Origin of the sequence: Caulobacter segnis ATCC 21756 (assembly GCF_000092285.1) — a bacterium.
Lineage (GTDB): Bacteria > Pseudomonadota > Alphaproteobacteria > Caulobacterales > Caulobacteraceae > Caulobacter > Caulobacter segnis.
On the sequence record NC_014100.1, the window covers coordinates 3,378,080 to 3,434,025 of the forward strand.

47 protein-coding genes, 3 tRNA genes and 1 pseudogene (2 of these 51 running past the window's edge) are annotated in these 55,946 nt (G+C 68.0%); 16 read left to right on the forward strand and 35 right to left on the reverse strand.

All coding sequences use genetic code 11. The features are described from left to right. A protein-coding gene (locus CSEG_RS15520; protein ID WP_013080184.1) for a LacI family DNA-binding transcriptional regulator crosses the window boundary here: on the forward strand, positions 1 to 905 show its 3' portion. It extends 148 nt beyond the left edge of the window; the window shows 905 of its 1,053 coding nt (coding positions 149-1,053); its start codon lies beyond the left edge, outside the window; it ends in the stop codon at positions 903 to 905. Between the two features lie 31 nt (positions 906 to 936). On the opposite strand, the gene CSEG_RS15525 is transcribed toward CSEG_RS15520, so the two are convergent. Further along, a complete protein-coding gene (locus CSEG_RS15525; protein WP_013080185.1) occupies positions 937 to 2,496 on the reverse strand; it encodes a methyl-accepting chemotaxis protein in 1,560 nt (519 codons plus the stop codon). Positions 2,497 to 2,723: 227 nt separating this feature from the next. Here CSEG_RS15525 and CSEG_RS15530 point away from each other — a divergent pair, with 227 nt between their 5' ends. The 4 genes from CSEG_RS15530 to CSEG_RS15545 are packed head-to-tail and all read left to right on the forward strand — an operon-like array spanning position 2,724 to position 6,245. Beyond that, positions 2,724 to 3,839, forward strand: coding sequence for an ABC transporter permease (locus CSEG_RS15530; RefSeq protein WP_041538335.1), 1,116 nt, complete (start codon positions 2,724 to 2,726; stop codon positions 3,837 to 3,839). Then, positions 3,836 to 4,675: an ABC transporter ATP-binding protein gene (locus CSEG_RS15535; protein WP_013080187.1), complete on the forward strand. Its 840-nt coding sequence runs from the start codon at positions 3,836 to 3,838 to the stop codon at positions 4,673 to 4,675. The genes CSEG_RS15530 and CSEG_RS15535 overlap by 4 nt, the downstream gene beginning before the upstream one ends. Then, positions 4,675 to 5,613 carry an MlaD family protein gene (locus CSEG_RS15540; RefSeq protein ID WP_013080188.1) on the forward strand — a complete coding sequence of 313 codons (939 nt, stop codon included), beginning with the start codon at positions 4,675 to 4,677 and terminating at the stop codon, positions 5,611 to 5,613. The genes CSEG_RS15535 and CSEG_RS15540 overlap by 1 nt, the downstream gene beginning before the upstream one ends. Beyond that, entirely contained in the window at positions 5,610 to 6,245 is a 636-nt protein-coding gene (locus tag CSEG_RS15545; RefSeq protein WP_013080189.1) for an ABC-type transport auxiliary lipoprotein family protein, read from the forward strand. Before CSEG_RS15540 ends, CSEG_RS15545 begins: the two co-directional genes overlap by 4 nt. On the opposite strand, the gene CSEG_RS15550 is transcribed toward CSEG_RS15545, so the two are convergent. Beyond that, on the reverse strand, positions 6,242 to 7,006 hold the full coding sequence (locus CSEG_RS15550) for an NUDIX hydrolase (protein ID WP_013080190.1): 765 nt from the start codon (positions 7,004 to 7,006) through the stop codon (positions 6,242 to 6,244). The two genes, CSEG_RS15545 and CSEG_RS15550, sit on opposite strands and share 4 nt — an antisense overlap. 61 nt (positions 7,007 to 7,067) lie before the next feature. After that, the gene (gene spbR, locus CSEG_RS15555; RefSeq protein ID WP_013080191.1) at positions 7,068 to 8,201 is read right to left on the reverse strand and encodes a pole-localized protein SpbR; all 1,134 of its coding nucleotides are present in this window, start codon (positions 8,199 to 8,201) and stop codon (positions 7,068 to 7,070) included. 206 nt (positions 8,202 to 8,407) lie between these two features. Between spbR and CSEG_RS15560 the strand changes: the two genes are divergently transcribed. Further along, the gene (locus CSEG_RS15560; RefSeq protein ID WP_013080192.1) at positions 8,408 to 10,198 is read left to right on the forward strand and encodes a hybrid sensor histidine kinase/response regulator; all 1,791 of its coding nucleotides are present in this window, start codon (positions 8,408 to 8,410) and stop codon (positions 10,196 to 10,198) included. A gap of 81 nt (positions 10,199 to 10,279) precedes the next feature. Further along, positions 10,280 to 11,470: a CaiB/BaiF CoA transferase family protein gene (locus CSEG_RS15565; RefSeq protein ID WP_013080193.1), complete on the forward strand. Its 1,191-nt coding sequence runs from the start codon at positions 10,280 to 10,282 to the stop codon at positions 11,468 to 11,470. Here the strand turns inward: CSEG_RS15565 and CSEG_RS15570 are convergent. After that, positions 11,457 to 12,335, reverse strand: coding sequence for a transglycosylase SLT domain-containing protein (locus CSEG_RS15570; RefSeq protein ID WP_013080194.1), 879 nt, complete (start codon positions 12,333 to 12,335; stop codon positions 11,457 to 11,459). The two genes, CSEG_RS15565 and CSEG_RS15570, sit on opposite strands and share 14 nt — an antisense overlap. Positions 12,336 to 12,528: 193 nt before the next feature. On the opposite strand from CSEG_RS15570, the gene CSEG_RS23575 reads away from it, so the two are divergent. Continuing rightward, positions 12,529 to 13,236, forward strand: a complete 708-nt coding sequence (locus CSEG_RS23575; protein ID WP_013080195.1) for an energy transducer TonB — start codon at positions 12,529 to 12,531, stop codon at positions 13,234 to 13,236. Between the two features lie 66 nt (positions 13,237 to 13,302). Here CSEG_RS23575 and CSEG_RS15580 read toward each other — a convergent pair whose 3' ends face one another. Both CSEG_RS15580 and CSEG_RS15585 read right to left on the reverse strand, forming a co-directional pair. Beyond that, positions 13,303 to 14,466, reverse strand: a complete 1,164-nt coding sequence (locus CSEG_RS15580; RefSeq protein WP_013080196.1) for an acyl-CoA dehydrogenase family protein — start codon at positions 14,464 to 14,466, stop codon at positions 13,303 to 13,305. Positions 14,467 to 14,500: 34 nt separating this feature from the next. After that, positions 14,501 to 15,508 carry an NAD(P)/FAD-dependent oxidoreductase gene (locus CSEG_RS15585; RefSeq protein WP_013080197.1) on the reverse strand — a complete coding sequence of 336 codons (1,008 nt, stop codon included), beginning with the start codon at positions 15,506 to 15,508 and terminating at the stop codon, positions 14,501 to 14,503. Positions 15,509 to 15,674: 166 nt separating this feature from the next. On the opposite strand from CSEG_RS15585, the gene CSEG_RS15590 reads away from it, so the two are divergent. From CSEG_RS15590 to ku, 3 genes are all read left to right on the forward strand, one after another. Continuing rightward, positions 15,675 to 16,082: a helix-turn-helix domain-containing protein gene (locus CSEG_RS15590; protein WP_013080198.1), complete on the forward strand. Its 408-nt coding sequence runs from the start codon at positions 15,675 to 15,677 to the stop codon at positions 16,080 to 16,082. A gap of 91 nt (positions 16,083 to 16,173) precedes the next feature. Further along, a complete protein-coding gene (locus tag CSEG_RS15595; RefSeq protein ID WP_013080199.1) occupies positions 16,174 to 17,205 on the forward strand; it encodes a DNA topoisomerase IB in 1,032 nt (343 codons plus the stop codon). A gap of 55 nt (positions 17,206 to 17,260) precedes the next feature. Further along, complete coding sequence (ku, locus tag CSEG_RS15600) at positions 17,261 to 18,115, forward strand: non-homologous end joining protein Ku (RefSeq protein WP_013080200.1); 855 nt, start codon at positions 17,261 to 17,263, stop codon at positions 18,113 to 18,115. Positions 18,116 to 18,129: 14 nt separating this feature from the next. On the opposite strand, the gene CSEG_RS15605 is transcribed toward ku, so the two are convergent. The 3 genes from CSEG_RS15605 to CSEG_RS15615 form a co-directional block, all read right to left on the reverse strand. Continuing rightward, the gene (locus CSEG_RS15605) at positions 18,130 to 18,555 is read right to left on the reverse strand and encodes a nuclear transport factor 2 family protein (protein WP_013080201.1); all 426 of its coding nucleotides are present in this window, start codon (positions 18,553 to 18,555) and stop codon (positions 18,130 to 18,132) included. Between the two features lie 90 nt (positions 18,556 to 18,645). Next, the gene (gene ligD / locus CSEG_RS15610) at positions 18,646 to 21,297 is read right to left on the reverse strand and encodes a DNA ligase D (RefSeq protein ID WP_013080202.1); all 2,652 of its coding nucleotides are present in this window, start codon (positions 21,295 to 21,297) and stop codon (positions 18,646 to 18,648) included. An 11-nt stretch (positions 21,298 to 21,308) separates the two neighbouring features. Further along, positions 21,309 to 21,578 carry a hypothetical protein gene (locus CSEG_RS15615; protein ID WP_013080203.1) on the reverse strand — a complete coding sequence of 90 codons (270 nt, stop codon included), beginning with the start codon at positions 21,576 to 21,578 and terminating at the stop codon, positions 21,309 to 21,311. A gap of 339 nt (positions 21,579 to 21,917) precedes the next feature. Here CSEG_RS15615 and CSEG_RS15620 point away from each other — a divergent pair, with 339 nt between their 5' ends. The 3 genes from CSEG_RS15620 (at position 21,918) to CSEG_RS15630 (ending at position 25,064) form a co-directional block, all read left to right on the forward strand. Further along, positions 21,918 to 22,196 (forward strand): HU family DNA-binding protein, encoded by a 279-nt coding sequence (locus CSEG_RS15620; protein WP_004617663.1) that lies wholly within the window; start codon positions 21,918 to 21,920, stop codon positions 22,194 to 22,196. Between the two features lie 220 nt (positions 22,197 to 22,416). Next, positions 22,417 to 23,637 (forward strand): putative DNA modification/repair radical SAM protein, encoded by a 1,221-nt coding sequence (locus CSEG_RS15625; protein ID WP_013080204.1) that lies wholly within the window; start codon positions 22,417 to 22,419, stop codon positions 23,635 to 23,637. Next, complete coding sequence (locus CSEG_RS15630) at positions 23,637 to 25,064, forward strand: UdgX family uracil-DNA binding protein (RefSeq protein ID WP_013080205.1); 1,428 nt, start codon at positions 23,637 to 23,639, stop codon at positions 25,062 to 25,064. The genes CSEG_RS15625 and CSEG_RS15630 overlap by 1 nt, the downstream gene beginning before the upstream one ends. A gap of 112 nt (positions 25,065 to 25,176) precedes the next feature. On the opposite strand, the gene CSEG_RS15635 is transcribed toward CSEG_RS15630, so the two are convergent. From CSEG_RS15635 to CSEG_RS22660, 19 genes and pseudogenes are all read right to left on the reverse strand, one after another. Beyond that, positions 25,177 to 25,716, reverse strand: a complete 540-nt coding sequence (locus CSEG_RS15635) for a hemerythrin domain-containing protein (protein ID WP_013080206.1) — start codon at positions 25,714 to 25,716, stop codon at positions 25,177 to 25,179. A 100-nt stretch (positions 25,717 to 25,816) separates the two neighbouring features. Next, a complete protein-coding gene (locus tag CSEG_RS15640) occupies positions 25,817 to 27,544 on the reverse strand; it encodes an ATP-binding protein (RefSeq protein ID WP_013080207.1) in 1,728 nt (575 codons plus the stop codon). Then, on the reverse strand, positions 27,541 to 27,993 hold the full coding sequence (locus tag CSEG_RS15645; RefSeq protein ID WP_157952257.1) for a YfiR family protein: 453 nt from the start codon (positions 27,991 to 27,993) through the stop codon (positions 27,541 to 27,543). Before CSEG_RS15645 ends, CSEG_RS15640 begins: the two co-directional genes overlap by 4 nt. 414 nt (positions 27,994 to 28,407) lie before the next feature. Continuing rightward, positions 28,408 to 28,484 (reverse strand) — tRNA-His (locus CSEG_RS15650). A 161-nt stretch (positions 28,485 to 28,645) separates the two neighbouring features. After that, positions 28,646 to 29,377, reverse strand: a complete 732-nt coding sequence (locus CSEG_RS15655) for an energy transducer TonB (RefSeq protein ID WP_013080209.1) — start codon at positions 29,375 to 29,377, stop codon at positions 28,646 to 28,648. 13 nt (positions 29,378 to 29,390) lie between these two features. Continuing rightward, on the reverse strand, positions 29,391 to 29,822 hold the full coding sequence (locus CSEG_RS15660) for a biopolymer transporter ExbD (protein ID WP_013080210.1): 432 nt from the start codon (positions 29,820 to 29,822) through the stop codon (positions 29,391 to 29,393). Between the two features lie 5 nt (positions 29,823 to 29,827). After that, complete coding sequence (locus CSEG_RS15665) at positions 29,828 to 30,721, reverse strand: MotA/TolQ/ExbB proton channel family protein (protein ID WP_013080211.1); 894 nt, start codon at positions 30,719 to 30,721, stop codon at positions 29,828 to 29,830. A 580-nt stretch (positions 30,722 to 31,301) separates the two neighbouring features. After that, positions 31,302 to 31,377: transfer RNA gene (locus CSEG_RS15670), tRNA-Phe, on the reverse strand. A 99-nt stretch (positions 31,378 to 31,476) separates the two neighbouring features. After that, positions 31,477 to 31,650 (reverse strand): DNA gyrase inhibitor YacG, encoded by a 174-nt coding sequence (locus CSEG_RS15675; RefSeq protein ID WP_013080212.1) that lies wholly within the window; start codon positions 31,648 to 31,650, stop codon positions 31,477 to 31,479. Continuing rightward, positions 31,647 to 32,707 (reverse strand): annotated as a pseudogene (locus tag CSEG_RS15680) (ribonuclease E/G). The gene CSEG_RS15675 and the pseudogene CSEG_RS15680 overlap by 4 nt, the downstream one beginning before the upstream one ends. Further along, the gene (locus tag CSEG_RS15685; RefSeq protein ID WP_013080214.1) at positions 32,704 to 33,297 is read right to left on the reverse strand and encodes a Maf family nucleotide pyrophosphatase; all 594 of its coding nucleotides are present in this window, start codon (positions 33,295 to 33,297) and stop codon (positions 32,704 to 32,706) included. Before CSEG_RS15685 ends, CSEG_RS15680 begins: the two are co-directional and overlap by 4 nt. A gap of 7 nt (positions 33,298 to 33,304) precedes the next feature. Continuing rightward, positions 33,305 to 33,523, reverse strand: a complete 219-nt coding sequence (gene infA, locus CSEG_RS15690; RefSeq protein WP_004617696.1) for a translation initiation factor IF-1 — start codon at positions 33,521 to 33,523, stop codon at positions 33,305 to 33,307. Positions 33,524 to 33,597: 74 nt separating this feature from the next. After that, entirely contained in the window at positions 33,598 to 34,056 is a 459-nt protein-coding gene (locus tag CSEG_RS15695) for an arsenate reductase ArsC (RefSeq protein WP_013080215.1), read from the reverse strand. A 5-nt stretch (positions 34,057 to 34,061) separates the two neighbouring features. Next, entirely contained in the window at positions 34,062 to 34,544 is a 483-nt protein-coding gene (locus CSEG_RS15700) for a UPF0262 family protein (RefSeq protein WP_013080216.1), read from the reverse strand. A 21-nt stretch (positions 34,545 to 34,565) separates the two neighbouring features. Continuing rightward, on the reverse strand, positions 34,566 to 35,864 hold the full coding sequence (gene hisD / locus CSEG_RS15705; protein WP_013080217.1) for a histidinol dehydrogenase: 1,299 nt from the start codon (positions 35,862 to 35,864) through the stop codon (positions 34,566 to 34,568). An 81-nt stretch (positions 35,865 to 35,945) separates the two neighbouring features. Beyond that, positions 35,946 to 37,391, reverse strand: coding sequence for an NCS1 family nucleobase:cation symporter-1 (locus CSEG_RS15710; RefSeq protein WP_041538336.1), 1,446 nt, complete (start codon positions 37,389 to 37,391; stop codon positions 35,946 to 35,948). 193 nt (positions 37,392 to 37,584) lie between these two features. After that, the gene (locus tag CSEG_RS15715; RefSeq protein WP_013080219.1) at positions 37,585 to 38,031 is read right to left on the reverse strand and encodes a DUF2948 family protein; all 447 of its coding nucleotides are present in this window, start codon (positions 38,029 to 38,031) and stop codon (positions 37,585 to 37,587) included. Between the two features lie 3 nt (positions 38,032 to 38,034). Continuing rightward, entirely contained in the window at positions 38,035 to 39,324 is a 1,290-nt protein-coding gene (gene murA, locus CSEG_RS15720; RefSeq protein ID WP_013080220.1) for a UDP-N-acetylglucosamine 1-carboxyvinyltransferase, read from the reverse strand. 113 nt (positions 39,325 to 39,437) lie between these two features. Next, entirely contained in the window at positions 39,438 to 39,890 is a 453-nt protein-coding gene (locus CSEG_RS22660; protein ID WP_013080221.1) for a hypothetical protein, read from the reverse strand. Between the two features lie 90 nt (positions 39,891 to 39,980). Between CSEG_RS22660 and CSEG_RS15730 the strand changes: the two genes are divergently transcribed. After that, positions 39,981 to 40,055, forward strand: a tRNA-Thr gene (locus CSEG_RS15730). 174 nt (positions 40,056 to 40,229) lie between these two features. Here CSEG_RS15730 and CSEG_RS15735 read toward each other — a convergent pair. The 7 genes from CSEG_RS15735 to ptsP form a co-directional block, all read right to left on the reverse strand. Beyond that, positions 40,230 to 42,755 (reverse strand): glycosyl hydrolase 115 family protein, encoded by a 2,526-nt coding sequence (locus tag CSEG_RS15735; RefSeq protein ID WP_083778483.1) that lies wholly within the window; start codon positions 42,753 to 42,755, stop codon positions 40,230 to 40,232. 94 nt (positions 42,756 to 42,849) lie between these two features. Continuing rightward, on the reverse strand, positions 42,850 to 44,106 hold the full coding sequence (locus CSEG_RS15740) for a histidine-type phosphatase (RefSeq protein WP_013080223.1): 1,257 nt from the start codon (positions 44,104 to 44,106) through the stop codon (positions 42,850 to 42,852). Between the two features lie 8 nt (positions 44,107 to 44,114). Next, on the reverse strand, positions 44,115 to 45,233 hold the full coding sequence (locus CSEG_RS15745; protein ID WP_013080224.1) for an acyltransferase family protein: 1,119 nt from the start codon (positions 45,231 to 45,233) through the stop codon (positions 44,115 to 44,117). Beyond that, positions 45,230 to 47,542, reverse strand: a complete 2,313-nt coding sequence (locus tag CSEG_RS15750) for an alpha-N-acetylglucosaminidase (protein ID WP_013080225.1) — start codon at positions 47,540 to 47,542, stop codon at positions 45,230 to 45,232. Before CSEG_RS15750 ends, CSEG_RS15745 begins: the two co-directional genes overlap by 4 nt. A 139-nt stretch (positions 47,543 to 47,681) precedes the next feature. Beyond that, entirely contained in the window at positions 47,682 to 50,360 is a 2,679-nt protein-coding gene (locus tag CSEG_RS15755) for a TonB-dependent receptor (protein ID WP_013080226.1), read from the reverse strand. Positions 50,361 to 50,765: 405 nt separating this feature from the next. Beyond that, complete coding sequence (nagE, locus tag CSEG_RS15760; protein WP_013080227.1) at positions 50,766 to 52,514, reverse strand: N-acetylglucosamine-specific PTS transporter subunit IIBC; 1,749 nt, start codon at positions 52,512 to 52,514, stop codon at positions 50,766 to 50,768. Positions 52,515 to 52,519: 5 nt separating this feature from the next. Then, positions 52,520 to 55,078 carry a phosphoenolpyruvate--protein phosphotransferase gene (gene ptsP / locus CSEG_RS15765; RefSeq protein ID WP_041538693.1) on the reverse strand — a complete coding sequence of 853 codons (2,559 nt, stop codon included), beginning with the start codon at positions 55,076 to 55,078 and terminating at the stop codon, positions 52,520 to 52,522. 187 nt (positions 55,079 to 55,265) lie between these two features. On the opposite strand from ptsP, the gene CSEG_RS15770 reads away from it, so the two are divergent. Further along, positions 55,266 to 55,946, forward strand: the 5' portion of a protein-coding gene (locus CSEG_RS15770) for a GntR family transcriptional regulator (RefSeq protein WP_227878933.1). Its footprint extends 117 nt past the window's final position; only the first 681 of its 798 coding nucleotides appear in the window; the start codon lies at positions 55,266 to 55,268; its stop codon lies off the right edge, out of view.

Below are 55,946 nucleotides of genomic sequence, written 5' to 3' on the forward strand. Positions count from 1 at the left end.
ACCTGTCGGCGCGCAGCCTGGCCGGCTCGCGCTCGTTCGTGATCGCCGTGTTCGTCGACGCCGCCCTGACCATCGACCATTGGCGCAGCGAGCGCGGGGCCGACTATCTGAGCCGCATCCAGCTGGGCGCCACGCTGGAGTGCCGCGAGGCCGGCTACCACCTGCTCATCGAACTGATCGACCATGAAGGCCCGCAGGTCCGGCAGGAAGTCGCCGCGCTGCTCGCGGCCCTGAAGCCCGACGGCGTGATCCTGACGCCGCCCTCGTCGGACAACGCCGTGGTGCTGGAGCTGCTCGACAAGGCCGGCACGCCCCATGTGCGCGTCGGCCCCGAACGCGCCGAGGGTCTCGGGCCCCGCGTCCACATGGACGACGTCGCCGCCGCCCGCGAAATGACCGAGCACCTGATCGGCCTGGGCCACCGGCGCATCGGCTTCATCATCGGAGAGCCTCGCTACGGCGCCAGCCAGGCGCGGCGCGAGGGCTATCTGGCGGCGATGGCGGCGCACGACCTGCCGGTGTCGGACGGATGGGTTCGCCAGGGCGACTTCACCTTCCAATCGGGCATGGCGGAGGCCAAGGCGCTGCTGGCCCTGCCCGACCGGCCGACCGCGATCTTCGCCAGCAATGACGACATGGCCCTGGGCTGCGTCGCCGCGATCGCCGAGGCCGGCCTGATGACCCCCGGCGACGTGTCGGTGGCCGGCTTCGACGACAGTCCCAGCGCCCGCTTCAGCCGCCCGCAGCTGACCACGGTGCGTCAGCCGGTGGCGGAGATGTCGTCCGTCGCGGCCAAGCTGTTGATCACCAGAGCCAAGACCAACGAGCCGGCGGATCGGCCTCAGGACCTCCTGCTGCCGTTCGAGCTGATCCATCGGGCCTCGACCGCGCCGCCGCCGCGCTGACGACGGCGCGAAAGGGGCGCGAAAGGATGGACTAGCGCCCTGGACGCGCGAAGGCCGCGATGCGGGCGTGAGCGGAGTGGACCGCGTTGTCGCTCGAGGCTTGCTGGCCCGCGGGTCCGCCGGACGTCCGGCCAACCTCGCCGCCGAGGCGGAAGGCGCCCACGTGCTTGGAAAGATCTGACGCCTCGGCGCAGAGCGCGTGAGTCGCCTGGGTCGACTGCGCGACCATGGACGCGTTGCGCTGGGTGACTTGATCCAGCTGGTTCACGGCGGAATTGACCTGCCCCAGGGCTTCGGCCTGGTCGCTGGCGGAGGCCGCGATCGCGGTGACCATCGCCCCGATGCCGCCGACCTTCTCGACGATACCCCGCAGCGCCTCGCCGGTCTGGCCGACCAGTTCGACCCCCTCGCCCACCTGGCGGCTCGACTCGGTGATCAGCGACTTGATCTCCTTGGCCGCGTCGGCGGAGCGCTGGGCCAAGGCCCGCACTTCCTGCGCGACGACGGCGAAGCCCTTGCCCGCGTCGCCCGCCCGGGCCGCCTCGACGCCCGCGTTCAGCGCCAGCAGGTTGGTCTGGAAGGCGATCTCGTCGATCACGCCCAGGATCTGGTTCACCTGCTGGGACTGAGCCTCGATCTTGGTCATGGCCTCGGCCGCGCGGCTGACAACCTCGCCCGAGCGTCGCGCCTCGGCGCTGGCCTGTTCGACTTGAGACGAAACATCGCGCGCGTTCTGGGCCGTCTTGCCCACGGCGGTGGTCAGCTCCTCGACCGCGGCGGCCGTCTGCTCCAGCGTCGCCGCCTGTCGTTCGGTGCGCTCGGAAAGGTCCTCGGCGCCCCTGGCGATCTGTTCCGCGCCGGCGAAGATGCCGCCGGCCGAGCGCTCGACCGCGTGCATGGCCGCGTCCAGCGATCCCACGGCCTTCTCGAAGTCGGCCCTAAGCCCCTGAAACTCCGGCGAGAGGCTGCCCTCGACCTGTGTCGAGAGATCCCCCTCCGCCAAGCGTGACAAGGCCACGCCCAAGGCCTTGACCGCCTCGGCCTGGCGACGCTGGCCTGCCTCGCGCTCGGCCTCGAGCGCCTGGCGCTGCTCGTCCATGAAGGCGATGTAGCTGGAAATGGCCAGGTCCATGTCCAGGAAGATCGCCTTGACCATGGCCGAAAGGCCGTCGGCCAGTTCCTGGTCGGACTTGGCCCCGTTGAACAGGCCCTTGGCGCGCTTGGAGATCACCGCGCGGATCAGTTCCTCGGCGACCACCGCGTAGCCGCCGATGTACCAGCGCGGCTCCAGTTCGGCGCGAACGTGGGCGCGACCGATGCGCTCGACGTCGCTGACGTAGCTGTCGCCATAGTCCGCTCGGGCGATACGCCCCCAGTGCGCCGCCTGGGCGCGCTCGGCGGCGGCGATATGGGCCTCGTCGCGGAATTTGCCGCGCGTCTCCGGAAAGGCGCGGACCTGATCGTAGAACTGTCCGAGCGCGGTTCCGATCTCCGCCTCGATGACCGGTTGGACGCCGCGCAGGGCCGAACGGGCCCGGTCGTCGAACCGCATGAAGGCCATCCGCTGATCCAGCTTCGCGTCCGCGCCCATGCCGTTACTCCGAACTCTACCTTTTTTGATTGGTTCGTTGGTGAGCCGAATGTCTTAACCGAAGTTAAATCCGGGGGCCGAACCCAGCGCCCTTTCGCCCACTTTTCCCGCCGCCGCCGCTTTCCCTGTCACGCACCGGAGAAACAAGCTGCGCTTTGGCGCGTTTTGCACTTGTCAGGTCCATGGCGGGGCTTGGATATAACCGAGAGAACACCCTCAAGGACCTCATGGCGCTTCCTGCGGACTTCACCTTGGCCGAACAGGATGGCCGCCCGACGGCGGTGCTGTCGGGGGACTGGACCGCCCGCGGGCTGTTCGACGCCGGCTTGCGCCTGGCCGAGGCCCTGGACGGGGTCGATAACCCGACCTTCGACCTGACGGGCGTCAACCGCTGCGACACCGCCGGCGCCTACGCGATCCTGCGCGCCGCCGACGAGCGCCTGAAGCCGGAAGACGTCAAGGCCCGCCACGGCGTCGTTCGCCTGCTGCAGCTGGTGGCCGCCGCCATCCAGGTGAAGTCCGAGCCTGCGGTGCGCCCCAGCGGCTTCCGGGCGTTGCTGGAACGGATCGGGCGGGGCGTCTTTGGCCTGTTTTCCGACGCGTTCAGCACCATGGCCTTCCTGGGCCATCTGCTCACCGCGGTCGGCCGCAGCATCGTCGATCCCCGGCGGATCCGCTGGGCGCCGATCGTCGCTCTGTGCGAACGCGCGGGCCTGGACGCCATGCCCATCGTGGCGACCACGACCTTCTTCATCGGCGCGGTGGTGGCCCTGCTGGGCGCCAACATGCTCACCGACTTCGGGGCCCAGGTCTATTCGGTCGAGCTGATCGGCATCTCGGTGATGCGCGAATTCAACATCCTCATCACGGCGATCCTGCTGGCCGGCCGGTCGGCCTCGAGCTTCGCGGCCGAGATCGGCTCGATGAAGATGAACCAGGAGATCGACGCCATGCAGGTCATGGGCGTGGATCCCTACGAGGCGCTGGTGCTGCCGAGGTTCGCCGCCCTGCTGCTGACCATCCCGATCCTGACCTTCGTGGCGACGATCGCCGGCCTGGCGGGCGGCATTCTCGTCGTCTGGATCGTGCTGGACCTGTCCCCGAACTTCTTCCTGCAGCGGATCGTCGACTATGTCGGCCCCACCCACTTCTGGATCGGCCTGTCGAAGGCCCCCGTCATGGCCGCGGTGATCGCGGCCATCGGTTGCCGCCAGGGCATGGAGGTCGGCCAGGACGTCGAAGCGCTTGGCCGCCGGGTCACCGCCGCGGTCGTCCACGCCATCTTCGCCATCATCCTGATCGATGCGGTGTTCGCCCTGATCTACATGGAGCTGGACATATGAACGGTCCTGCTTCCGCGCCCGCGCCGGCCGCTATCGAGACCCCGGACAGCGAGACCTTTCCGATCGAGGTGCGGGGGCTGGTGTCCCGCTTCGGCGACCATGTGGTCCACGACGGCCTCGACCTGAAGGTCGAGCGTGGCGAGGTCCTGGGCGTCGTCGGCGGCTCGGGCACCGGCAAATCGGTTCTGCTCAACACCATTATCGGCCTCAAGGCGCCCGACGGCGGTCATGTGCGCCTGTTCGGCGGCGACATGCGCACCGCTTCGCGCCGTCGCTGGTCCTCGATCGAACGCCGCTGGGGCGTGCTGTTCCAGCAGGGCGCCCTGTTCTCGAACCTGACGGTGCGCGAGAACGTGTCGGCCCCCCTGCACGAACACACCCGCCTGCCCCGCCGCGAGATCGACGAGATCGCCGACCTGAAGATCGCCATGGTGGGCCTGCCCGCCCATGCCGCGCTGCTGAAGCCGGCCGAGCTGTCCGGCGGCATGCGCAAGCGCGCCGGCCTGGCCCGCGCGCTGGCCATGGATCCCGAGCTGCTGTTCCTGGACGAGCCGACCGCCGGCCTCGACCCCATCAGCGCCGCGGCGTTCGACGAGTTGATCAAGGACCTGTCCGAAAGCCTGGACCTGACGGTGTTCATGATCACCCACGATCTGGACAGTCTCTACGCCATCACCGATCGCGTGGCCGTGCTGGCCGACAAGAAGGTGGTCGCCGTGGCGCCAGTTCACGAACTGGAGCGTTCGGATCATCCCTGGATCAAGAAGTACTTCCTGGGCCCGCGAGGACGCGCCGCCGCGTCCGCCGAGTCCCTGGCCGAGGCGAGGATCGACTGATGGAAAGAAACGCCAACTACGCGGTGGTCGGCGCGGTCACGCTGGCCCTTTTCATGGGGCTGATCGTCTTCGCCGTCTGGCTGGCGAAGATCAGCTTCAGCCGTGACTACGATCTCTATGACGTGCTGTTCGTCGGACCGGTCCGCGGCCTGTCGCAAGGCGGCGAGGCGCACTTCAACGGCATCAAGGTCGGCGAGGTCACGCGCATCGAGCTGGACAAGAGCGACCCCAACCGCGTGATCGCCCGCATCCGCGTCACTTCCGACGTGCCGATCAAGGTCGACAGCTACGCCACGCTGGAGCCGCAGGGCATCACGGGCGTCAACTACATCCAGATCACCGCCGGCTCGCCGAACAAGGAGCTCCTGAAGGACACCGTCAAGGGCGGCCGCGTGCCCGTCCTGCGCAGCCAGCGCAGCGCCCTGTCCGATCTGCTCGAGGGCGGCGGCACGGTCCTGACGCGCACGATCGAGGCGCTGGACCGCGTCAACCGCGTGCTCTCCGACAACAACATCAAGACCTTCAGCGCCGCGCTGAGCGACGTCCAGGCCGTCACCGCCGAGATGCGCGAGCGCAAGGAAGTGATCGCCGACGCCCAGAAGGCGCTGCAGAGCATCGATCAGACGGCGCAATCGATCACCCAACTGGCCAACAGCGCCGACGGGGTCGTCAACGGCGACGCCAAGCGCACCCTGAAGGAGCTGGGCGACGCCGCCGCCGAGCTGAAGGCCGCCGCCAAGGACGCGCGCGGCATGGTCGGCAAGCTTGAAGGCCCGACCAGCGACTTCGCGACCACCGGCCTGCCCCAGCTGTCGGCGGCCATCGTCACCCTGCAATCGGCCGCCGAGTCGCTGGACCGACTGGTCGGCGAGGTCGAACAGAACCCTCGCGGCGCGCTCAGCAAGGCGCCCGCCAAGGAAGTGGAGGTCAAACCATGAGCCCCGTCCGCAGCATCGCCCGCCTCACGGCCGTCGCGGCTCTCGCCATCGGCCTCTCGGCGTGCATCAGCGTCTTTCCCAAGACCAAGCCGGTGGGCCTCTATCGCTTTGGCGAGGCGGAGATCAGCGCGACCAAGGGACCGCCGGGCGCCATGTTCGGCGTGCTCAAGTCGCCTTCGACCTTCACCCGCGCAGCCGCCAGCGACCGCATCCTGACCAGCAACCAGGGACAGGTGGCCTATATCGCCGACGCGCGTTGGGTCTCGCCGGCCTTCGTGCTGTTCGAGGAGGCCGTCGCCCGCGCGTTCGAGAACGATCCCGGCCGCGCCCGTCTGATCGGTCGCGGCGAGGTGGCCAAGGCCGATCTCGTCCTGCGGCTGGAAGTGCGGACCTTCGAAACCGACTATGTCGACGGCCCCAAGGCCGCGCCGGAAGTCGTGGTGCGCGTGCGGGGCGTCCTGAACCGCAACTCCGACCGGGTGCTGGTCGGCGATCAGGTCTTCGAGGCGCGCGTGAAGGCGGCGGACAATCGCGTGTCGGCCATCGTGCCGGCCTACGACAAGGCCGTCGCGCAGGTTCTGGGTGAGGTCGTCGCCTGGACCAACGCCGCCGGCCCCGCGATCGCGAACTAGAGCGCGGCCAAGGACTCGGTCACGGGGCCGTAGCCCGCTTCGGGTGGAATACGGAGGACGTCTCCATCCACCCAGGGCTCGACCGTGACAAGCTCACGCGCCGCCGCGCGCCGGACGGCGTCGGACGGGTCCGCGCTCTCGGCCAGCAGCTGCAGGTTCATGCGTGTGGGGAAGATCACCTTGCGCGCCCCGGACGCCGCCAGCGCCAGAGCCTGCCGAGGGGCGATCCATTCGGCGTCCACCGCCTCGTGGCCATCGCAGATCGCCTGCTGCGCCAAGGGCGCGTGGGCGACATAGAACCAGGTGTCGAACCGCTTTGGCATCAGTTTCGGCGTGATCCAGCGGGCGAAGACCGTCAGCGCCGACAGGTCGAGGCTTAGGCCCAGATCAGCCACCACCTCGATGAACGGGACCTTGTCCTCGGCCACCGCCGCGCGGATGTCCTTGGCGGCTTCTCCAGCATAAAAGGCGCCGTCGCGATCACGGGCCAGCAGCACGCCGGCCTCCTCGTACGCCTCGCGCAGCGCGGCGATCCGCAAGGCCGCGTCGTCGCGCTCGACGGCGTCGAAACCCAGCGCGTGATCGCGCCAACGGGGATCGCTGTCGCCCTGATGGCTCTTGCCGCCGGGAAAGACGAGCGCTCCGGCCGCGAAGTCGATCTGATGGTGGCGCTTGACCATCAGCACTTCGAAATCCGGCGCGTCTCGAAGCAGCAGTATGGTCGCAGCCGCGCGGATCGCGCCTTCGGAAGAGTCGGACATGCCAGTAGTTTGGCGCCGGGACGACGTCGCCGCCAGTCCAGTTTCGAACGATTGTTCGAGGTCAGTGTGAGGCAGATCGCCGCTTTTCGGCGCTCCGGTCCATGCGTTCCAGCAGATAGTCCGTGTCGTCGCGCGAGGCGGTGTGCGACGAGGTCAGGAAGCGCTGGATCATGTGCTCCTGGAACCGCTCGCGGTCCTGATCACCACCGTCGAACTCCAAGGCGTGGAAAGCGTCCACGCCGGCCCGGAACGCCGAATGGAGGCGGGGCGGCAGGCCGGCGCGCTCGCAGACGGCCTTCAGGCCCAGCGGCCCTGCGTCATGGATCATCAGCCAGGCGCGATGGTGCGGAACGCCGGCCAGCTCCGCCACGCCCCACTCGAAGAAGGTCATGTGTCCGTGCGCCAGGGCGCGCAGCAGCAGCGACGGCGAGAGGCGTCCCACGCCGTTCAGGTGCGCGACGAAGGCCTTCGGATCGGCGGTCCGTCCGGCCTGGTCCACCAGATCGATCGTCGCCCGCTCCTTGGCGTCGACGATCAGCTCCAGCGTCAATTCAGCCGAAAGGGCGTGGTGGGTGAGGATGTGGTCGCGCAGCTGGTCGCCGACCATGTCGATCAGGCGCTCAGCCACGGCCAACGGCAGGGTGGCGCGATAGGCTACGGCCTGGAGCACCTGCTCGGACTTGGCGAAGCGGGACAGCGCCTTCTTCAGCGAGACCTCGGAGAAGCGGGCGTTGTCGTTGGCGCAGGCCGTGGCGACCGCCTCCTCGCCCGCCTCTTCGACCAGTTGGGCCGTGATCCGGCTGGAGAGCTTCGGCCGCTTGGCCACCGCCAGCTGGCGCGCGGGACCGCCGACGCGGATGATTTCGGAAAGGTCCGCGTCGGTGAACACCGGCGAGAAGGCGATAATCGGCAGGCTGACGAGCTCGATGTCGCGCGCGAGCCGCATGGCCACGTCGTGCGGCAGGACGCTGGAGCTCTTCAGCGTCACCGCCATGGCCCGGCGCACGAGCTCGGCGGCGTCGGCCGCCATCACCCGCAGGATGTCGTGGGCGACCTGACGGTCCTCCTCGCCCAGCTCGGCGCGATCGATATTGCGGCACAGCTTGTGGGCGGCCAGCGCGCGCTCGTCGGCGGTGGCGCCCTTCACGAGCATCCGGATGTCGGCATCGGTCAGTGCTGCGCGCGTCGTCGCCATGGATCGCCCGTTCGGACCGAGGGTGCTTGTCGAAACCTGTCGTGCGTATCGGCGAAAGCCCTGGACGGAGCGTTTCGCGAGTCACGATCATCAATCGTTAGGCTTAACGATTGTTTGCGCCGCGAAGCCAGCGATTAACGATGTGCCGTAACGCCGAGCAAAGGACGCGCTCTTAAGGTGCCGGGCCCATCAATAGGAGCGCGCCTTTGCTCGCCGAGCGCCGCCAGAACGAAGATCCCGTCGGAAGCGCGCAGTTGGCCAAGGCTCTAGACGCCCAGGCCGCGCTGCTGCCCTACGCCTTGGGGGTGTTCGCCGTCAGCTTGCCGCTGTTCGTCTGGGTGGCCTCGTTCGCGACCAACAGCATCTGGATGACGGCCAGTTTCGCGATCTTCGCGATCAACTGGGGCGCCTTCTATCTGGCTGTTAACTGGCTACGCGACGACGGGTCGCAGGACCTGGGCCGCCGGGCGCGCATCCATGTGGCCTGCGGGGCGCTCTGGGCGCTCGCGGTCGCGCAGATCTCGGCCTTCGCCGCCGGCGCCGGCCCGGCGCGGGAGACCCTGCTGATGCTGGCGACCGCCGGAGCGGTGCTGTGCGCGTTCTTCTCGGCCCCCTACCTGCCGGCCTTGCTGATCGTCACGCCCCTGGCGGCCGCCGGCCCGCTGATCGCGCAGTTCACCGGCCCTGCGCCGCACGCGGGCGGCGAACTGACCTGGGGGGCCACGGCGCTGGCCCTGGCGCTGGCCATGATTCACAACCGCACCCTGCGCCGGCAACACGACCTCGCGGTCGACCACGAGCATTTGGTCCATGAGCGCCTGCGCGTTCTGGAGACCGCCGAGCGGACCGCGCGCTCGAAGTCCGACATCGTCGCCACGCTCAGCCACGAGATCCGCAACGGCCTCACCGGCGTGACCCATGTCCTGGCCGCCGCCGCGGGCCGCGGCGGGCGCGCAGCCCCGTCGCGCGAGCAGCTGAACGCGGCGCTGGACGCCGCCCAGGACCTGATCGCGGTTCTGAACGCCACGCTCGATTCCGAGACGGCGGAGTCCGGTCGCCTCAGCGTCGAGCGTCAGGCCTTCGATCCCGTCCGCCTGATCCAGGACCTGGTGCTGCTGGAAAAGCCGCACGCCGGCGCCAAGGGGCTGGAGCTGTCGGTTCACATCGACCCGCTGCTGCTGGGCCGAGATCGCGGGGCGACGGTGGCCGACCCGCTGCGTACGCGCCAGATCATGTCCAACCTGCTCAGCAACGCGGTGAAGTACACGGTGCGCGGCCGGATCGAGGTCCGCCTCGAACTGCGCGACGACCATGTGGCTGTCGAGGTCGCCGACACCGGTCCCGGTCTTTCGACCGAAGAGTTGGAGCTGGCCTTCGAGCCGTTCCGACGCGTCGAACGTACCGGCGCCGGCGTCAACGGCGCGGGCCTGGGCCTGTCGCTGTCGCGTCAGCTGTCACGGCTGATGGGCGGCGCGCTGGAGGCCAGCAGCGCCCTGGGCGTTGGCAGCTGCTTCACGCTGCGTCTGCCTTTCGACCCGCTGGCCGAGCGGGCGGCGCATGAGGTTTCGACGACGGCCGACCCGCTGGGCGCCCCGCGCATCATGCGCGTGCTGATCGCCGAGGACGACGCGCTGAACGCCGCCATGCTGCGGGCCATCCTCGAGCAGCTGGGGCACCAGGTCGTCCACGCGCAGAACGGCCGCCGGGCGGTGGACCTGGCCGGGATCGCCGAGTTCGACCTTCTGATGCTGGACGGCCGCATGCCGGTGATGGACGGTCCGGCCGCCGCCAGGGCCCTGCGCGAGCGGGACGGCCCCAATCGGCGCGCGCCGATCATCGCCATGATCGACGGCGACTCCGACGAAGCGCGCGAAAGCCTCGACGCCGGCGCCGACATCGTGCTGCGCAAACCGGTCAGCGTGGCGGGCGTGGCGCGCGCCGTCGCCGACGCGGCCGCCTTGGAGCGCCCCGACACGCCTCGGATCGCCGCGGCGTGAAGACATCTGCCGTAGGGTAAGCCTTTCAAGGCTAGTCCCCCTCCCCCATGGTTGCTCCCAACAACACAATGGGAGGACGCGATGCTGGAAGGTCTGCGGGTCGTCGAGTTGGCGACCTACATCGCCGCCCCCGGCGCGGCCGGGATCATGGCCGACTGGGGCGCGGACGTGATCAAGGTCGAGTCGCCCGAGGGCGATCCGATGCGTCGCTTCTTCGACACCATCGGTTCGGACCAGGACGCCAACCCCGTCTTCGAGCTGGACAACCGCGGCAAGCGGGCGGTGGTGTTGGACATCCGAAGCGACCTTGGCCGCGAAGCGCTGAAGGCCCTGGTCGCCACCGCCGACATCTTCCTGACCAATGTCCGCCCCGCCGCTCTGGCGCGCGCCGGGCTCAGCCACGAGACGCTGAAGGCGGTCAATCCGCGCCTGATCTACGCCAGCCTCACGGGCTATGGCCTCACGGGTCCCGACGCCGATAAGCCGGGCATGGACGTCGCCGCCTTCTGGTCGCGCGCCGGCGTCGGGGCGATCACCGCGCCGAAGGGCTCCGAACGCTTCCCGATCCGCACGGGCATGGGCGACCACGTCACCTCGCTGGCGACGGTGTCGGCCATCCTGGCCGCGGTGTACGAGCGCGAGCGGACGGGCGTGGGCCGCCTGGTCGAGACCTCGCTACTTCGGACGGGCGTCTATGCGATCGGCTCGGACATGGCGATCCAGCTGCGCCTGGGGAAACTGGCCTCCACGCGCGGCCGTCGAGAGGCCGTTCAGCCCCTGGCCAACTTCTACAAGACCGCCGACGGCCGCTGGATCTGCCTGCTGCCGCGCCAGGGCTCAGTCGACTGGCCGCGCATCGCCGCCGCCGCGGGGCGGCCCGAGCTGGTCGACGATCCGCGCTTCACCTCGGCCAAATCTCGTCGCGAGCACGGCCAAGCGCTGGTGGACATCCTGGACGCGGCTTTCGGGGCCATGACCTACGCCCAGGCCGCCGAAGTCCTCGACGCGGGCGACATCACCTGGGCGCCCTACCAGACCCCGCGCGAGCTGGCCGAGGACGCGCAAGCCGAGGCGGCGGGGTGCTTCGTCCAGACGCCGGACGGACGCGGCGGGGCCTTCCGGGCGCCGGCCGCGCCGGCCCGCTTCCCGGGAACGCCAGATGGACCGCGAGGTCCGGCGCCGTCGCTGGGCGCCGACACCGCGGCGGTGTTCCGGGAACTGGGCTGGGACGAGGAGAAGGTCGCGGCTTTGACGAGCGTCAGCGCTGCTTGATCTTGTCGCTGGCGTCGGCCAGCACGCGCAGCATCTCGACCGAGAACATCGAGCTGGCTAGGCGCTGGCCCGCGCCCATTCCCGATGAGCCGGACGAACCCGCGCCGCCGAACGGGTCGCCGACGTCCTGCGAACCGCGCAGGATCAGGTTCATCACCGCTTCTTGCTGTTGGATGCGCTCCAAGCGACGACCGCTGGCGTACTGCATGAAGCCTTGGTCGTCGTCGGCCGGGCGCGAGGGCGCCGGATCGGCGATCCGGGCCGAGCCGCCGGTCTTGGTCAGGTTGGCGTAGAGTTCGCCGACGGTGGTCGGCCGGCCTTCGCGGTAGAAGATCGAGCGGTTGGCCTGGGCGGCTTCGGGGAACATGGCCGCGGCGCTGGCGCTCGGAGACGACGTCGCCGCCTGGATCAGCTTCGCCGAACCCTGGGGCCCCAGGAAATGGGCGGCGTAGAGCTCGCCGGCGGTGGGCGAGCGCCCCACCCGACCGCGCAGGTACGAGGCGTGATCCGAGGTCAGCTCTCCGGCCATCAGCGAGGCGGCGTGCGGGTCCATCTTCAGGCCCAGAACGGCTTTGCGCGCCTCATCCCCATCGACGCGATAGCGACCGTCTGAACCTTGCGAGATCAGGTCGGCGTAGCGGGCGTAGCCGTACTTGGAGCCGTGCTTCTTCAGCGTGGCGAGCCAGGTCTGGTCTACGAACTGGAAAAGACCCGACGCCGAGGAGGTGCGCGCCTTGGCGGCGGGATTGAAGCCGCTCTCGCGCTTGGCCGCGCCCATCAGGAACGAGAAATCGACCCCGGTCGCGCTGGAAGCGCGCTGGATCGCCGACTCGACGACGCTGCGAATGGAACCTACGGCGGGCATGGGCCTCAGGAGTCGGCGATCATGGTTAATTCGCAATTAACCACGATCGCCACCTCGCGTCCGGAGACGCGATGTCGCAGGCGGCCCTACGCCCGCAACAGAAATCAACGCCCGGATTACGATTGTCAATTTACAGGGACGCAAGGCCGTGCTGATCTGATCCTACGAATGTAATTTCATTAGGGAGATCGATATGGCTCTGGCCCTGAATCCCAATGGTTCCGGCATTCCTGGACTGGACGACGCGCCGCGCAAGCCGTCGCGCGCGCTGATCGTGGGCCTGGGCGTCTCGGCCGCCGCGCACCTGATGCTGATCGGCTACCTGGCCTATCAGAAGTGGACGGCCCCCCTGCCGTCGGCCGAGCCTGACAACCCGTTCGTGATCGAGCAGGTCTACACGCCCAAGCCGCCGCCTCCCCCGCCGCCCCAGGCCCAGCCCAGACAGAATCAGATTCGGCTGCACACACCGGTCCCGACGCCGCTGCCCACGCCCGAGCCCCTGCCGATCAAACCCGTCGAGGTCGAGGGACCGCCCCAGCCGGGCCCCGCGGTCTTGCCGACGGCTCCGGCCGCCCCCGCGACGCCGCCGACGCCGACCGCGCCAAAGGTCATCACCCGCGCCAATTGGCTGAGGATCCCGACAGGCGATGAGGTGGCGCGATACTACCCCGAACGCGCCCAGCAACGCGGCGTCTCGGGCTCGGCGACTCTGAGCTGCACGGTGGCGGTCAATGGCGCGGTTCGCGACTGCTCGGTGATCTCCGAAACGCCCGCCAGCGAAGGCTTCGGCGCCGCCGCTCTGAAGATCTCGCGCTTCTTCAAGATGAGGCCGCAGATGGAGAACGGCGAGGCGGTCGACGGCGCGACCGTCAGCATACCGATCCGGTTCAACGCAGGCTGATACAGCCTCCTCCGGCGTTGAAACGGCGGCCGGGTCGTCAGCGACCCGGCCATCTTCCGCTTGGCCCTAGTAACTCTTGGGCAGGCCCAGCACGCGTTCAGCAATGAAGTTCAGGATCATCTCGCGGCTGATCGGCGCGATGCGGGCGATCATCGCCTCGCGGAAGTAGCGCTCGACGTCGTACTCCTTGGCGTAGCCCATGCCGCCATGCGCCAGCACCGAGGCCTCGCACGCATGGAAGCCGGCCTCCGCGCCCAAGTACTTGGCGGCGTTTGCCTCGGCCCCGCATTCCTTGCCGGCGTCGTAGAGGGCGGCCGCCTTGAAGGCCAGCAGGTTGGCGGCTTCCAACTCGGCCCACGACTTGGCCAGCGGATGGGCCACGCCCTGGTTCTGGCCGATCGGCCGGCCGAACACGACGCGCTCCTTGGCGTAGGTCGCGGCCTTGGCCAGCGCCGCGCGGCCCAGGCCAATGGCCTCGGCGGCGAACAGCACGCGCTCGGGGTTGAGGCCGTGCAGCAGGTACTGAAAGCCCTTGCCCTCCTCGCCGACCAGGTCCTCGGCCGGGACGAACAGGTCCTCGATGAAGAGCATGTTACACTCGACCGCCTTGCGCCCCATCTTCGGGATCGGCTTGGCCTCGATCTTCTCGCGGTCGGTGTAAAACAGCGACAGCCCCTGGGTCGGCTTGGCGCACTGATCCTTGGGCGTGGTGCGGGCGATGATCAGGATCTTGTTGGCGCGCTGGGCGCCTGTGGTCCAGATCTTCCGCCCGTTCAGGCGATAGCCGCCGTCGACCCTCTCGGCCCGCGTCTCCAGGCTGGAGGTGTCGAGACCCGAGTTCGGCTCGGTGACGGCGAAGCACATCTTGTCCTCGCCCGAGATGATCTTGGGCAACAGGCGCTCGCGCTGTTCATCCGTGCCGAACTTCACCAGCGGCATCGGCCCGAAGATGTTCAGGTGGATGGCCGAAGCGCCCGAGAAGCCCGCGCCCGATTGGGCCACGGTCTGCATCATCACCGCCGCCTCGGTCAGGCCCAAGCCCGCGCCGCCGACGCTCTCGGGCATCGCCACGCCCAGCCACCCGCCTTCGGCGATGGCGGCCACGAAGTCCTCTGGGAAGTTTCCGGTCTCGTCGGTGCGGCGCCAGTATTCGTCGTCGAAGGCGGCGCACACCTTGGCGACGCCCTCGCGGATGGCTTCCTGCTCTTCGGTCAACCAGAATCCGGACATCCGGCCCTACTCCCCTGCGCTACGCGTCATCCCTTTAGGCCTTCTCGAAGCGCCGCGCGTCGAAGGCGACGGCCTCGGGGCCTGGGTTATCATTTGTCAGATACGCCGCCACCATACCCGCCACAAGCGGCGCGAACAGCCATCCGTTACGTCGCGCGCCGACCGCCAGCATGACGCCGGGCGCTCGGCTCCAGCCGACCAGCGGCAAGCCATCGGGCGTCGTGACCCGCACGCCCACCTCCACGGCCGCGTGATCGAGATCCAGCGCGGGACGCAGCGCCTTGGCGGCGCGCCGCAGGGCCTGGGTCGCCGTCGCATCGGGGGTCAGGTCGTCACGGCCCGCCTCCATGGTCGCGCCGATCGCCAGGGCCTCGCCCGGCGCCAGATAGACCCCTTCGCCGCGCACCACCGCCGCATCGTCGTCCAACGGCGGCGCCCGAAGAAGCTGTCCTTTGATGGGCGTGAGGGCCGAGGTCTCGGGCGCGATCCGGCCGTCGCGCACGCCCGGCCCCGTCGCCAGCACCAACGCATCGAAGGACTCGACCCGGCCGTCGGCCAGCGTCAGGGCGCCCGGCTCGAAGGCGACGACAGCGCCGGCGTCGAACGTCACGCCCGACCGCTCGGCGGCGGCGCGCAGCGTCGCCAGCGCGGAGCGGGCCTCCAGCCGCCAGTCTTCGTCGATCGCGTCGCTGGAGGCGACACCCAGACGCTCGAGACGCTCGGCGATCTCGGCCCGCCAGGCGTCGGAGCCCTCGATCCGCACGCCAGCGCGGGACACAGTGATTCCCAGCGCGTCGGCGAAGTCCGGCCAAAGGTCGCGGGCGCGGCGCATCAGGGCCAAGTGATCGCGTGAAACGGGGTCGAACAGCGCCTCGCTGACCGGGGCCAGCATGCCGGCCGCCACGCCGGAAGCGTTGGCCGCGGGCGGCGCGGGGTCGAACACGGTGACCGATCGCCCAGCCCGCGCCAGACGTAACGCCACCGCCAAGCCGAAGGCGCCGGCTCCAGCCACCGCGACCCTTGCGCTTTTTTCAGAGTACATTGGGGGCAAACACCTCCCCGCGTCGTCTACGTCAAGTCCGGGCAAGGCCATAATGTCCGACGAAGCCCGTTACGTGTACGCGCAGACGTGACGACTCCGTAAAGCTCGGTCTATATCGTTAATACTCGCGTTGAGCCGCGTCGCGGCGTTGAGGGATTTGAGGCGGATGAACGATCGACCCGCAGCCGAACAAGCCCACCCTGTCGACCTCTACGTGGGCGCGCGGCTGAGAATTCGCCGGAAGATGATGGGCCTGAGCCAAACCCAGGTCGCAGACGCCCTGGGGATCACCTTCCAGCAGATCCAGAAGTACGAGCGCGGCGCCAACCGCATCAGCGCCAGCAAGCTCTATGACGCCGCCAAGCTGCTTCAGGCCCCGGTGTCCTATTTCTATGAAGGTCTCGAAGATACGGACGGCGGTCTGGACGACGGATTCGCCCAGCGCATGACCGAGTTCGTCTCGACGCCGGAGGGCCTGGAACTGGCCGGCCTGTTCCCGCGCCTGGAAGATCGGCGTCTGCGCCGCCGGGTCGTCGACCTGGTCCGCGCCATGGTGGACGACGAAGCCCCGTAAACGCCCTCGAGGGAACCGTCCCAGCCGATCGGAACCGCCTGCTCCCGCGCCCCGTTGATCCGCCAACGGAAAGGCGGCGAGGGCCAGCGTCATGCCACGCGACACGATCGAGCTTCAGCCGGAGACGGCCGGTCTCACCTACGTCAATGACGATGACCCTGGCATAAGGCGCGTGGCGGCCGGCGACGGTTTCGCCTTTCGCGATCCAGACGGCCGCGCGGTCAAGGATTCGGAAACGCTGGATCGCATCCGCGCCCTGGCCATCCCCCCGGCCTGGACGGACGTCTGGATCTGCCCCTCGGCGCGCGGCCACATCCAAGCCACCGGCCGCGACCAGAAGGGCCGCAAGCAGTACCGCTATCACGACGCCTGGCGACGGGACCGCGACGGGCTGAAGTTCAGCCGCATGATCGCCTTTGGCCGCGCCCTCCCCCGCCTCCGCGCCCGGGTCGAGGCGGACATGGCCCGTCGCGGCCTGCCGCGCGAGAAGGTGATCGCCGCGGTCATCCGGCTGATGGAGCTGACCCTGATCCGGGTCGGCAACGAGGAGTACGCCCAGGCCAACAAGAGCTTTGGCCTCACCACCCTTCGCGATCGCCACGCCAAGCTATCGAGCATGGGCGGCGTCTTCGAGTTCCGGGGCAAGAGCGGCAAGGTTCACAAGACCGGCTTCCGCGACCGCCGCCTGGCGCGCATCGTCAAGGCCTGCCAGGACGTCCCGGGCCAGCGCCTCTTTCAGTATCTCGACGAGGACGGCCAAAGGCGCTCGATCGAAAGCGCCGACGTCAACGCCTATATCCGCGCCGCCATCGGCGAGGACTTCTCGGCCAAGGACTTCCGCACCTGGGCCGGCACCCTCGCCGCCGCGCGCGGCCTTTGCATGGTCCCGAGGGCCGGCAGCGCCACCGAGGCCAAGCGCAACGTCAACACCTGCGTGAAGGCCGTCGCCGGACTGCTGGGCAACACCGCCGCCGTGTGCCGAGGCTCGTACATCCATCCGCTGGTGCTGGAGGCCTATCAGCAGGGCGTGTTGCCGCTGAAGCCGGGCCGCTCCGAGCGCGCCTTCGAGCTGGCGGTGATCCGCTTCCTGGAGGCGGCCAAGGCCTCGTGCCAAGTCGACTAGGGAACGGGCCATGGCCAGGGTTCGTTGAGTCGGCGCAAACGGAGAAAAACCGCCCATGGCCGCCGGACGCCCCACCTGGCAGGGCCACCTGCGCCTGTCGCTCGTGACCTGCCCCATCGCGCTCTACACCGCCACCGACGCCAGCGGCGACGTGCACTTCAACATGCTGCACAAGAAGACGCACAATCGCATCCGGATGATCCCCACCGATCCGGATCTGGGTCCGATCGAACGCTCGGAGATCGTCAAGGGCTACGAGTACGAGAAGGGCGAGTACGTCGTCATCACCCAGGACGAGATCGACAGCGTCCGCCTGGAAAGCACCCGCACGATCGACATCGAGCGCTTCGTGCCCGCCGACGACATCGACCGGCTCTACTGGGACAATCCGTATTTCCTGGTTCCCGACGGCAAGCTGGCGGCCGAGGCCTATGGCGTGATCCGCGAGGCCATGACCAAGGAGGGTCAGGTCGCGCTCGGCCGTGTCGTCATGCACCAGCGCGAGCGGCTTCTGGCCATCGAGCCGCGCGACAACGGCATGGTCGCCTGGTCGCTGCGCTCGAACCGGGAGGTCCGGGACGCGGCCAGCTATTTCGACGCCATCCCCGACAAGAAGCCCGACGCGGCGATGATCCAGATCGCCCAGAAGATCATCGAGCAGAAGGAAGGCCCCTTCGATCCCGAGCAGTTCAACGACCGCTACGAGGACGCCCTGCGCGCCCTGATCAAGGAAAAGCAGAAGGGCAAGGGCCGCAAGGTCACCGCGCCGGAAGAGCCCGAGGACACCAATGTCGTGGATCTGATGGAGGCCCTGCGCGCCAGCCTAGGCAAGACGCCGGCCAAAGCCCCCGCGAAAAAGCCGGCGACGAAGGCGGCGCACAAGCCGGCGGCGCGAAAGAAGACGGGTTAGGTTGCGCGTCGGCCTCAGCCGGGCTTTCCGAGCAGTTCCTTCAGACGCGGCCCAGCCTTGGCCGCCATGGCCTCCCCCACCGCCGCCGCGGCGTTGGCCGGGCGGATCATCACCTCGAACTCGCGGATCTTGCCGGCGTCGTCGAAGGAGATGATGTCGACGCCTTTCAGCTTCTTGTCGCCAACGCGCGCGCTGAACTCCAGCACCACGGCCTCTTCGCTCTCAGACCAGAACTGTCGGTGATAGGCGAAGTCCTCGAAGATGGTGCTGACCGTGGAGAGGATGTGCACCAACGGCTCCACGCCTGGATAGGGGGAAAAGAACGCCGGGGAGCGGAAGACCACGCTCTCGGACGCCAAGGGACGAAGGCGATCGAACTCGCGCTTCTCCAACAGGTCGTGCCAAGTCTCGAGTGTTCGCAGCGCCTGCTCGCGGGCCATGCCTTCCCCTCCTGAACCCGGCGTTCGAACGCGCCGCTAGCGACACTGTAAAATCCACGACGCCACGGTCAACGTCGTGGATCCGACGCGCTAGTCCTTGCCGAGCTTCCTGATCGCCGCCTCCAGGTCGCGCTCGCTTTCCGCATAGGCGTCCCAGGCGTCGAGAGTCTTCAGCAGGCTCGGCGCGGTGCGGATGTTGAAACGCTTGGGGTCGAGGCCTTTGCGCACCTGGGTCCAGGACACGGGCCAGGACACCGGCGCGCCGGGGCGGCCGCGCGGCGACAGCGGCGCCACCGCCGTGCTCATGCGGTCGTTGCGCAGGTAGTCGAGGAAGATCTTCCCGCCGCGCTCCTTCTTGGACATGTTCAGCAGATAGAGGTCTGGACTGTCGGCGGCCATCTGCGCGCAGACCTCTCGGGCGAAGGCCTTGGCGGCGTCCCAATCCACTTTCGTCGGCTTCAGCGGTGTGACGACGTGCAGGCCCTTGCCGCCGGTCGTCTTGCAGAAGGGCGCCAAGCCCAGCGCCTCAAGCCGATCGCGGATCTCTCGCGCGCCCTCGACCACGGCGTCGAAGGACACATCGGGCGCGGGATCCAGGTCGAAGACCAGGCGGCCAGGAACGTCTTGTTCGTTCGGCCGGCAGTTCCATGGATGTAGTTCCGTGGCGCCCCATTGGGCGGCCGCCACCAGGCTCTCAACGGTGTTGAAGACGAGGTAGGGCTTGCGGTCGCCGCTGACGACAATCTCGTCGATCAGGGCCGAGACGCCCTTTCCGGAATGGCGCTGGAAAAAGGTCTCGCCGTCGACGCCATCGGGCATGCGGATCACCGAGCAAGGCCGCCCCTTGATGTGCTCCAGCATCCAATCGCCAACGGCTTCGAAATATTCGGCGAGGTCGCGCTTGGTCCCCGGCGTCCCATCGCCGGCGTCCGGCCACAGCGTCTTGTCGGGGTTGGAGATCGCCACGCCCCGCACCGAAACCTTGCCATCGCTTCGCTTCATCGCGAACGCCGCCTTGGGCTCGGCGAGCTCGACGTCCTCGGCCGGCGCTGGCGCTTCGGCCTCGACCGCCTGGGCGGGCTTGTCCTCGCGCAGACCCTTGAACGACGCCTGGCGCACCGAGCCGTCTCCCGTGAAGCCCGCGAACTCTATCTCCGCGACCAGGACAGGGTCCACCCAGTGGATGTTGGCCCCGCCGCGCGGCGCGCCCTTGCCACTGAAGGGCGAGGTCTTGCGTTCGGCCGCTTTCAGCTTCGGCAGCAGGCGGGCGACCTTGTCCCGACCATAGCCCGTGCCGACCCGTCCAACGTGGATCAGGTCGCCGTCACGATAGACGCCGACGATCAGCGAGCGGAAGGCGTCGCCGGTCGTTGTCCAGCCACCGATCACCACCTCATGCCCGGCCCGGCACTTAGCCTTGGTCCAGGTCCCCGGCTTGCCGGAGCGGTACGGCGCGTCGAGCTTCTTGGAAACGACGCCCTCCAGCGACATGCGGCAAGCCGACTGCAGCACCGCTTCGCCACCGCTCTCGAAATGCTCGACGTAGCGGATCCGGTCGCCGTCCTCCGGAAGCAGCGCCTTCAGCCGCGCCTTGCGTTCCGACAGCGGCAGATCGGTCAGGTCCTCACCGTGGGCGTAGAGCAAGTCAAAAGCGAAGAAGATCAGGTCGTCGGTGCTCTCTTCGGCCAGGGCCGCCTGCAGGCCGGCGAACGAGGGCGATCCGTCGGCGTCCAGAGCCACGACCTCACCGTCGATCAGGGCGTCCGGCAGCGCCGCCCCATCCTTGATGAGCTGCGGAAACTTGCCGCTCCAGTCGAGGCCCGCGCGCGTGCGTAGTGCGGCCTCGCCGCCCTCGACGCGCATCTGCATCCTGTATCCGTCGAACTTGATCTCGTGCGCCCAGTCGCCGCCGCCTGGCGGGCGGTCGACCAGCTTGCACAGCTGCGGCGGCACGAAGTCGGGCATGGCGATCGCCTTCTTGACGACCTTCCTTGGCGCCTGCGCCTTGGCCGAGGGCTTGGCGCTTCGTCGCCTGGGCGCGCCGGTCTCCTTCGCCGCCTTCTCGGCGGTGGCCTCGGGCGAGCCCTTGCTGTTCCAGATCGCGTCGGACGCGGTGGCTTTCTTCGTCATGAACGGAGTGGGCGCCTTGCCCTTCCCCGCCGCGATCTCCTCCATCGTCCGCCCCGAGGCGATCGAGAACGCCGTGTCTTCCAGAAAGTCGAGATCGCCCTCCATCGCGAACTCGTCGCGATGCTTGATCAGAAGCCAGTTCTCGCGCTTCCCGTCGCCAAACTTGTCGTTATTGATGCGGACCAGGACCCAGCCGCCCTTCATCCGCTCGCCGGCGAAGACCAGTTTGATCTCGCCTTTCTTGAGCCCCTTCTGAAGGTCGAAGCCTGGCTCCGGCGCCCACCAGCCACGGTCCCACAGCATCACCGTGCCGCCGCCGTATTGGCCTTTGGGAATCGTGCCCTCGAAATCGCCGTAGGCCAGCGGATGGTCCTCGACATGCACCGCCAGGCGGCGGTCATGCGGATCGCGAGAGGGCCCCCTGGTCACGGCCCACGACAGGAACACGCCCTCGTGCTCCAGCCGCAGGTCATAGTGCAGTCGCGTGGCGGCGTGTTTCTGGATGACGAAGCGCGCCCGCTCGGACGCCGCGACGGCGGCCGCGCCCGAGGGCTCGGCCGTCTTTTCGAAGTCGCGCTTGGCCTCGTAGGCCGCGAGCTTGCGCGCCGCCATCCGTGACCGCCCTATTCGCCGCCGAAAACCTGCGGACGCTCGTCATCCACATCGCGACCATCGCCGGGATCTTCGTCCTGCTCCAGCTCGACGATCTCCTCATCTTCGAGGTCCTCGCCGATCAGCGCATCATCATCGTCCTGGTCGCCCTCGGCCTGCGTGACGTCCAGGACCTCCGGCAGCTCCTCAAAGGTGCGAAATTCGCCGTCGCGGCCGATGACGTCGTCGTCCATCGCCTCGGCGCCGTCCTGGCCGTCCCATCCGTTATCGACATCGGTCATGGTTCATCTCCTCTGTTCGGAGGAGGAATGGATGGCGGCTCCCGGCGTTCCGGAGGGTCATCAATTGGAACATGGCCAAGCGGCCCCGCCGCGTCCGCAGCGCGATTCCCCCGCAGAATCACCCATGGCGGGAGCCAAGCGCTAATCTACTTTTGGGACCAAAATTAACGCTTTTGCCTCGGAAGCCGCCGTTCCTAAGGAGACGATTTCGTAAAAAACCCCGGCCCACGGGCGTTTTGCCCCCATGAATCGACGTTTTAACCTTCCCTAACGGGTGACAAACGCGATTCCGCTCGTCAGGCTCGAAACTCCCTGATTCACAGGAATGAGCTTAAGAAGATGAACGTTTCCGATCTGGTCGACGCCGCTGTGGCCGCCGACGACAAGCTGACCAAGACGCAAGCCAAGGCCATCATCGACGGCGTCTTCAAGTCGATCTCCGACGCCGCCGTGAAGGGCGATGAAGTCTCGATCCCGGGCTTCGGCAAGTTCAAGGTCCAGGCTAAGCCGGCCCGCACCGGCCGCAACCCGGCAACGGGCGCGACCATCGAGATCGCCGCCAGCAAGAAGGTCGCCTTCACGCCGGCCAAGCAACTGAAGGACGCCGTCAACGGCTAATCCTTAGAGCGCGACAGCTGAAAGCGGACACCGGTTTCGGCGCGCGTCGCGCTCCAGACTAAAAGCCGAACTATTCCGTTCGTGGGATGAGTTCGGGCGGAGGGGCTGACGCGCGAGTGTCAGCCCCTCGACACTTCCCTTCCCGCGCGACGTCTCGCCTCATGCCAGCGTCGCGCGGGAAGACTATCTAGAACAAAATAAGAACGATAACGTGCCGCGCATGGCCGTTCTCGATCTCAGGCGCAAGCTCGCCATTCTCTCCGACGCAGCCAAGTACGACGCCTCTTGCGCCTCGTCCGGCGCACAAAAGCGTAACTCGCTGGATGGCAAGGGCGTGGGCTCGACCGAGGGCATGGGCATCTGCCACGCCTACGCCCCCGACGGGCGCTGCATCAGCCTGCTGAAGATCCTGCTGACCAACTTCTGCATCTACGACTGCGCCTATTGCATCAATCGCGTGTCGTCGAACACAGCCCGGGCGCGGTTCTCGGTGAAGGAGGTCGTCGACCTCACCCTGAACTTCTACAAGCGCAACTACATCGAGGGCCTGTTCCTGTCGTCCGGCGTGATCCGCACTGGCGACTACACGATGGAAGAGATGGTTCGCGTGGCGAAGTCGCTACGGCTGGACCACGATTTCCGCGGCTACATTCACCTGAAGCTGATCCCTGAAGCCTCTCCGGAGCTGGCGACGGAGGCTGGCCTCTACGCCGATCGGGTATCGATCAACATCGAGCTGCCGCGCGACGACAGCCTCAAGACCCTGGCCCCCGAGAAGGACGTCACCGACATCAAGCGCGCCATGGGGCGCATGCGCCTGGCGATCGAGGACAAGGCCGAGCCGGCGCGGAAGGCTGGTCGCCGGACCTTCGCCCGAAGCCAATCGACCCAGCTGATCGTCGGCGCTGACGAAGCCAAGGACGGCGACATCCTGACCCGCAGCGCCAACCTCTACGGCGCCTATCGTCTCAGCCGCGTCTACTACTCGGCTTTCAGCCCTATCCCCGACGCCAGCCACCGTCTGCCGCTGACGCGTCCGCCCCTGCTCCGCGAGCATCGCCTGTATCAAGCCGACTGGCTGATGCGGTTCTACGGCTTCGAGCGGCCCGAGATCGTGGACGAAGGCGAGGATCTCGACCTCTCGGTCGATCCCAAGACCGGATGGGCGCTGAAGAACCGCGCGAAATTCCCGGTCGATATCCAGACGGCCGACCGCGAGACGCTGCTGCGGGTGCCGGGCCTGGGCGCCAAGGCCGTGGAGCGCGTGCTGGCGGCCCGAAAGATCTCGCGCCTGACCCTGGACGACCTCAGGCGTGTCGGGGCCGTCGTGAAGCGCGCGAAGGCCTTCGTGGTGACCGCCGACTGGACACCCGGCGCCCTGACCGACCACGACGCGCTCAAGGCCGCGCTGGTTCAGCCTCAACAGTTGAGCCTCTTCTGATGCGCGTCGCGCGGCTGGAGTCCGAGATCGACCTCGCCGGCTGGCGCTCAGCGGCGCGATCGCTGCGGGCAGAGGGCGTGGAGCCGCGAGCGGTGATCTGGACGGTGGAACGTGAGCTTTTCGACCTGGCGCAGCCATCGCCCGTCGCCGCCGCCAACTTCACCGTCCCAGCCGCCTTCCTAGAGCTCGCCGAGCAGGTCATCCTGCACCGCGCGGCCGACCGCTTCGCCCTGCTCTACCGCATCCTCTGGCGGCTGGAGCGCGAGCCGCGTCTGATCGACAACCCCGCCGACGCCGACATGGCCCGGGCCCGCGATATGGCCAAGGCCGTCAGCCGCGCCGCCCACAAGATGAAGGCGTTCGTACGCTTCCGCCTTATCGAGGGCGCGGCGCGCGAGACCTACGCCGCCTGGTTCGAACCGGCCCACCGCGTCACCGAGGCCGTCGCGCCGTTCTTCGTCCGTCGCTTCACCGCCATGGATTGGACGATCCTGACCCCCGACGCCTGCGTCGCCTGGGATGGCGAGCGGCTGATGGTGTCCGAAGGCGCGGATCCCGCCGACGCGCCGTCGGAGGACGCTCAGGAAGAACTCTGGCGGACCTACTACGCCTCGATCTTCAATCCCGCCCGGCTGAACCCCAAGCAGATGCGCCAGGAGATGCCCAAGCGCTATTGGCGGAACCTGCCCGAGGCGGCGCTCATTCCGGAGTTGATCGCCACCGCCCAGGATCGCGCCGCCGCCATGGTCGCCGCCCCAACCCGCGCCCCCTCCGACCGCGTCCTAAAGGCCGCTCTGCGCCATGCTCGCGAAGCTTCCTACGGCCAGGGGGCCCCCACGACTTCCGAAGAGGTCGAGGCTGGCGTTCAGGTTTGCCGACGCTGCGACCTCTGGCGCGACGCCACCCAGGGCGTGCCCGGAGAAGGCCCCCGCCCCGCGCCACTGATGTTCGTCGGTGAACAGCCTGGCGATCAGGAGGACCTCGCCGGGAGGCCCTTCGTGGGCCCGGCTGGACAGGTCTTCGACAAGGCGCTGGCCGAGGCGGGCGTTTCCCGCGATCAAGCCTTCGTCACCAACGCCGTGAAGCACTTCAAGCACGAGGTTCGCGGCAAGCGTCGGATCCACCAGACGCCCGATCGCGGCGAGGTCACAGCCTGTCGTTGGTGGCTCGACGCCGAGCGCCGGATCGTACGGCCTCGGGTGATCGTGATGCTAGGCGCTACGGCGGCGCTGGGGGTGGTGGGCAAACCTACGCCGATCGGGGCCAACCGGGGCAAGGCCCTTCAGTTGCCGGATCAAGCCCAAGGTGTCGTCACTTACCATCCCTCGTTCCTGCTCCGCGTTCCCGACGCCGACACCAAGGCGAAAGCCTATGCCGAATTCGTGGAGGACCTACGGATGGCGGGGAAGTTGGCCGGCTTGATCTGACAGTTCGTCATCCAGTCCGCACGACGCTGGAAGCCGAAGCCCAGGGGCGATCATATGATCTGCCCCTGGGTCCGGTCAGCTGCGCCGCCCGGGATGGCTCGGAGGCCGAAGATCAGTGCGGGGCCTTGGCGCCCATCTTGGCCATCAGCTCTTCCTTGCGCGCCTGCATGCGCTCGCCCATGGCGTCGAGGTCCTCATCGCCCCGCTTGGCCTGGGCGAAGAAGCCGCCGGGCTGTTCCTCTTCTTTGACGTGGTGCTTGATGTACTCGCCCAGCACCTTGACCTTGGCGTCGTAGAACTCCTGGCCCGGCTTCATCGCTTCGATCTCGGCGATCAGCTTCTTGGCGCTGTCGTGCTCGACATAGGCCTCGTCGATCAGGTCGTCTTCGACGTCGCCGCGCTCTTCCGGGTAGAGGATTTCCTCCTCGATCTGGGTGTGCACCTTCAGCGCGAGGGCGATCTGGTTGAACAGCGTCAGCTTCTCGGCGTCGCTTTCCAGCTGCTCGTATTCATCGAACATCTTCTCCACTTCGCGGTGGTCCTGCTTGAGCAGACGGATGGCGAGCGGATCGCGTCGACCCGTGCGTCGGGCGGCCTTGCGCGGCTTGGCGGTCTTGGTTTTGGTGGACGAGGTCTTGTTGGTGGCGGCCATGGGAATCTCCTGGATGATCCTGACCGCCAACCAACACCCTGACGTCGCCGGCCGTTCCGGAACCGCCAAAGTCTCACATGCGAGGCATGTGCAGGTGGGTCTAGGCGCGGCTAGACGGTCCCGCCAGCACGGCGTCCAGCTCGGCCGCCAGCGCCTCGATCCGGTAGGGTTTGACCAGCACCCGGCGCCCCTCCTTGCTGGCGGCGGCCGCGGCGGCGCTGTAGCCGGTCGTCAGCACCACCGGCAGGTCCGGGCGCAGGCGCGAGATGTCCCGCGCCAAATCCAGGCCGCCGATATCGCCGGGCATGACCATGTCGCTGAACACCAATTGGAAGCTCGGATCGGAACGCAGCGTGTCCAGCGCGCTGGCGCCGTCCCCCACCCGCTTCACCTCATAGCCGAGCTCGCGCAGCATCTCCTCGACCAGATGGGCGACGCTGTCGTCGTCCTCGACCAGCAGGACGCGTTGGCGATCACGGCCCAAGGCGGACGGCCTGCCCGCCAGCGGCGGGGGCGCGACCAGCGCCTTCGTCGTGCGCGGGATTCGCAGCCAGATCGTCGTCCCCTCGCCCAGCACGCTGTCGACCCCGACCTCGCCGCCGGACGCGCGGGCGAAGCCGTAGACCTGCGACAGCCCCAGTCCCGTGCCCTTGCCCACCGCCTTGGTGGTGAAGAACGGCTCGAACAGGCGGCTGACCATGTCCGGCGCGACACCAACGCCGGTGTCGCGGATCGCGAGCCGGACCATGTCGCCGACGCCGTCCGGGCGGCCGGAGGGCTCGTTACGGGCCTCGATCGTGATCGTCCCGCCGTCGGGCATGGCGTCACGGGCGTTGATGGCGATGTTCAGAACCGCCACCTCCATCTGCGAGGCGTCGACCTCGACCCTCCAAAGATCCGGCGGCAGCTGCATCCGCACGGTGACATCCTCGCGCAGGGAGCGGTCCAGGATCGCCAGCATGCCCGACAGGCGTTGACCGATGTCGACGACCTCGGGCTTAAGGGGCGAGCGCCGTGAGAAGGCCAGCAGCTGCTGGGTCAGGCTGGCGCCACGGTCGATGGCCTGACGGATGCCGTCGCGCAGTCGCTCCCGCCGGGCCGGATCGGACGTGCGCTCAAGAAGATCGAGGCCGCTGGAGGCGACCATCAAAAGATTGTTGAAGTCGTGCGCCACGCCGCCCGTGAGCTGGCCCATGGCTTCCATCTTCTGGGACTGACGCAGGGCGTCCTCGGCCTTCTCGCGTTCGCGGATTTCGGCCTTTAGTTCGCGGTAGGCCTCGGCCTCCCGGGCGCTGGCCGCGCCGAGCACGGCGATCAGCAACGCGGCCATCACGATCAGCAGGGCGAAGCCGGCGTAGCGCATCACGCGACGGGTCGGCGATTCCAGCACCGTGCGCAGATAGACCGATCCCAGCACCGTGCCGTCCTCGGTAACCGGCGCGGTCAGGACCAGTCGCGCGCCGTCCATGCGCGGCGGCCCCAGCACATTGCGGGGCGGCGGCGGCGCGCCGGCGCGGGTATAGCCGGCCGCCAGGGCCCCTTGCATGTCATAGGCGCCCACGGCCTCGACATCGGGGTTGGAGCTTTGCGCTCCAACATATTCGCGAGCAGCCGAGCGATCGTCGAAGGCCAGCGGCGCGGCCATGCTGCCGGCCAATATGCGCAGTTGCACTTCGGCCTGACGCAGCCGCTCCTGCTGGCCAAGACGCTCGTTGTAGGCGGCCATGGCGAAGGCGGCCACGACGAGGGCCACGGCGAGCGCCACCGCCATCGAAACGGTGAGCGCCGGTCGCCAGCGTCGGCGCGGAACCGTCGCCATCTCGCTCATCGCCCGCCCCCTCCGCGTGGCGCGGACAGCGACAGCAGCTTGGAGCTCACCGCCAGGCCCTCGGTCTGGGCGACGTCGGCGCGGATCTCGAACCGCACGCGCCCCTCGATGGTCACGAACTGGATCATGGCGCCGGGCGCCTCGAGACCTTCGTCGGCGATGGTCAGCACAGGACGGCCCGCCACCGCCGCCAGCATCTCGCGAGGTGTCTGGGTTCGCGACGCGGAGACAAAAAGAACATGGCAGTGCGCGGTCTTGGACACGAGGGGCAAGCGCGACACCGTTATCTCGCGGTCGCCCACGCGACCGTCGCGCGTCAGGCTGTCGATAGTCGGACCGAAGGGGTCTTGACCGCCGACGCACAGGCGGAAAGGGCTGGCGGGCGTCTCGAACGCCGCCTCGGGCCAAGCCACGAAGGCCGGGAACTTGGCAAGATGGCTCGCCTTCACCGCATACCCGCCATAGTGGGGATGATGGCCGCGATGCGGCTCCCGCGCTTCGTCCTGGGCTCGGGCGCCGCCGCCCAAAAGGCAGAGCAGGCTGATAGCCGCCGCCGTGAGCCGACGTGGCCTGCAACGCCTTCCCTGCGTCGAACGCGGATAACTGGGCGAAACGCCCAAAACCATACGCTAGTCCCCTCCAAGCGCTTTGAACGCCGACCCGACGCCCGAAGCATGAACGACCCCGCGGTCGATCCTGTTCGACCCGCTGTCAGATCAGCTTCGAATGATCGACCCGAACCTGCCAAGCTCCAAGCCTAGCCGTTCGATCCCAATCCCGTGACATTTTGGAGGCCAAGCCGAACCATGGGGCGAAAATGCAAAAAGCCCAGGGCGAACCCTGGGCTTTTCAAAGGCTTGCGATGGTACCAGCTCTCGGGCTCGAACCGAGGACCTCTAGATCCACAATCTAGCGCTCTAACCAACTGAGCTAAGCCGGCTCATCGCGAGGCGTTGTCTTTAGTGAAATCGCCCCTCGGGATCAAGCGTCCATCCGGCGGTTTTCGTCAGGAAAACGTCGCGGAGCGAAACTGCCGCCAAAAGAAAACGCCCCGAAGCCGAAACTCCGGGGCGCTTCCTTGTTGTGGACTGGATCCAGGTCCTATTGCGGGACTTGGAACACCAGCGGGACGGTCACCTGGCCACCGTCGACGGGCGCGCCGTCGAGGGTCTTGGGCTTCATCCGGAACAGGCGCGACAGACGCAGAGCCGCGTCGCCGAAGCCCATGTCCGCCGGGGTCTCGGAGACCACCGAGCAGCTTTCCAGCGTGCCCTTCGCCGTGACGGTGCACGAGATCGTCGCCTTACCGCTGACTTCCATCCGCTGAGCGCGGTCGGGGAAGTAGCGGGCCATGTCGTCGCCGCTGGGCTTACGGGCCCAGTCAGGACGGGTCACGACCGAGGCGCGAGCCGGCGGGTTCGTCGGAACCGGCGGAGCCTGCGAGATGACCGGCGGAGCGGTCGTCTCGACCCGCTTTTCAACGGGCGGGATCGGCAGCGGCGGCGGCGGCGTCACGTCCGGCGGCGGAGCCACCGGGGGACGCGGCTGGACCACGGCCGGAGGCGGCGGCGGTTCGTTGGTCGGCGGCGGCGGAGGAGGAGGCGGCGGCGGCGGCGGCGGCGGCGGAGGCAGCTCCACAACCGTCGCGTCGTCCGAGTACTCCTGGAACACCGCCTCGAACTTCTGCTTCGCTAGGTAAGCGAAGAGGAGTGCGTGCAGACCGACGACGACAACCAGGGAGATGCCGAGAGGCCCCAATCCCTTCTTGCGACGCGGACCGTCCGAGGTGAGCGGATCGTAGTGGCGATGCTCGGGCGTTTGTTGTTCAGCCATGCAGCACCCCTACTTAGCTATCATCCCGCCCAACGAGAGCAACGCTGTAGAAGCCATTATCCTGGAGGGTGTTCATCACCTCCATGAAAGCCCCGTAGCGAACCTTTTCGTCGGCCCGGATGAAGATGCGCTCCTTGGTGGGATCGCGGCGGCCCATGCTCTTGGTAATATCCAAGCCCAGCTCATCGATGCTGGTCTCGTTGTCGCCAAGATAGAGCTGACCCGATTCCTTGATCGTGACGTAAACCGGCTTGGAAGGAGGCGGCGACGATTTCGCCACCGCCGACGGCAGGTTCACCTCGATCGACACGGAGGCGAGCGGAGCGGCCACCATGAAGATGATCAGAAGGACCAGCATAACGTCCACGAAGGGCGTAACGTTGATCTCACTGTTCTGTTCGACGTTGAACCTGTCGCCCCCACCGCCTGAGAGTTTGGCGGCCATGGGTGTTACGCCCCCTTGTCGAGCTGACGCGAGATGGCGTTCATCAGTTCAGCGACGAAACCTTCCGAGCGGGTGCCGTAACCCGAGATGCGGGTCTGGAAGTAGTTGTAGAAGATAACGGCCGGGATAGCGGCGAAGAGGCCGATACCGGTGGCGAGCAGGGCTTCAGCGATACCCGGCGCCACGACGGCGAGGTTGGTGGTGTTGGTGTTCGCGATGCCGATGAACGACGTCATGATGCCATACACCGTACCGAACAGACCGATGAACGGACCGGCCGAACCGACCGAGGCCAGGAACACCATGCCGCCCGACAGGCGCTTGGCCAGCGAGGCTTGCACCGCGTTGATGGCGTAGGTGGCGCGAGCCAGCGTCGAGTCGCGGTGCTCGCCGGCGACTTGCAGGCCAGCTTGACGCGACAGTTCGACTTCCTGCGAGGCGGCGGCGGCCATGTCGGCCATCGGGTTGCCTTCGAATTCTTCCGACGAGCTGATGCGCGCGATGTCGGCGATCGAGCGAGCGCCGCGGAAGGCTTCCAGGAACTTGTCCGATTGCTTGTTCAGGCCAGCGAACTCGAAAATCTTGGTGAGCAGCAGCACCCACGAGAAGACCGAGGCCAGGATCAGGCCGATCATGACGACCTTCACGACAGCGCCGGCGGCGAGGAACATGCCGACGGGCGTCAGCGAGTGAGCGGGCTTCGTCTCGCCGCCTTCTTCGGCGGGAGCGGCTTCCGGAGCGGGCGCCGCGGCGGCGTCAGCGGCCGGGGCCGGGGCGGTGGCTTCCGAAGTCGCGGGGGCCGGAGCCGCGGCGTCTTGGGCAAAAGCCGGGGCGCTCGCCATCAGCGCAACGGCGCCGACGAGAGCGATGAGGGGGGTCTTCCGTTTAATGTCGAGCATCTGTCGCCAGTTCCTGATTGGTCTAGCACGTTTGGACCGAGGGTCGTCGCGCGAGAGCGTCTCCACCCTAACTCTGAATAGCCCGTTCCTAGGATCGATTTCTCTCTCCTCGGGACGGACCCGCTTCGCTGCGCTCGACCCGTTACGCCCCTCAACGAGGACTAGGCCTCCAGAAGGATCGTTTCGAAGCGCGTGCGACCGAGGCCCTGCGAGGGCTCCGGTCTTACCGCAATGTTAGAATTGCGGCTGTGGTCCTTTGGCAACCCCTTTTCGCACCGTCAAGGGGCTCGTTTGGGCACAAAATCGTCGTAGACGCCCGCCACCCCCGCCATTTACCGCGACGCACAAAGGGCTTTTCGGGAAAACGGGGCGTTTTTCCCCTGGCAAGAAGATTGGCGATGCTGCACTGCAGCAAGGCAACAAAACACTGGTCTATGAAGGCAGGCGCCCGCCGACTTGGCAAATGAGGCGACGCGTCACGCCGCGAGCGCCACGACATTACGGAAAGATGACAGCCTTCGCGCCCGGGCTGAGCCCAAGCTGCGCCTTGAGCAGGACCGTCCAAAAACGATGAGGGAGGTGGTGCCTGGGGCCGGAATCGAACCAGCGACACGCGGATTTTCAATCCGCTGCTCTACCAACTGAGCTACCCAGGCATCTGCGCTTGGCGGTCCGAAACCGCCCCGGCGACCTCGCCGTGAAGCGAGGAGCCGGGTCTATAGAGAAGGCGCGCGGCGAAGTCCAGCGCCCTTTTGTCATTCTCTGTTGATGGCTTCCGAAGACGGATTCTCCGCGTCGTCATCGCCGCCGGGGACGACGTAACGACCCACAAGCCAACGCTGCAGATCGACGTCCGCGCAGCGCTTGGAACAGAAGGGGCGGAAGGCCTTTTCGACAGGCTTGCCGCAAATTGGGCACCCCGTGCTCATGTGGCGAACACCTCCATGCGATCGTCGGGCCAATTGGTCATGGATTCGATGGCGAAACGACGACCCAGACGGTCGGCGACGCCCGCGTCCAGCTCGGCGACGAAGGCCTCGGCCACGGCGGGCGAGCATCGGGCGGTCAGGCGCGCGCCCCCCTGCGCTCTGCCCTCGCGCTCCAGGGCGCGCGCCAGCCGGCGAGCCTGATGACGAGGGTTCGGGGCGCCCGTCGGCGTCAGAAGGCGATCCAGGATCGGCGGCGCGCGACGCGGGACGATCATCTCCAGCGTGCCGAACTTGCTGATCGCGCCGACGCCGACGCCCGGATTGTCGGCGGAGAAGGCGTTGCGAGCGGCCGTCGTCAGCGCCTGGCCGTCATGGCCGCGCCCGACGAGGTCGAAGACGATGATCCCGCCGAGACCTTTCAGGCGCAGCACCCGCGCGGCGACGCTGAGCGCGGCCATGTTGGCTTGTCGGGCGGCGCGTTTCGAATCGGAGGCTTCCCGGGCGCCGAGATCGACGTCGACCGCGGTCAGGGCCCGCGTGGGCTCGACGGCGATGTCGCCGCCGCCGGGCAGGGCGAAAACCGTCGCCAAGGCGTCCGCCTCGGCTTCCTCCACGGCCTGGAGGGCCTTGTCGCCCGTCGTGGGCGATCCCGCCTTGACGGACTGCCGCAGGCGCTCCTCGACCGTTGGCCCGGAGGCCAGCACGCGCGGCTCGCCCTCGCCTTCCGCCACGAAGCGCCCGACAGCGGCCTTGTCCTGGCGCGAAGCGGTCTTGATTTCGATCTCGACGAGGCCGCCCTCGACCAGCTTGGGCATGTCGGGCCGGATGGGCAGGATCACATCCTGGCCGCCCGGCAGGGAGACGAAGGCCGAGGCGAAGGCCTTCTCGATCTTCTTGATCCGCGCGACGCCGCGCACGCCCTCGACGTCCAGCGGGTCGTCCGTAGGCCATGAGATGAACAGGCGCTCGGGACGTCCATCCAGGGTGACGACCCCGACGGTCTCGCCGACGCCCTTGTAAAGATAGGCCCGTCTCTCGCTCATGATTTGGCGCTCATCCGCGATAGCCCAGGCCATGAAGCAGGTTCAGCGTCTCATAGAGCGGCAAGCCCACGACGCTGGGGTAGGAGCCCTGCAGATCGGTGATGAAGCCGCCGGCCAGACCCTGGACACCGTAGCCGCCCGCCTTGCCCCTCCACTGGCCGCTGGCGACATAGGCGTCGCGCTCGGCGTCGGACAGGCGTTTGAAGCCAACCTTGGTCTCGACCAGGCGCGAGCCCTCCCGGCCGTCCGGCGCGATCAGCGTCACGCCGGTGAACACCTTGTGGTTCCGGCCCGACAACAGCTTGAGGCAATAGAGGACGTCAGCCTGCGTCTCGGCCTTGGGCAGGATGCGGCGGCCCACGGCCACCACGGTGTCCGCCGCCAGCACGAAGTCGCCGGGCGCGCGGGCCGCGACGGCGCGCGCCTTCTCCTGCGCCAGCCGCAAGGCGTGGCGACGCGGGGTCTCGTCGCGCAGCGGGGTCTCGTCGATGTCGGCGGGATCGACCCGGTCGGGCGTGACGCCGACCTGGGCCAGCAGGTCGAGGCGCCGGGGGCTCGCGCTGGCCAGCACCAGCGCCGGCTGGGCTGCCGTCGTCTGAGCCATCGGCGTCTTACTTGAAGCGGTAGGTGATACGGCCCTTGGTGAGGTCGTAGGGGGTCATCTCGACCAGGACCTTGTCGCCGGCCAGGACACGGATGCGGTTCTTGCGCATCTTGCCGGCGGTGTGAGCGATGATCTCGTGATCGTTTTCCAGCTTCACGCGGAACGTGGCGTTGGGCAGCAATTCGCTGACCGTACCGGGAAACTCGAGCAGTTCTTCCTTAGCCATCAGGCCTCTCAAAGGGACGAATCGGATTGCCGCGAAGACGAGGGTCCTCGCGGCGAGGCGCCTCTATAACGCAATTACCCCCCAAACGTCGATGGCGCGCCGAAACGTTGCTTGATCGCGTCGGCGAGGGCGTCGCGGACCTCGCGATACGCCTCCAGCCGCGCCTCGCGCGAGCCGTCGACGAGGGTGGGATCGTGGGTCGGCCAGTACTCGATCTGGACCGCCCGATCGCGCGACAGCTCCACCGCCCGGTGCTGCGCCTCGGGCGTCAACGAGACCACGACGTCGAAGCTGCCGTCCTCCAGCTCGGCGAAGGTCTTGGGCTTGTGCTCCGAGACATCGAGGCCAAGCTCGTCCATCACCGCCACGACGAACGGGTCCACGCCCTCCCCGGTCGGATCGCCCTTCAGCCCGCAGGAATCGACGAAGACCCGCTTGCCGTAGAAGCGCTTGAACAGCCCCTCGGCCATCGGCGAGCGCACGCGGTTGTAGTTGCAGGCGAACAGCACCGCGTCGGGCAGCGAGTCGGGCACTGGCGCTATCCCCGCCAGTGCAGGGCGCAGATCAGAGTGAAGAGCCGCCGGGCGGTGTCGAGGTCGGTCTTGACCTTACCCTCCAGCCGCTCGCGCAGCAGGTTCGATCCTTCGTTGTGCAGACCGCGTCGCCCCATATCCAAGGCCTCGATCTGCTGCGGCGTCGAACTTCGTATAGCCGAATAGTAGCTGTCGCAGATCAGGAAGTAGTCCTTGATCACCCCCCGGAACGGCGACAGCGACAGCAGGTGGCGCCGTGCGTAGCCCGGCCCGACGATGTCGAACGCCAGCCGATTCTCGATCAGCGACAGCTTGACGTCGTAAGGCCCGCCCTCCGCTTCGGCGGGCTCGAAATAGTTGCCGTCCAAAAGGTCGAAGATCGCGACCTGGCGTTCCTGCTCCTGGTCGCGCGAGACCGCCGCGAGGCTTTGCTCGTCGATCTCGATCGATTCAATCCGTTGGCGGGCGCGGTCGTCTGGCGGGCTCATCTGGCGCGGGAGGTTCGCGCGTCAGACGCCGGAAGGCAACCTGCCAGGAAGGCGGATTTCCGCCGACAGGGCGTGCGCCGGCAAACCCTCGGCCTTGGCGAGCGCCACGGTGTGCGGCCCCAGGATCCCGAACGAGGCGGCGTCGCACTTCACGATCGAAGTGCGCTTGATGAAGTCGTAGATCGACAGACCCGACTGGAAGCGCGCGGCGCGGCTGGTCGGCAGCACGTGGTTGGAGCCGGCCACGTAGTCGCCGATCGCCTCGGGCGTCACGCGCCCCAGGAAGATCGCGCCGGCGTGACGAACCCGGTCGGAGAGCCGCTCGGGATTGTCCATCGCGAACTCGACGTGCTCGGGCGCGATGGCGTCGACAAGGGCTGGGCTCTCGTCCAACGGGGCGATGATCACCGCGCCGTGGTCGCGCCAGGAGGCGGCGGCGTCCTCGCCCGTGGCCAAGGTCTTCAGACGCTCGGAAACGGCCTGCTCGACCGCGCCGGCGAAGGCCTCGTCGTCGGTGATCAGGATCGACTGGGCGGCCGGGTCGTGTTCGGCCTGGCTGAGCAGGTCGGCGGCGATCCAGTCGGGATTGTTCTTGTTGTCGGCCACGACGACGATTTCAGAAGGACCGGCCAGGGCGTCGATGCCGACCACGCCGTACAGACGGCGCTTGGCGGCGGTGACGAAGGCGTTGCCGGGACCGACGATCTTGTCGACCGGCTGGATCGGCCCGGCGCCATAGGCGAGCGCGGCGACGGCCTGGGCTCCGCCCACGCGCCAGATCTCGGTGACGCCGGCCTCCTTGGCGGCGGCCAGCACGGCCGGCTGCAGCTTACCGGGCGGCGTGACCATGGCGATGCGGTCGACGCCGGCCACCTGGGCCGGGACCGCGTTCATCAGCACCGTGGAGGGATAGGCCGCGCGACCGCCCGGGACGTAGACGCCGACGGCCTCCAGCGGCGTCCAGCGCCAGCCGAGCTCGACGCCGGCCTCGTCGGTCCAGGCCTGGTCCGCCGGGCGCTGGCGGCTGTGATAGGCGCGGATGCGGGCGGCGGCGAAGGCGATGGCCTCGCGCACGTCGGCGGGCGTGTCCGCCCAGCCCTGCTCGATCTCCTCGGGCGTGACGCGGATCGTCTCGGCGGTCAGCTCGACCTTGTCGAACTTGCGGCCGAAATCGAGCACCGCTTCGATTCCATGCGTCTTCACGGCCTCCAGGACCTGGGCGACAGCGGCGTCGACGTCGGCCGGCGAGCCGCGGCGCTCGTCGAGGAAGGCCTTGAAGGCGGCCTGGAAGTCAGGGTCGGTGAAGGAGAAGCGGCGCATGGCTGCTAGATGCGGTTTTTGCACCGCTATGCAAGCCAGAATTCTTTCCGTGTCACCGTCGAGGCGATGGTCGGAGCGGCTTCACGCCGCGCGACGACGCATCATCAGCCAGTAGATCCCGCCAGCCAGCACGAAGCCCACGAACCAGGCATAGGCGTAGAGGCCCGTCCAGAACGCGCCGACGCCCTCGAACACATGCGGGAAGGCCGTGGCCAGGAAGCCCGGCAGGTTCGGGAGAACGCCCGCGGCCAGACCGACCGCCGCGGCCGGGTTCCAGCCCTTGTGGTAGGCATAGACGCCGTCGCGCCGATAGAGGTCCTCGGTGTTCAACGCGGTGCGGCGCACGAACCAATAGTCGGCGATCATGATGCCCGCGATCGGGCCGAGCAGAGCGCCATAGCCGGTCAGCCAGACGAAGATGTAGCCGTTCGTGCTCTCCATCAGCTTCCAGGGCATGATCAGGGCGCCGATGGTCACGGTGACGTAGCCGCCGATGCGATAGGTGATCTTCTCGGGCCAGACGGCGGCGAAGTCGTAGGCGGGGCCGACCAGATTGGCGGCGATGTTGCACGAGATGGTGTCCAGGCTGATGACCAGCAGGCCGATCATCACCGCGATCCCCCCGATGTCGCCGGCCAGGGCCACAGGATCCCAGATCGACTTGCCGAAGATGATCACGGTGGCCGAGGTGACGATCACGCTTATCACCGCCATCAGGGTCATCGGGCCAGGCAGTCCGATCGCCTGCCCCAGGATCTGGTCGCGCTGCGCGCGGGCGAACCGCGTGAAGTCCGGGATATTCAACGCCAAGGTGCCCCAATACCCGGCCATGGCCGTGACGATCGGCGCGAACTCGATCCAGAACCGGCCGGCCTTGGCGTGACCCGGATCATAGACCGAGGGCGCGTGGAGCATCGGCCCCAGACCGCCGGCCTTGGACAGCGCCCACCAGACCAGCGCCACGCAGACAACGACCTTCACCGGCGCGGTCCAGGTCTCCAGCTTCCGAACGGCGTCCAGGCCCTTGGTGACGAACAGCAGCTGCAGCAGCCAGAACGCGGCGAAGGCCAGCAACTGCCCCGTTCCGATCCCCAGCGGCGTCATCGCTCCGGTCAGGTTCTTGCCGACCATGACGCCTAGCAGCGTCAGCAGCGCGCCGCCGCCGATCCAGGTCTGGATGCCGTACCAGCCGCAGGCCACCAGGGCCCGGGCCAAGGCCGGCAGGCTGGCGCCCCGCCAACCGAACGACGAGCGCACCAGCACCGCGAAAGGCACGCCGTATTTCGCGCCGGCGTGACCGATCAGCAGCATGGGCCCGAGGATGATCAGGTTGCCCAGCATGATCGCGGCCACGGCCTGGCCCGCCGACAGTCCCTGGTCGATCAGGCCTCCGGCCAGCATGTAGGCGGGCACGGCGATCACCATGCCCAGCCAAAGGGCGGCGAAGTGCCACCAGCGCCAATTGCGTTGGGCGGCGCTGGTCGGCGCCAAGTCCTGGTTCCAGAGATCGCCGTCGGGCGCGCTCATGCCGCTCGTCCCCAAAGCCCCAAAACCGCGAGCGGGCGCATGGGCCTTCGGTCTGCGCGCGCAGTAGGGAGCCTAGGCGCCGCCCTGGCGGGAGTGACAGCGATTTGTCATCTGTTCGACAGACGGAGACACGCCGCCCGCCCGGCGGTCACACCGGCGCGGGGGCGCTGAAATTCCGTTCAAAGACTGAAGCTCAGTCCGCGTGCCCGGGCGTGCGGGGCGTACTCCACGGATCGGAGACGTCCGCGAGCGCCACATCCAGGCAATCGACCAGCACCCGCATGTCGCCGCCGCCGGCGAAGGTCAGGGTGACGACGCCCGCCGGAGCCTCTTCCGCGGCCTCGAACCCGATCGACAGCAGCTCGACCACCGCGCCCTTGGCGTCGCGGCGCAGGTTGCGCGCCTGGACGCCCGTGACGTCGCCGAACTGCAGGGCGGAGCGCACCCGCTCGCCAGCCTTGGCGCGCTGGCCCAGAGCCTCCCAGCGGAAGCGGTTGCAGGCCACCGTGAGGGTGCGGCCCTGTGCGTCCCAGCGGATGTCGCCGATCTTGGCGACGGCGTCCTGCAAGGCGGCGGACAGCACGGCCAGGTCCTCGGCGTCCTGGGCCAGCAGACGAAGCGGCTTGGCGGTTTCAGCCATCGGCTACAGCTCCGCCTCGCCGTCGCCCGGGATGCGGCGAACTTGAGCGCCGCAGGCGCCCAGCTTCTCTTCGAGGCGCTCGAAGCCGCGGTCGAGGTGGTAGATGCGCGAGACCGTGGTCTCGCCGCGCGCGACCAGGCCGGCGATCACCAGGCTGACCGAGGCGCGCAGGTCGGTGGCCATCACCTCGGCGCCTTCCAGCTGCTCGACGCCGCGCACGCGGGCCTCACCGCCGGACACCGAGATGTCGGCGCCCAGGCGCATCAGCTCGGGGGCGTGCATGAAGCGGTTCTCGAAGATCGTCTCGCGAATGCGGCTCTCGCCCTTGGCCGTGGTCATCAGGGCCATGAATTGGGCCTGCAAGTCGGTGGCGAAACCCGGGAACGGCGCGGTTTCGACATCGACGGCGTCGAGGCGATGGCCGTTGCGACGGATGATGACGCCGTCGGCGGTCGGCTCGACGCCCGCGCCGGCTTCCTTGAGCTTGTCGAGCAGAGCGTCGATCAGGCCGGGACGGGCGTTGGTCAGGCGCACTTCACCGCCGGCCATGGCGGCGGCGACGGCGTAGGTGCCCATCTCGATCCGGTCGGGGATCACCGCATGGGTCGCGCCCTTCAGGCGGGCGACGCCGGTGATGGTGATGGTCGGCGTGCCCGCGCCCTCGACCTTGGCGCCCATGGCGTTCAGGCAGTCCTGCAGGTCGGCCAGTTCCGGCTCGCAGGCGGCGTTGTGGATCACCGTGACGCCATCGGCCAGCACCGCGGCCAGCATGGCGTGCTCGGTCGCGCCGACCGAGACGATCGGGAAGGTGATCTCCGCGCCCTTCAGGCCGCGCGGGGCCTGGGCGTAGACATAGCCCTCGTGCAGGTCGATCTTGGCGCCCAGGGCCTCCAGAGCCTGCAGGTGCAGGTCGACCGGACGCGCGCCGATCGTGCAGCCGCCCGGCAGCGAGACCTTCGCCTGGCCCGAGCGGGCGACCAGCGGGCCCAGAACGTTGAACGAGGCGCGCATCTGGCGGACCAGATCGTACGGCGCGAAGCCGCTGGTGATCTCCGGCGCGTGCAACACGGTCTCTTGGCCGTCGGGGCCATCGCTTTCGGTGACCTGAACGCCCAGGCGCGTCAGCAGCTTGCCCAGAAAGCGCGTATCCGCCAGGCGCGGCATGTTGGTCAGGCGCAGCGGCTCTTCGGTCAGCAGGCTGGCCGCCATCAGCTTGATGGCCGAGTTCTTGGCGCCGCTGACCGGGATCGTCCCGTTCAGCTGCGCGCCGCCGGTGATGGCGATGCGATCCATTAGGTCCCTCGAACGCGTCCAAGCTGGGGGTGCTCGGCGCGGCTCACATGTGAGGGGCGGGTTCTATCCGTTGCAAGAGGGCTTGCAAGGGCTCCCCGGCTAAATTTGGCGGCTTAGATAGGCGCGGAGAGGTCGTAGGGCCGCTCGTCCTCGGGCCAGCGAAGGTCGTGCGTGGCGCCAGCGATGTCCAGCGCCACCTGCGCCAGGTCGATCGCCTTGCGCGTCGCCGCCAGACCGTCGCGCCCGAACGCGGCCTTGCCGAACTCGGTGTCGAACTGGCCGCCGTCCCCCGTCAGCCGCACCGCCACGGCCCAGCCCTCCCCGTCCGGATTCGGGAACGGGACCGAGAGCTCGATAGACAGTTCGGCGCGTTCGCCGTCGCGGTGACTTATCCCCAGCAACGTTCGAACGACGTTATACGGTCGCGGCGCCGCGCGCGCGGCCTCGATCGCCGGGTCGAAATCGTTGGAAACCCCGCGGGACGCGGCTTTTCGCTTGCGCAGATTGGTCCTGAGCGCTTCGGCGAGCTTGGCCTCGCGCGTCGTCTTGTCGTCGCTGATCGGCATATCGTCGGGGTGCGGCGACAAAGTTCTTCGGTCAAGGCGATTTTGGGCTTGGCGTTCGCGATTCTCCTCGCTATACGCCCCCTCCTCGTCGCCGCCGTAGCTCAGTGGTAGAGCGCATCCTTGGTAAGGCTGAGGTCGGCAGTTCAATCCTGCCCGGCGGCACCATGGGGACCCAAGTGACGAACTTGGGTCCCCACCACTTCCCCAGACAATCCAGATATTGCAGCGCCTTAGGCGCGAACGCGCGTTTCCCCGCGCGGATGCTGTCCGGCGAGGTGAACGGTCCCATGAGCGCTTCCGGCGACCGCCAGGAGGCGGCCGCCGGCGCATAGGCGCGTGTCAGTGGTTCTCGTGGGTCGGAACGTCCTCGGGCGCGGCGAGGCGGAGCTGATCCAGCGCGACGCGGCCTGTCCGGGCGACCACCTGGACCGTGTGCGCGCCGGGCGACAGCGCGGGCCCCACGGAGGCCTTCAGCAAGTTGTCGAGCACGCCCTGCGCCCAGGCCGGCGCCCCCACGGCGCGCGGCCAGGACACGCGCTGGACCGGACCGCCGTCGATGCTGACATCCAGAACGATCTCGCCGCCTTGCCCGTCCGGGAAGATCGGCAGCACGCCCAACTGGAGGCTGAGACCGTTTGACGGAACGTCGACCTTGAAGGACAGCGAAGCCCCCGCCGCGTCGGCGATCATCACGCCCCGTCCTCGTCCGACGCCCTCGACCAGGCGCCAGCCGGCGTTGGCGGCGAAGGTCTCCGCCTCTGTCGTGAGGGCGCCGGTGGGACCGGCGTTGTCGACGACGTTCAGGAACTTGCCCGAATCGGCGGTCAGGCCAGCCCCCGGCAACGGGATCGAGCGGGCGCGATAGATGCGCCACTGACTGTCGGCCGGCTCCTCCGGCATCAGCCAGCGCCACTTGCCGCCGGCGATCTGGTTGTTGAAGCGATCGGTCAGGGCGGTGATCTCGGCCTGGGCCTCGACGGCCGCGCCGCCGGCCGAGCGGGCCATGGCCTGGTCGTTGTCGATCACCGCGTTGTAGCGCTCGGCCGCGAAGAACCGCATGTTCGCCGCCGCCGAGACCCGGATCGGGAACTCCACCAGCTCGAACCAGGCGTCGCGCAGCTCCGGCGAAACCTGCTGTCCCGCCGCCTTGGTCTCGTCGACCAGCGTGCGGAAGGCCTTCAGGCGCGCGTTGACCTCCTCGGGCGTGTAGCTCGACAGGTGACGGCTTTCGGCCTTGGGCAGCCACTCCAGGTGCTCGGGACGGCGCTCGAAATTCAGGCGGTAGTAGCGGTCCATCAGGTCGGCGGTCTTGGCCGCGAGATCCGGACCCAGGTTGCGCGCGGTCCAGTCGTGCAGGAACTGTTTCTGGGTCTTGCCGCGCCAGCGGTCGATGTCCCAGGCCATCTCCAGGAAATGGCTGGTCCCGATCTCGGCCGGCTTGATGTCGCCGACATTGGCGATCCAGACGTTGCGCGCGCCCTTGTCCCAGGCGTGGGTCATCTCTTCCTGAACCAGAGCCGGCGGCGTGGTCGAGAGCCACAGATAGGCCAACGGATAGCCGAGGTACGAGAGGTGATAGTAGACCCCCGCCCCGCCCTTGCGCGCGGCCTCCTCGGGACTGGCGAACTGGCGGATGTAGCCGAAGTTGTCGTCCGGCCAGACGATGGTGACGTCGTCGGGGACCTTCAGGCCGGCGCGGTAGACGCCCAGCACTTCCTTATAGGGTACGAAGATCTGCGGGACCTTGGCGACGTCCGCGTTGACGTTCCGGCTGAGGATCTCGCGCTGGTCGGCGATGATCTTGTCCAGCAGGGCGACCTTTTCCTCGGTGGTCTTGGGACCGACCATGCCGGTGTCGTGGATGCCGCGCATGCCGACGGTCCACAGGCTCTCAAAGCCCGCGTTCGCCTTGGCGCGCTCTTCCCAATAGCCCTTCACGCCCTCGGGATTGGTCGCATAGTTGAACTTCGCAGGGTCGTCCTTCCACTCCCCGACATTGTTACGCAGCATGGCTTCGGCATGGGACGAGCCCATGACGATGCCGTACTCCTCGGCCAGCTTGGCGTTGGCCGGATCGGAATTGAACGGCGCGGTGGTGTGGTGCATCGCCGGCCACAGCGTGTTGGCCTTCAAGCGCAGCAGCAGGGTGAAGACCTTGCGGTAGGTCTTGGGCCCGATGTCGCCGCGCTCCGGGTCAAAGGTCTTCACGGCCCAGGGGTATAGGCCCCAGTCCTCGTCGTTGACGAAGACGCCACGGTAGCGAACCGACGGCGGACCAAAGCGGTGGACGCCGGCGCGCACGAACAGGGTCTCCCGACGCTTGGGCGTCACGTCCGCCCACCAGGCCCAAGGCGAGACGCCCATGGCCTGGGCGACCTCATAGACGCCGAACGCGGTCCCGCGCCGATCGCTGCCGACCACGACGAGGGCCTTGTCGACGCCGGGCATGGGGCGGTCGACAGAGGCGATGACAAAGCTCTCCCAGGCGCCTTTCAGCCGAGAGATGTCGACGCGCTTGGCGGTGACCAGTCGATCGATCAGCGGGCTCTGGCCCAGCGTGCCGACCAGGATCGCCGTCTTGCCGGCGGGCATGGCGGCGATGGTCGCGCGCTGGCCGGTGACGGTCAGGATGTCGTCGGAGAGGTCATCGGCGGCGTGGCGCACGACGGCGGCGTCGGCCGGATCGACCACGATGGTGGGGACCAAGCCCGCGCCCATCAGCTGGAAGCCGCCCCGGACGGGGCCGTCGGCGAAGATCGGCGCGGACTCGGCGACGGCGCGGCTCGAGACGCTGGCGGCCAAGGCCCCGCGGCTCGGAACGGCCGAAGAGGCCAGGGCGAGCGCGCAGACCGCCGCGACATGCATCCACTTCATCACCAAACTCCCTACTCGCGGCGCGGGGCCGCGCCGTCTATGCGCCCATTCCCTGGGCGACGTTCCTGTAGCCGCGTGAGCGGCTCTAGTCGTCCGCGCGCGTCGCGCGACGCACGACCGCTTCGAAGTCTTCCAGCCGGCAGTCGAAGGCCGGGGTCGCCGTGCCGCAGCCCTGGATGAACACCGGGGCCGACAGCGGCGGGGTCTTGGCGTCCAGGGTGGTCATGTTCCGCAACTGGGACAGGCTCTGGCCGGTGAAACGGACGCGAACCACGCGCGCGCCGTCGTCGCGCTTCCAGCGCTCGAACACCAGGGCGCCGCCCGGCTGGATCTGGTTGGGCTGGTAGCCCGGCAAGGCCCACTCCATCCGCAGCAGGCCGCCGAGCGAGGCGAGCGTGCCGTCGTGGCCCGAGATCACCACCAGCTTCGCGTCGGCGGGGCCGATCGAGGCCGCGTTCGGCTTGGCCCCGCTCTCGACGGTGGCCAGCACGCGGTCGGCGAGATGGCCGGCGAGAACGCGCGCGACGTAGGGCGTGCGCAGGCGCAGGTCGAACTCGGCCTGGTGCAGGAAGAACGACCGGGTCAGGGCCTCTTCGTCGAGGCCCTTCCAGCCCAGGCCGGCGAAGTCGTGACCATCGGCCCAGGCCATCAGCAGGCTCTCGGTGACGCCCGAGGCGAAGGCTTCGGGACCCGAGACGCCGGCCAGATCCTCACCGTCCACGAAGCCGGGCTTGGCGTCGAAGACGCGGCGCTTGCCGGGCGCGGGTGGGCACGGGCCCTTGTCGCATTGCATCAGCAAGGCGTCGAGCTGCTCGGCCTCCTGGCGGTGGCTGGCGCTCCAGGCGGAAAGGTCGCCGCCGACGCGGCCGGCCACGGCCGCGCGCGCCAGGGCGTGATCGACCTTGACGATCCCGGCCTTCGCGGGCTCGAACATTGGGTCGTCATTGCCCTCGCCCACCGTGTTGACGGTGATCGCGCAGCCGGGCGCCAATGCGCCGGCATAGGCCTTGCCGGTGGCGATCGTGCGCTGGGTGACGTTGGCCCAGGCATAGACGGCCGAGCAGTCGCCCGGCTTCAGCAGGCCCTGCGACACATAGAGCTGGCGATAGTAGTCGCCCATGCGCGCGACCAGGGTCCCGCCCCGCGCGGTCAGGTGGCCGGCCGGAACCTCGAAGCGCGGCCAGGGGCGGGCCGAGGCCTCCCCCAGCCTTTCGGGCGACGACATGGCCGAACGGACACCGTGCCGGCTGAGGATCACGACCTTTTCGAGCGTGTCGGCCGACGCGGCGGTCGCTGAGGCCAAGGCGATGGCGGCGGCGGCGATGCGGAGGGACAGGCGCATGACGGCTCCTAAAGCTTCACGACGATACCGCGACGCGCCATGACATAGCCCAGCAGCCAGCAGACCAGCATGTAGGCCACCGCGCACAGTAGCGAGCCGAACGCGCCTGGCGCCATGGCCTGGAAGATATTGACGCCGACCCACTCGTAGATCCCGACGCCCGGCGCGACCTGGATCATGCCCAGCACGATCACGAAGATCTCCGAGAACAGGTAGATCACTAGCGGGTTGAGCCCGAACACCTGGAAGAAATAGGTCCCCGGATTGGGATCCCGACCTTCCAGCAGCTTGGTCAGTGCCGCCAGCAGGACGAGGTCGATGCCGACGGTCAGCAGCACGAAGCTGCCGGTCCACAGCTTCTTGGCGATCGGGAACAGCGGGCTCCAGGCCAGGCCCGCCAGGATCAGCACCACCCCCGCTATCGCCATCCGCGCCATGGCGCTTTGCGACCCGGGATTCTCCTTCAGGAACCGCGCGGCGAGATAGCCGGCCAGCACGTTGACGGTCGACGGCAGCGTGCCCAGCAGCCCCTCGGGATCGAAGCCACCGTCCTTGCGATAGAGGTGGTTCTGGCCGATCAGGAAGAGGTCCAGGTGGGTGCCGGCGTTGCCCAGCTTGGACAGCGGCGCGGCCGGGTCGCCAAGCGTCATCAGGATCGCCCAGTAGCCCAGCAGCAGCACGGCCGACAGCGCCACGATCAGGCGCGGCGACAGCCAGCGCACGGCGAAGGCGGCCAGCATGTAGCAGAGCGCGATCCGCTGCAGCACGCCCATGACCCGGGTGTCGGCGAACGGAATCAGCGCCCAGTGCCCGTCGATCTTCTTTACGAACGGGAACCAGTACATCAGGAAGCCGAGCAGGAAGATCAGGGCCGCGCGCCGCAGCACCTTGGCCAGGAATTCGTTGGTCGGGATCGGCCGCGAGAAGGCGAAGGCCATCGAGCAGCCGACCGCGAACAGGAACGAGGGGAACACCGCGTCCGCCGCCGTGAACCCGAACCACGGCGCGTGGACCAGCTGGGTGTAGGCCTTGGCGCCCGGCCCCGCGGTGTTGACGACGATCATCAGGCAGACCGTCAGGCCCCGGAACACGTCCAGGGACAGGAAGCGGGCGGCGGGCTTGCTCATGCGGTCTTCTCCCCGCCCTGACCGATGCGTGCGATCAGGGTCTTTATCTCACCGACCGGGTCGGCGGGCTTTTCGCGACGATAGGCGACCTCGGCGTCGACCCAGGCGCGCTCCCAGGCGATGCTGGCCCGCACGGCGGCGGGCTCGTCGAACGTCCCGGTTCCAGCCGCCTTCAGCGCGTCGAGGAACATCGACCAGCGCGGCAGGTAGAAACCGCGGTACAGCCCTTGCCAGGCCTTGGACGCGTAGTCGTTGAGGTTGCCCTCCCCGCCCCAGACGGTGACCTGGGCCTTGGCGTTGGCGACATAGGCCGCCGCGTCGGCGGGCGTGTCGCCATAGGCGCGGGCGTCGTCGATCCAGGTGGCCAGGGTCTCGGGCTGGACGCCCAACAGCTTGTCGATCGACAGCGCCAGCGCCGCGATCTCGACGCGCGCCTGATCACCGGAAGCGACATCGCCTCGGCGGTAGGCGGCGACGGCGGCCTGCAGAAGATCGTCGATCTTCATCGTCGCCAGGTGGCGCGTCGCGTCGGTCAGGTCGAGCACGAACAGCGGCTCGTTCGCATAGGCCGGGGCCAGCGCCGTCAGCGCCTTGACGGCCGCTTCCAGCTTGGCGCGGTCGCCCGGATGCGGCGGGAACTCGCCGATCGTCGCGGTCGGACGCTTGAAGAAGAGGTAGGCCCCGGCCTTGCTCTTCCACCAGCGCGGCGACCAGTAGCGGGTCGAATAGGCAGCCTCGACCAACTGGCCAAGCGCAGCGTCCAGTTCGGGCGAGGTCTTGCCATAACGCGCGCGGGCGTAGGTCGACAGCCATGCCGACAGCGACTCCCGCCCCGCGCCCCAGGCCAGGTCATAGACCGCGTCGTAGACGATCGAGTTGTTGTGCAAGCCTTCGGGGAACATGCCGAAACCCGCCAGCTTGCCCGCCTCGGGGTTGGCCGCGATGGCGGGAATGTCCCGGCGATAGTAGTCGAGGTCGCCGTAGACGGGGTTGCTGCCGCCGTAGTTGTGGACGTAGCCGTAGATCCACGGCTTTCCGCCAAAGGCCTTGGCGTTCTTCCAGACGGCCGGATAGCGGTCGTTGCCGATATCCAGGATCATCAGCTTGTCGTCGGGCACGAGGCTCAGATAGGCCGAGATGGCCGTCGGATCCCAGAAGTGGCTGTCGGCGCCGAACAGCCAGCCCTGCATCACCCAGACCGCGTCGGGCCGCGCCTGGCGGATCGAGTCGTAGATGGCCTTGCCGTAGGCGGCCAGGCGCTGAGCCTTCAGCGCCGGATCGACCTCGACCTTGGTCTTGGTGGCGGCGGTGTTGGCCGCGCCGTCGCCATAGGCCGCGTCGCGCGCGTCCGCGCCGTCGGCGTTGATGGGCGGCAGCATCTCGTTGAACGAGTCCGCCAGGTAATAGGTCCCCGTCCCGTAGGTCTGGGTGTAGAGCGCCAGGAACCGGCCGGCGATCTTGGCGAACAGCGGGTCGGCCGGATCCAGCCAGTAGGTCTCGTGGAAACCTTCCCACGGCCGCATGCGATAGATGCGCGCCTTGGGGTTCTTCTGGGCGAAGGCCTTGGGCACATAGCCGCCGAACGCCGGCAGGATCGGGGTCATGCCCAGCGAGCGCATGCGGCCCAGAATCTGGACCTGCAGGTCCTTCTTCTTGTCGATCCAGTTGGTCGGCAAAGGCGCGCGATAGCCTTCGATGTTGCCCATGCGCTGCCAGGGCGTGAAGGCCGGCCCCGAGAAGTAGTAGGCCAGCTCGGCCTCGCTCAGACCGAATTCGCGCCACAGGGCGCGCCAGACATATTCCTGGCCTTCCATGGCCAGCGGCATGTCGACGCCGTGCGCGGCCATCCAGTCGATCTCGCGCGTCCAGCGGTCCCAGCCCCACCAGGGCGTCGTGTAGCCGTAGGTGCAGGTGTTCAGGTAGGCGCGGTGGCGGAACGGCGTCTCGACGCGCGCGCCGGAAGCGGCCGGCAAGGCGCCGCTCTGGGCGATCCGATCGCCCTCCCAGCTGACGTGCGCGAGGCCCGCCTGGTTCAGATAGGCGTAGGCGCCGCGCACGAGCGCGACGGGCGTATCACCGGAAATGGAAAGGTCGCCGGCCTTGCCGCTGACCGAATACCAGGAGCGCCCGGCGCTCGGGGTCAGGGACAGCTTCACGCCGGCGAGGCGTGGGCCGAACAGTCGCTGCAGGCTTGCGCGCGCGGCGGCGGCGCCCTTGGCGGATGGGGCGGCGAAGGCGGGACCCGCGATGGCGGCGGCGGCCGCGGAGATCAGCGCCTGACGTCGGTTCAGAGAGGCTTTCATCGGCATCAGGATCTACAAAAAGGGACGCCCGCCGCCTAGGAGAAGGGAAACGGCGGGCGCCAGGGGGAAGGCCTCGCCCGTGCGACGGGCGAGGCCAGGAAGGACACGGCGCTCAGGGGAGGAAGAGAGCGCCGCGCCAAACGCGTTACATCTTGTACTGGAACGACAGGTAGTAGCTCGGGCCCGTGACCGAGGTTTCCTGCCAACGGCTGGAGTTGCCCAGATAGGCCTCTTCCTGCGCGTTGTTGATGTTCATCGCCGCGAAGGCGAAGCTCAGGTGTTCGTTGAAGTTGTAGCCCAGGTTCAGGTCCAGCTGGGTCCGCGACTTCACCGTGTGGCCCAGCGGGCCGGCGAAGAAGCTCTCCACCGAGGTCTGGTCGTAGGCGCTGCGGTAGTTGGCCGACAGGCGGGCGCTGAAGGTCTGGTTTTCCCAGTACAGCGTGCCGTTGGCGGTGTGCTCCGACAGATTGGCCAGACGGAAGCCGGTGGTCGACTGGGCCGGGTTCACGTGCGTGTAGTTGGCGATCAGGCCAAAGCCGTTGATCGGCAGCCAGGCGTCGAGCGACTGTTGCCAGTTCACTTCGTAGCCGTGGATGTCGACAACCTTCGAGTCGTTCAGGCTCTCGGTGATCATGTAGTTGTCGCCGTTGCCGGCCACGCAGACGCCGCTCGTGTTCTTCGACAGCGACACGCCCTCGTAGGCGGTGGGGCAGCTGAGCTGGCTGTAGACGCCGTTCTTGACCTTCTTGGAGAAGTAGCCGGCGCTCAGACCATTGCCTTGGCCGTAGTACCACTCCAGCGTCAGATCGAGCTGGTTGGCGGTCATCGGGTCGAGGTTGCCCTGACCGGTCGAGATCGTGAAGACCTTCACGCCGCTCGTGTCCGTGGTGCTGGTCATCGTGCGGGCCAGTTGGTTGCTGGAGTCGATGATCGGACGCACCAGCACCTTGGCGGCGGCGACGCGCAGCAGCAGGTTGTCGGTCAGGTCGAGGCTGAAGTTCGCCGACGGCAGGATGTTGTCGTACGACTTCTTGGCCGTGTAGGTGCCGGCCACCAGCTTCACTTCGGTGTTCAGCGGGTTGGCGGCGCCGCCGATATAGCCGTCGATCGTCTGGTCCGTGCTTTCGCTGCGAACGCCCACGTTGCCGCGGAAGGTCTTCGACAGCACCTCGCCCTTCAGGTTGGCCATCGCGTAAAACGAGGTCAGGTCCCGCTCGACACGATAGCTGCCGGCCGGGTCGAACGCCTCGTAAACCGTGACGCCCTGGGCCTTCAGCGCCTCGCGATAGGCGTCGAGGTTCGGCGACACCCAAGCGGCCGGGAGGGTCGCCTCGCCGTCCATGAAGTTGGTGATCGAAAGGCCGCTGGACGCCATGGTCGGCGAGTAGGACGCCGGGATGGTGTTTTGGCCGTCCCTACGGATGACATAGCGCTTGAGCACTTCGTGACGGATCTTGGCCCCGGCCTGGACCGACTCCAGCACGCCCCAGTCGAGGAAGCGCTTGGCGTCGAACTGAGCCGCGTCCTCGTACGAGTCGATCGTGCGGAAGGCGCCGTTCGGATAGGTGTTCCGGATCAGGCTCGACGGGTTGTACTGGGCCGTGTCGGTCAGCGCCGTCGACGTCGTGAACACGATGTTCTTCGGATTGCTGATATCGACGGTCGCGCTCGGGATGTTGACGCCGAGGATCGCGGCCTCTTCGTTATGCTTGGCGCTGCCGCGCGAGTAGTGGCCGGTCGCCTTGAAGTCCCAGTTCTCGATACCCGTGTAGTGGACGTTGGCCGTCAGGGCGCCGGTCGATTGCGGCCGGTTCTCGTACTGGTGGTTGTTCTCCAGGCGGAAGTTGTTGACCTGCACCTTGGTCGCGGTGCCGTTCGTGACGGTCACCGGCACGACGTTCGAGGCCGACGGCGTCGTGAACAGGAACACCTGCTGGTGGATGTGCTGGGTCGTCTTGTCTTCGGCGTAGGTGCCGATCAGGTCGATCTGCAGGTCGCTGGTCGGCTTGAACTGCAGGGCGCCGTTCAGCATCGAGCGCTTGGTCTCACGGTCGATGCGGCGATAGCGCAGGCGAGCCGGAGTGTAGACGTTGTTGCTGACGGTCCAACGGTCCATCCACAGGTAGTCGCCGCGGTCCTTCAACTCCTGATAGCCGCCGCCCAGGAAGACGCCCAGCTTGCCGTCCAGGAAGTGGTCGACATAGGTCAGGCCGTACTTGCCGGTCGGATCGCCGCCGACGAGGTCCTGCTTCTGCAGCTTGCCCGCCAGGATGATCTGACGGCCCTTCACGTCGAACGGGTGAACCGTGTCGATGTTGACGGTGCCGGCCAGGCCGCCAGCGTCCATCTCGGCCGTCGGCGACTTGTAGACCTGGATGCCCGAGGCCAGTTCCGTCTGGATGACGTCGTAGCGGAAGCCGTCGGTGAAATTCGAGCTCTTGAAGGCCTGACCGTTGACCGTGGTCAGGGCGTACTGCGGGCCCAGGCCCCGGATGCTGATCGTCGAGCCGCGGCCGTTGATGTTCGAGATCTGAACGCCGGGAATGCGCTGGATGGCTTCGGCGATGTTTTCCGACGGGAACTTGCCGATATCTTCCGACGAGATGCCGTCCGAGACGCGGACGTCCTTGCGCTTCACTTCCAGGGCGGTGGCCAGGCTCTTGCGGAAGGCGGTGACGATGACTTCGTCGACGGCTTCAGGCTCGGCCGCCGGCGCGGGCGCCGCCTGGGCCAGGGCCATGTCGGCGAAGCAGACGCCGCCCAGCAGGGCGAGCGTGAAAGCCTTGCGGCGCGCGGCCGCGTTCTTCGATTTCGGATCGATCATATTTTTATATCCCCCGTTGACTGCTGACGCTGATACGGCTGCAAGACCGCGCGCCTTGATGGTTAAGCAGACCATTGAAGTACCTTTTTGGGCCCGCATGGTCAGAGACTAAAGCCGACGACAGGAATGTCGCAAAGCCTAAGTCGTTTATTTTACTCGCTTTTGCGTGGCGACCGTTCATTGGGCGCCGCAAAAGCCTGGGCTAAAAGACATTCATCCGCGCATTTCCTCCATTTTTTGTTTTTATTCAATTACTTGATCCACTCTCACCCCACATGCGAACACGGATCATGCAATACCATTCTAATGCCTCTTAAAAGGCCATCTGGCGGCTCTGTTCAATCCTCGGCAGCCCCAGGTCGAGAGGCCGTTCGGTCACTCCCGCGCTGCGTGCGGGGTTTGGGGTTAGAGCTTTGCCTGGATGGCCCTCCCTACGGCGTCGGCGTCTGGGCCGAGGATGACGTGGACGAGGGTGTCGGTGATGTGGACGAGGCCTCGGGCGCCGGCGTTGGCGAGGGCGGCCTGGTCCAGGGCGGCGGGTTTTTGCAGGACCAGGCGCAGGCGGCTGGAGCCGGCTGAGAGCTGGCGCAGGTTGCCGGGCCCGCCGAGGGCGGCCAGCAGGGCCTTGGCCTTGGCCTCGTCCTGGGCGCTCGGGGCGCTGGACGCGACCTGGGACGACTGAGCCTGGACCGGAGGCTGGACCTTGGGCGCGGGCGCTCCCAGGGCGGCGCGGATCTCGCCGGCGACGGCGTCGGCGATGGGGCCCAGCACCACCTGCAGGGCCTTGTCGGAGGGACGGACGATCCCGCGCGCGCCCAGCGCCTTGAGGGCGGCCTCGGAGACGGCGGCCTGGTCGGCGACGATCAGGCGAAGGCGCGTGGTGCAGGCGTCGACGCTGGCGAGGTTCGTGGCCCCGCCCAGGGCCTGGACGAAGTCGGCCCCGCGCCCGCCGCCGGTGGTGACGGCCTGGATCGGAGCGGCCTCGTCGTCCTCGCGGCCGGGGGTCTTGAGGTCGAACCGGGCGATGGCCAGGCGGAAGAGACCGTAATAGACGCCGGCGTAGACGAGGCCGATCGGGATCAGCCACAGCGGCCGGCTGGCCTTGCCGAAGTTCAGCACATAGTCGAACAGGCCCGCCGAGAAGGTGAAGCCCAGCTTCACATGCAGCATGTCCAGCAGCGCCATGGAGACGCCTGTCAGGATGGCGTGGATCGCATAGAGCGCCGGGGCCAGGAACATGAACGAGAACTCGATCGGCTCGGTCACCCCGGTCAGGAACGAGGTCAGGGCCAGCGAGGCCAGCATGCCGCCGACGGCCTTTTTCTTCTCGGGCTTGGCGGCGTGGTACATGGCCAGGCACGCGGCCGGCAGGCCGAACATCATCACCGGGAAGAACCCGCTCATGAACGCCCCGGCGCTGGGGTCGCCGGCGAAGAAGCGGCGAAGGTCGCCGGTCGCGCCGTGATAGTCGCCGACCACGAACCAGGCGATGTTGTTGAGGATGTGGTGCAGGCCGGTGACGATCAGGATCCGGTTGAGGAACCCGAACACCACAAGGCCGATCTCGCCCGAGCCGACCACGGCCCGGCTGGCCGCGTCGACCCCGCCGTTGATCGCGTCATAGCCCAGGCCCAAGAGGACAGCGATGGCCAGACCCGCCAGGCCCGAGACGATCGGCACGAACCGCCGGCCGCTGAAGAAGGCCAGATACTCCGGCAGCTTGAAGCCGGAGAAGCGGTTGTAGAAGAGGCCGCCGATGATCCCTGAGACGATGCCGATCGGCACGCTGAGCTTCGCCAGCGCCTTGGCCTTGTAGGCGGCGCTGGCGAGATCGGCGTGGGCCTGGACGAGGCCCGCCGTGACCTCGGCCGGGACATGCAGCAGGGCCTTGGCGCCCTCGACGGCGATCAGGAAGCAGACCACGCCCGCCAGGCCCGCGGCGCCATTGTTCTCGCGGGCCAGGCCCACGGCCACGCCGATGGCGAAGAGCAAACCGAGGTTGGAGAAGATCGCGTCCCCGGCCGCGGCCATGAAGCCGATGTTCAGGAGGTCCGGCTGGCCCAGGCGCAGCAGCAGCCCCGCCACCGGCAAGACCGCGATCGGCAGCATCAGGGCCCGGCCCAGCGGCTGGAGGATCTCAAGCGGAGACTTCATCTGGGTCAGGCTCCGAGGCTGGCTTGGACGAGGCCGCGCACGGCCTCGGGCGAGGTCTGGGCCAGGGCCCGGGCGGCCAGATCCTGGCAGGCGAGGAGATCCAGCGCGCGGACGCGGGCCTTGACCTCCGGAGCGATGGCGGCGGTGGTCGAGAGCTCCGTGACCCCCAGGCCCAAGAGGATCGGCGTGGCCACGAGATCCGAGGCCAGGCCCCCGCAGACCCCGACCCAGCGGCCGTGGGCCTTCGCCCCCTGGCAGGTCTGGGCGATCATCCGCAGCACCGCCGGGTGCAGGGCGTCGATCCGCGCGGCCAGCTCCGGATTACCCCGGTCCATGGCCAGGACGTATTGGGTGAGATCGTTGGTGCCGACCGAGAGGAAGTCGGCCTCGGCGGCGATCAGGTCGGCGGTCACAGCCGCGGCCGGGGTCTCGATCATCACGCCCAGTTCGACGTGATCGGTGACGCCCAGCTCGCGCTTGGCCTCTTCCAGCACCGCCCGCACGGCGCGCAGCTCATCGAGGCTGCCGATCATCGGGACCATGATCTTGCACTGGCCTTGAGGAACGACCCGCAGGATGGCGCGCAGCTGGGTCTTCAGAAGGTGCGGCCGCCAGAGGCTGACGCGCACGCCGCGCAAGCCTAGCGCCGGGTTCTCCTCGGCCGGGATCGGCAGGTAGGGCGCGGCCTTGTCACCGCCGACGTCCAGGGTGCGCACGATCAGCGGCTTGCCTTGAAGGGCGTCGGCGATGGCCTGGTACTGGCGGGCCTGCTCGTCCTCGTCGGGCGGGGTCTGGCGGTCCAGGAACAGGAACTCGGTGCGAAGAAGCCCACTGCCCTCCGCGCCGTTCTCGATCGCCGCCAGGGCGTCCTTGACCGAGCCGGTGTTGGCGAAGACCTCGATGCGGGTCCCGTCGCGGGTCACGGCCGGCTCAAAGGCGGCGGCCTTGGCGGCGGCCTTGCGGGCCTGACGGCCGGCCAGGGCCGTCTGGGCCGCTTCCAGGGCCGGGGCGTCGGGGGCCACGCGCAGGCTCCCGCCGTCGGCGTCGAGGATCAGGGCCGTTCCGTCGGCGATGCTCAGCGTCGCGCCGCCCAGCGCCACCAGGGCCGGGATCCCCATGGCCGCGGCCAGGATCGCCACGTGCGAGGTCGGACCGCCCCGGGCGGTGGCGAAGCCGGCGATGACGCCAGGGTCCGCGCCCATCAGCTGCGAGGGCAAGAGCTCGTCGGCCAGCAGGATCGCGCCTGGCGGCAGGACCGTGGCCTCGTCGTCTTCTCCGGCCAGCGCCCTTAGAACCTGGCGCTCGAGGTCGATCAGGTCGTCGACCCGCTCGGCCATCCGGCGATCCCCCAAGGCCCGCAGCGCCTCGACATAGCCGCCCACCGCCGCGCGCCAGCCAAAGCCGGCGCTCTTGCCCGCCGCGATCAGGCTCCTGGCCTGGGCGAGAAGCTCGGGATCGTCGAGGAAGGCCAGGTGCGCGGCCAGGATCGCCTTGCGGGCCTTGTCGCCTTTAGAGGCGCTGGCCTCGATCTTGGCGCGGACCTTGTTCAAGGCGGCCAGCAGCGCGGTCTCTTCGTGCGCCGCGCCCTGGCCCTCTTCGCGCACGGCGATGTCGGTCGAGGCCAGGCGCACGGCCTTGCCGATCGCCAGGCCCGGCGCGGCCAGCACGCCCTTCAGCACCCCGTCGGCCGGCAGGGCCGCTGGAGCCAGGGGCGCTTCGGCGGCGATCGGCGCGGGAGCCGAAGTCGTCTTGGCCGAGGTCTTCTGGGCCGAGGTCTTCTGGGCCGGAACCGGCGCCCCCTCGCCCATGCCGCTCTCGATCAGGTCGGCGATGGCGTCGACGGCGGCCTTCGCGTCCGCGCCCGAGGCCAGGACTTGAATCTCATCGCCGTGGCGCGCGGCCAGGGCCATCAGTCCCACCGGGCTCCTTGCGCTCGACCGACGGCCGCCCACGGCCAGCGCGGTCTCGGCGGCGAAGGTCTTGGCCAGCTCGGCGATCCGCGCCGCCGGTCGCGCGTGGATCCCGTGCATCAACGGCACGGTCACCGCGCGGGAAATCTCGTTGGTGGGTTCGGCGGCGTCCGAGACGCCCGCGCCGCCCAGCGGCCGCAGCTCCATCAGGAACCCGCCCGCCTCCACGGCCATGTCCTGGTCGCGGCGCACGATCTCGAAGGCTTCGGGATTGGTGATCACCACCGGGGTGATCAGGCTCTTGGCCCGCTGGGCCAGCAAATCGAGGTCAAAGCTGATCAGCGGCTGCCCGGTCTTGACCGCCTGGCCCTCGCGCACGTGGACCTCAAAGCCCTCGCCGCCCAAGGCCACCGTCTCCAGGCCCACATGCATCAGGATCTCGGCGCCCGCCGTCGATCGCAGCGTCACCGCGTGACCCGCCCGATGCGCCGACACCACAACCCCGTCGCACGGCGCCACAAGCTCCCCGCCCAACGGATCGATCGCCACCCCGTCACCCAGCATCCGGCCCGCGAACACCGCGTCCGGAGCCTCCGACAACGACGCGATCCAGCCCTTCAAAGGTGAAGACAGCACCAATGCCGACATCTGAATCGCCCCCTTTCCGCCGCGCTCCGGCGACGGGGAGACAGTACATTCCATTTTAATACCATTTGGCAAGGCCACTTTTGCTCTCTGGCATGGCCACTCTTGCTAAGCTCATGAAATAGCCAATATACAGGGACAAATCGGCGCGACCGGGGTATGAAGCGTTGACATCCGTCGCCAGATAATCGGACTCATATTGGTATCCGACGGTTTGACCGCCGGGGTCACGCAACCGCAGGAGGCGGAGCAAGTGTCTCTTTCGCAGCGCATAGGCTTCGCCCAGGGGGCGGTTTCTGCGCCCCTTTATCTTCAGCTACAGCGCGCGTTGCGCGAGGCCATCCAGCTGAAGGTGCTGAACCCGGACGACGCCTTGCCGCCCGAGCGGGACATGGCTGACGACTTCAACGTCTCGCGCATCACGGTGCGCAAGGCGCTGGAGGGCCTGGTCAACGAAGGCCTGCTGACCCGCCGCCAAGGCGCCGGCACCTTTGTCGCCGCGCGCGTCGAGAAGAACTTCTCCAAGCTGACCTGCTTCACCGAGGACATGATCTCGCGCGGCCGTGCGCCGCACAGCGAATGGATCACCCGGGCCGAGGGCGCGGTGACGCCGGAAGAGGCCTTGATGCTGGGCGTCTCGCCCAACACGCCCGTCTACCGATTCCATCGTATCCGTTTCGCCGACGGCGCGCCGATGGCGGTGGAATACACCACCATCGCCGCCTTCGCCCTGCCCTCGCCCGAGGCCGTCAAGGACTCGCTCTACGAGGCCATGGCCGCGCACGGGCACCGTCCGGCTCGGGCGCTCCAGCGCCTGCGCGGCGTGCTGATCAACCGCGAGCACGCGTCCTTGCTGGGCGTGAAGCCCAAGGACGCC

What these genes read in the sequence shown, in the direction of transcription:
- CSEG_RS15525 (WP_013080185.1), bottom strand. Translation starts at nt 2,496, where the DNA reads ATGGGCGCGGACGCGAAGCTGGATCAGCGGATGGCCTTCATGCGGTTC.
- CSEG_RS15530 (WP_041538335.1), top strand. Translation starts at nt 2,724, where the DNA reads ATGGCGCTTCCTGCGGACTTCACCTTGGCCGAACAGGATGGCCGCCCG.
- CSEG_RS15535 (WP_013080187.1), top strand. Translation starts at nt 3,836, where the DNA reads ATGAACGGTCCTGCTTCCGCGCCCGCGCCGGCCGCTATCGAGACCCCG.
- CSEG_RS15540 (WP_013080188.1), top strand. Translation starts at nt 4,675, where the DNA reads ATGGAAAGAAACGCCAACTACGCGGTGGTCGGCGCGGTCACGCTGGCC.
- CSEG_RS15545 (WP_013080189.1), top strand. Translation starts at nt 5,610, where the DNA reads ATGAGCCCCGTCCGCAGCATCGCCCGCCTCACGGCCGTCGCGGCTCTC.
- CSEG_RS15550 (WP_013080190.1), bottom strand. Translation starts at nt 7,006, where the DNA reads ATGTCCGACTCTTCCGAAGGCGCGATCCGCGCGGCTGCGACCATACTG.
- spbR (WP_013080191.1), bottom strand. Translation starts at nt 8,201, where the DNA reads ATGGCGACGACGCGCGCAGCACTGACCGATGCCGACATCCGGATGCTC.
- CSEG_RS15565 (WP_013080193.1), top strand. Translation starts at nt 10,280, where the DNA reads ATGCTGGAAGGTCTGCGGGTCGTCGAGTTGGCGACCTACATCGCCGCC.
- CSEG_RS15570 (WP_013080194.1), bottom strand. Translation starts at nt 12,335, where the DNA reads ATGCCCGCCGTAGGTTCCATTCGCAGCGTCGTCGAGTCGGCGATCCAG.
- CSEG_RS23575 (WP_013080195.1), top strand. Translation starts at nt 12,529, where the DNA reads ATGGCTCTGGCCCTGAATCCCAATGGTTCCGGCATTCCTGGACTGGAC.
- CSEG_RS15580 (WP_013080196.1), bottom strand. Translation starts at nt 14,466, where the DNA reads ATGTCCGGATTCTGGTTGACCGAAGAGCAGGAAGCCATCCGCGAGGGC.
- CSEG_RS15585 (WP_013080197.1), bottom strand. Translation starts at nt 15,508, where the DNA reads ATGTACTCTGAAAAAAGCGCAAGGGTCGCGGTGGCTGGAGCCGGCGCC.
- CSEG_RS15590 (WP_013080198.1), top strand. Translation starts at nt 15,675, where the DNA reads ATGAACGATCGACCCGCAGCCGAACAAGCCCACCCTGTCGACCTCTAC.
- CSEG_RS15595 (WP_013080199.1), top strand. Translation starts at nt 16,174, where the DNA reads ATGCCACGCGACACGATCGAGCTTCAGCCGGAGACGGCCGGTCTCACC.
- ku (WP_013080200.1), top strand. Translation starts at nt 17,261, where the DNA reads ATGGCCGCCGGACGCCCCACCTGGCAGGGCCACCTGCGCCTGTCGCTC.
- CSEG_RS15605 (WP_013080201.1), bottom strand. Translation starts at nt 18,555, where the DNA reads ATGGCCCGCGAGCAGGCGCTGCGAACACTCGAGACTTGGCACGACCTG.
- ligD (WP_013080202.1), bottom strand. Translation starts at nt 21,297, where the DNA reads ATGGCGGCGCGCAAGCTCGCGGCCTACGAGGCCAAGCGCGACTTCGAA.
- CSEG_RS15615 (WP_013080203.1), bottom strand. Translation starts at nt 21,578, where the DNA reads ATGACCGATGTCGATAACGGATGGGACGGCCAGGACGGCGCCGAGGCG.
- CSEG_RS15620 (WP_004617663.1), top strand. Translation starts at nt 21,918, where the DNA reads ATGAACGTTTCCGATCTGGTCGACGCCGCTGTGGCCGCCGACGACAAG.
- CSEG_RS15625 (WP_013080204.1), top strand. Translation starts at nt 22,417, where the DNA reads ATGGCCGTTCTCGATCTCAGGCGCAAGCTCGCCATTCTCTCCGACGCA.
- CSEG_RS15630 (WP_013080205.1), top strand. Translation starts at nt 23,637, where the DNA reads ATGCGCGTCGCGCGGCTGGAGTCCGAGATCGACCTCGCCGGCTGGCGC.
- CSEG_RS15635 (WP_013080206.1), bottom strand. Translation starts at nt 25,716, where the DNA reads ATGGCCGCCACCAACAAGACCTCGTCCACCAAAACCAAGACCGCCAAG.
- CSEG_RS15640 (WP_013080207.1), bottom strand. Translation starts at nt 27,544, where the DNA reads ATGAGCGAGATGGCGACGGTTCCGCGCCGACGCTGGCGACCGGCGCTC.
- CSEG_RS15655 (WP_013080209.1), bottom strand. Translation starts at nt 29,377, where the DNA reads ATGGCTGAACAACAAACGCCCGAGCATCGCCACTACGATCCGCTCACC.
- CSEG_RS15660 (WP_013080210.1), bottom strand. Translation starts at nt 29,822, where the DNA reads ATGGCCGCCAAACTCTCAGGCGGTGGGGGCGACAGGTTCAACGTCGAA.
- CSEG_RS15665 (WP_013080211.1), bottom strand. Translation starts at nt 30,721, where the DNA reads ATGCTCGACATTAAACGGAAGACCCCCCTCATCGCTCTCGTCGGCGCC.
- CSEG_RS15675 (WP_013080212.1), bottom strand. Translation starts at nt 31,650, where the DNA reads ATGAGCACGGGGTGCCCAATTTGCGGCAAGCCTGTCGAAAAGGCCTTC.
- CSEG_RS15685 (WP_013080214.1), bottom strand. Translation starts at nt 33,297, where the DNA reads ATGGCTCAGACGACGGCAGCCCAGCCGGCGCTGGTGCTGGCCAGCGCG.
- infA (WP_004617696.1), bottom strand. Translation starts at nt 33,523, where the DNA reads ATGGCTAAGGAAGAACTGCTCGAGTTTCCCGGTACGGTCAGCGAATTG.
- CSEG_RS15700 (WP_013080216.1), bottom strand. Translation starts at nt 34,544, where the DNA reads ATGAGCCCGCCAGACGACCGCGCCCGCCAACGGATTGAATCGATCGAG.
- hisD (WP_013080217.1), bottom strand. Translation starts at nt 35,864, where the DNA reads ATGCGCCGCTTCTCCTTCACCGACCCTGACTTCCAGGCCGCCTTCAAG.
- CSEG_RS15710 (WP_041538336.1), bottom strand. Translation starts at nt 37,391, where the DNA reads ATGAGCGCGCCCGACGGCGATCTCTGGAACCAGGACTTGGCGCCGACC.
- CSEG_RS15715 (WP_013080219.1), bottom strand. Translation starts at nt 38,031, where the DNA reads ATGGCTGAAACCGCCAAGCCGCTTCGTCTGCTGGCCCAGGACGCCGAG.
- murA (WP_013080220.1), bottom strand. Translation starts at nt 39,324, where the DNA reads ATGGATCGCATCGCCATCACCGGCGGCGCGCAGCTGAACGGGACGATC.
- CSEG_RS22660 (WP_013080221.1), bottom strand. Translation starts at nt 39,890, where the DNA reads ATGCCGATCAGCGACGACAAGACGACGCGCGAGGCCAAGCTCGCCGAA.
- CSEG_RS15735 (WP_083778483.1), bottom strand. Translation starts at nt 42,755, where the DNA reads ATGCATGTCGCGGCGGTCTGCGCGCTCGCCCTGGCCTCTTCGGCCGTT.
- CSEG_RS15740 (WP_013080223.1), bottom strand. Translation starts at nt 44,106, where the DNA reads ATGCGCCTGTCCCTCCGCATCGCCGCCGCCGCCATCGCCTTGGCCTCA.
- CSEG_RS15745 (WP_013080224.1), bottom strand. Translation starts at nt 45,233, where the DNA reads ATGAGCAAGCCCGCCGCCCGCTTCCTGTCCCTGGACGTGTTCCGGGGC.
- CSEG_RS15750 (WP_013080225.1), bottom strand. Translation starts at nt 47,542, where the DNA reads ATGCCGATGAAAGCCTCTCTGAACCGACGTCAGGCGCTGATCTCCGCG.
- CSEG_RS15755 (WP_013080226.1), bottom strand. Translation starts at nt 50,360, where the DNA reads ATGATCGATCCGAAATCGAAGAACGCGGCCGCGCGCCGCAAGGCTTTC.
- nagE (WP_013080227.1), bottom strand. Translation starts at nt 52,514, where the DNA reads ATGAAGTCTCCGCTTGAGATCCTCCAGCCGCTGGGCCGGGCCCTGATG.